The sequence below is a fragment of the Actinocorallia longicatena genome, from assembly GCF_039534125.1.
GTDB classification, from domain to species: Bacteria; Actinomycetota; Actinomycetes; order Streptosporangiales; family Streptosporangiaceae; genus Actinocorallia; species Actinocorallia longicatena.
The window spans coordinates 111,422-168,655 of record NZ_BAAAUV010000003.1; the positions used below are offsets into that span (position 1 = coordinate 111,422).

50 protein-coding genes (2 of these 50 only partly in view) are annotated in these 57,234 nt (G+C 71.3%); 25 read left to right on the forward strand and 25 right to left on the reverse strand.

All coding sequences use genetic code 11. The features are described 5' to 3' along the window. The 3 genes from ABD785_RS06205 to ABD785_RS06215 all read right to left on the reverse strand — a co-directional run. A protein-coding gene (locus tag ABD785_RS06205; protein WP_344823119.1) for an aminotransferase-like domain-containing protein crosses the window boundary here: on the reverse strand, positions 1-975 show its 5' portion. The gene continues 387 nt to the left of window position 1, outside the view; only the first 975 of its 1,362 coding nucleotides appear in the window; it begins with the start codon at positions 973-975; its stop codon lies off the left edge, out of view. Positions 976-1,004: 29 nt separating this feature from the next. After that, positions 1,005-2,084: a redox-regulated ATPase YchF gene (gene ychF / locus ABD785_RS06210; protein WP_344823121.1), complete on the reverse strand. Its 1,080-nt coding sequence runs from the start codon at positions 2,082-2,084 to the stop codon at positions 1,005-1,007. Positions 2,085-2,159: 75 nt separating this feature from the next. Then, positions 2,160-3,092, reverse strand: a complete 933-nt coding sequence (locus ABD785_RS06215; RefSeq protein ID WP_344823123.1) for an alpha/beta hydrolase fold domain-containing protein — start codon at positions 3,090-3,092, stop codon at positions 2,160-2,162. A 100-nt stretch (positions 3,093-3,192) separates the two neighbouring features. On the opposite strand from ABD785_RS06215, the gene ABD785_RS06220 reads away from it, so the two are divergent. Then, positions 3,193-4,434 (forward strand): DNA recombination protein RmuC, encoded by a 1,242-nt coding sequence (locus ABD785_RS06220; protein ID WP_344823125.1) that lies wholly within the window; start codon positions 3,193-3,195, stop codon positions 4,432-4,434. After that, positions 4,431-4,958: a DUF6542 domain-containing protein gene (locus ABD785_RS06225; protein WP_344823127.1), complete on the forward strand. Its 528-nt coding sequence runs from the start codon at positions 4,431-4,433 to the stop codon at positions 4,956-4,958. The genes ABD785_RS06220 and ABD785_RS06225 overlap by 4 nt, the downstream gene beginning before the upstream one ends. A gap of 268 nt (positions 4,959-5,226) precedes the next feature. On the opposite strand, the gene ABD785_RS06230 is transcribed toward ABD785_RS06225, so the two are convergent. Continuing rightward, entirely contained in the window at positions 5,227-6,198 is a 972-nt protein-coding gene (locus tag ABD785_RS06230; RefSeq protein ID WP_344823129.1) for a 4-hydroxy-3-methylbut-2-enyl diphosphate reductase, read from the reverse strand. Between the two features lie 203 nt (positions 6,199-6,401). Between ABD785_RS06230 and ABD785_RS06235 the strand changes: the two genes are divergently transcribed. Further along, positions 6,402-7,367, forward strand: a complete 966-nt coding sequence (locus ABD785_RS06235) for a hypothetical protein (protein ID WP_344823131.1) — start codon at positions 6,402-6,404, stop codon at positions 7,365-7,367. A 145-nt stretch (positions 7,368-7,512) separates the two neighbouring features. Beyond that, positions 7,513-8,103 carry a DUF1707 SHOCT-like domain-containing protein gene (locus tag ABD785_RS06240; RefSeq protein WP_344823133.1) on the forward strand — a complete coding sequence of 197 codons (591 nt, stop codon included), beginning with the start codon at positions 7,513-7,515 and terminating at the stop codon, positions 8,101-8,103. Positions 8,104-8,139: 36 nt separating this feature from the next. On the opposite strand, the gene glpX is transcribed toward ABD785_RS06240, so the two are convergent. Further along, positions 8,140-9,162 (reverse strand): class II fructose-bisphosphatase, encoded by a 1,023-nt coding sequence (gene glpX / locus ABD785_RS06245; protein WP_344823135.1) that lies wholly within the window; start codon positions 9,160-9,162, stop codon positions 8,140-8,142. Positions 9,163-9,279: 117 nt separating this feature from the next. Between glpX and ABD785_RS06250 the strand changes: the two genes are divergently transcribed. Together ABD785_RS06250 and ABD785_RS06255 are read left to right on the forward strand one after the other, a co-directional pair. Beyond that, positions 9,280-9,882, forward strand: coding sequence for a TetR/AcrR family transcriptional regulator (locus ABD785_RS06250; RefSeq protein ID WP_344823137.1), 603 nt, complete (start codon positions 9,280-9,282; stop codon positions 9,880-9,882). Continuing rightward, positions 9,879-10,511: a DUF4245 domain-containing protein gene (locus tag ABD785_RS06255; protein WP_344823139.1), complete on the forward strand. Its 633-nt coding sequence runs from the start codon at positions 9,879-9,881 to the stop codon at positions 10,509-10,511. Before ABD785_RS06250 ends, ABD785_RS06255 begins: the two co-directional genes overlap by 4 nt. Positions 10,512-10,525: 14 nt before the next feature. On the opposite strand, the gene ABD785_RS06260 is transcribed toward ABD785_RS06255, so the two are convergent. Then, positions 10,526-10,741: an exodeoxyribonuclease VII small subunit gene (locus tag ABD785_RS06260; RefSeq protein WP_344823141.1), complete on the reverse strand. Its 216-nt coding sequence runs from the start codon at positions 10,739-10,741 to the stop codon at positions 10,526-10,528. A gap of 11 nt (positions 10,742-10,752) precedes the next feature. Between ABD785_RS06260 and xseA the strand changes: the two genes are divergently transcribed. Then, the gene (gene xseA / locus ABD785_RS06265; RefSeq protein ID WP_344823143.1) at positions 10,753-11,964 is read left to right on the forward strand and encodes an exodeoxyribonuclease VII large subunit; all 1,212 of its coding nucleotides are present in this window, start codon (positions 10,753-10,755) and stop codon (positions 11,962-11,964) included. Positions 11,965-12,014: 50 nt separating this feature from the next. Then, complete coding sequence (locus ABD785_RS06270; protein WP_344823145.1) at positions 12,015-13,205, forward strand: MFS transporter; 1,191 nt, start codon at positions 12,015-12,017, stop codon at positions 13,203-13,205. A gap of 2 nt (positions 13,206-13,207) precedes the next feature. Here the strand turns inward: ABD785_RS06270 and pdxR are convergent, their stop codons facing one another. Further along, the gene (gene pdxR, locus ABD785_RS06275) at positions 13,208-14,551 is read right to left on the reverse strand and encodes a MocR-like pyridoxine biosynthesis transcription factor PdxR (protein WP_344823147.1); all 1,344 of its coding nucleotides are present in this window, start codon (positions 14,549-14,551) and stop codon (positions 13,208-13,210) included. 87 nt (positions 14,552-14,638) lie between these two features. Here pdxR and ABD785_RS06280 point away from each other — a divergent pair, with 87 nt between their 5' ends. Both ABD785_RS06280 and ABD785_RS06285 read left to right on the forward strand, forming a co-directional pair. Further along, entirely contained in the window at positions 14,639-15,559 is a 921-nt protein-coding gene (locus ABD785_RS06280; protein WP_344823149.1) for a DMT family transporter, read from the forward strand. Then, positions 15,552-17,198, forward strand: a complete 1,647-nt coding sequence (locus ABD785_RS06285; protein ID WP_344823151.1) for a fumarate hydratase — start codon at positions 15,552-15,554, stop codon at positions 17,196-17,198. The genes ABD785_RS06280 and ABD785_RS06285 overlap by 8 nt, the downstream gene beginning before the upstream one ends. On the opposite strand, the gene ABD785_RS06290 is transcribed toward ABD785_RS06285, so the two are convergent. The 4 genes from ABD785_RS06290 to ABD785_RS06305 form a co-directional block, all read right to left on the reverse strand. Continuing rightward, positions 17,176-17,775, reverse strand: a complete 600-nt coding sequence (locus ABD785_RS06290; RefSeq protein WP_344823153.1) for a hypothetical protein — start codon at positions 17,773-17,775, stop codon at positions 17,176-17,178. The two genes, ABD785_RS06285 and ABD785_RS06290, sit on opposite strands and share 23 nt — an antisense overlap. Before the next feature lie 133 nt (positions 17,776-17,908). Next, the gene (locus tag ABD785_RS06295; RefSeq protein ID WP_344823155.1) at positions 17,909-18,439 is read right to left on the reverse strand and encodes a hypothetical protein; all 531 of its coding nucleotides are present in this window, start codon (positions 18,437-18,439) and stop codon (positions 17,909-17,911) included. 128 nt (positions 18,440-18,567) lie between these two features. Continuing rightward, positions 18,568-27,645 carry a DUF7927 domain-containing protein gene (locus tag ABD785_RS06300; RefSeq protein WP_344823157.1) on the reverse strand — a complete coding sequence of 3,026 codons (9,078 nt, stop codon included), beginning with the start codon at positions 27,643-27,645 and terminating at the stop codon, positions 18,568-18,570. Further along, positions 27,645-28,541 (reverse strand): COG1361 family protein, encoded by an 897-nt coding sequence (locus tag ABD785_RS06305; RefSeq protein ID WP_344823159.1) that lies wholly within the window; start codon positions 28,539-28,541, stop codon positions 27,645-27,647. Before ABD785_RS06305 ends, ABD785_RS06300 begins: the two co-directional genes overlap by 1 nt. A gap of 242 nt (positions 28,542-28,783) precedes the next feature. Here ABD785_RS06305 and ABD785_RS06310 point away from each other — a divergent pair, with 242 nt between their 5' ends. Beyond that, a complete protein-coding gene (locus ABD785_RS06310) occupies positions 28,784-29,095 on the forward strand; it encodes a hypothetical protein (RefSeq protein ID WP_344823161.1) in 312 nt (103 codons plus the stop codon). On the opposite strand, the gene ABD785_RS06315 is transcribed toward ABD785_RS06310, so the two are convergent. After that, positions 29,092-30,495, reverse strand: a complete 1,404-nt coding sequence (locus ABD785_RS06315; protein ID WP_344823163.1) for an MFS transporter — start codon at positions 30,493-30,495, stop codon at positions 29,092-29,094. The genes ABD785_RS06310 and ABD785_RS06315 overlap by 4 nt on opposite strands. A gap of 101 nt (positions 30,496-30,596) precedes the next feature. Here ABD785_RS06315 and ABD785_RS06320 point away from each other — a divergent pair, with 101 nt between their 5' ends. The 5 genes from ABD785_RS06320 to ABD785_RS06340 all read left to right on the forward strand — a co-directional run bounded on the left by ABD785_RS06320 (position 30,597) and on the right by ABD785_RS06340 (position 35,631). Beyond that, a complete protein-coding gene (locus ABD785_RS06320) occupies positions 30,597-31,469 on the forward strand; it encodes a helix-turn-helix transcriptional regulator (protein ID WP_344823165.1) in 873 nt (290 codons plus the stop codon). Positions 31,470-31,522: 53 nt separating this feature from the next. Continuing rightward, positions 31,523-32,122, forward strand: a complete 600-nt coding sequence (locus tag ABD785_RS06325; protein WP_344823166.1) for a maleylpyruvate isomerase family mycothiol-dependent enzyme — start codon at positions 31,523-31,525, stop codon at positions 32,120-32,122. Between the two features lie 177 nt (positions 32,123-32,299). Continuing rightward, positions 32,300-33,622, forward strand: a complete 1,323-nt coding sequence (locus tag ABD785_RS06330; protein ID WP_344823167.1) for a serine/threonine-protein kinase — start codon at positions 32,300-32,302, stop codon at positions 33,620-33,622. Between the two features lie 75 nt (positions 33,623-33,697). After that, positions 33,698-34,204, forward strand: coding sequence for a hypothetical protein (locus tag ABD785_RS06335; RefSeq protein ID WP_344823168.1), 507 nt, complete (start codon positions 33,698-33,700; stop codon positions 34,202-34,204). A 47-nt stretch (positions 34,205-34,251) separates the two neighbouring features. Beyond that, positions 34,252-35,631: a class II fumarate hydratase gene (locus ABD785_RS06340; protein ID WP_344823169.1), complete on the forward strand. Its 1,380-nt coding sequence runs from the start codon at positions 34,252-34,254 to the stop codon at positions 35,629-35,631. A gap of 10 nt (positions 35,632-35,641) precedes the next feature. Here the strand turns inward: ABD785_RS06340 and ABD785_RS06345 are convergent, their stop codons facing one another. The 7 genes from ABD785_RS06345 to ABD785_RS06375 all read right to left on the reverse strand — a co-directional run bounded on the left by ABD785_RS06345 (position 35,642) and on the right by ABD785_RS06375 (position 41,642). Next, a complete protein-coding gene (locus tag ABD785_RS06345; protein ID WP_344823170.1) occupies positions 35,642-36,136 on the reverse strand; it encodes an aggregation-promoting factor C-terminal-like domain-containing protein in 495 nt (164 codons plus the stop codon). 327 nt (positions 36,137-36,463) lie between these two features. Beyond that, positions 36,464-36,868 (reverse strand): aggregation-promoting factor C-terminal-like domain-containing protein, encoded by a 405-nt coding sequence (locus tag ABD785_RS06350; protein WP_344823172.1) that lies wholly within the window; start codon positions 36,866-36,868, stop codon positions 36,464-36,466. Positions 36,869-37,259: 391 nt separating this feature from the next. Then, a complete protein-coding gene (locus ABD785_RS06355) occupies positions 37,260-38,033 on the reverse strand; it encodes an aggregation-promoting factor C-terminal-like domain-containing protein (RefSeq protein WP_344823174.1) in 774 nt (257 codons plus the stop codon). Between the two features lie 296 nt (positions 38,034-38,329). Further along, entirely contained in the window at positions 38,330-39,640 is a 1,311-nt protein-coding gene (gene phoH2, locus ABD785_RS06360; protein WP_344823176.1) for an RNA 5'-3' helicase PhoH2, read from the reverse strand. Positions 39,641-39,772: 132 nt separating this feature from the next. Next, positions 39,773-40,585, reverse strand: a complete 813-nt coding sequence (locus ABD785_RS06365; RefSeq protein WP_344823178.1) for an isoprenyl transferase — start codon at positions 40,583-40,585, stop codon at positions 39,773-39,775. Between the two features lie 36 nt (positions 40,586-40,621). Next, entirely contained in the window at positions 40,622-41,059 is a 438-nt protein-coding gene (locus ABD785_RS06370) for a hypothetical protein (RefSeq protein ID WP_344823180.1), read from the reverse strand. 61 nt (positions 41,060-41,120) lie between these two features. Beyond that, positions 41,121-41,642, reverse strand: coding sequence for a hypothetical protein (locus ABD785_RS06375; RefSeq protein ID WP_344823182.1), 522 nt, complete (start codon positions 41,640-41,642; stop codon positions 41,121-41,123). 100 nt (positions 41,643-41,742) lie between these two features. On the opposite strand from ABD785_RS06375, the gene ABD785_RS06380 reads away from it, so the two are divergent. Both ABD785_RS06380 and ABD785_RS06385 read left to right on the forward strand, forming a co-directional pair. Beyond that, positions 41,743-43,164, forward strand: a complete 1,422-nt coding sequence (locus ABD785_RS06380) for an MFS transporter (RefSeq protein WP_344823184.1) — start codon at positions 41,743-41,745, stop codon at positions 43,162-43,164. Beyond that, entirely contained in the window at positions 43,145-43,768 is a 624-nt protein-coding gene (locus ABD785_RS06385; protein WP_344823186.1) for a TetR family transcriptional regulator, read from the forward strand. Before ABD785_RS06380 ends, ABD785_RS06385 begins: the two co-directional genes overlap by 20 nt. Positions 43,769-43,777: 9 nt before the next feature. Here ABD785_RS06385 and ABD785_RS06390 read toward each other — a convergent pair whose 3' ends face one another. From ABD785_RS06390 to mca, 6 genes are all read right to left on the reverse strand, one after another. Next, on the reverse strand, positions 43,778-44,905 hold the full coding sequence (locus ABD785_RS06390) for a C40 family peptidase (RefSeq protein WP_344823188.1): 1,128 nt from the start codon (positions 44,903-44,905) through the stop codon (positions 43,778-43,780). A gap of 138 nt (positions 44,906-45,043) precedes the next feature. Further along, a complete protein-coding gene (locus ABD785_RS06395; RefSeq protein ID WP_344823190.1) occupies positions 45,044-46,987 on the reverse strand; it encodes a thioredoxin domain-containing protein in 1,944 nt (647 codons plus the stop codon). Between the two features lie 660 nt (positions 46,988-47,647). After that, positions 47,648-48,436 carry a glycoside hydrolase family 16 protein gene (locus tag ABD785_RS06400; RefSeq protein ID WP_344823192.1) on the reverse strand — a complete coding sequence of 263 codons (789 nt, stop codon included), beginning with the start codon at positions 48,434-48,436 and terminating at the stop codon, positions 47,648-47,650. Positions 48,437-48,492: 56 nt separating this feature from the next. Further along, positions 48,493-49,695 carry a low temperature requirement protein A gene (locus ABD785_RS06405; RefSeq protein WP_344823194.1) on the reverse strand — a complete coding sequence of 401 codons (1,203 nt, stop codon included), beginning with the start codon at positions 49,693-49,695 and terminating at the stop codon, positions 48,493-48,495. Between the two features lie 41 nt (positions 49,696-49,736). Further along, positions 49,737-49,955 (reverse strand): hypothetical protein, encoded by a 219-nt coding sequence (locus ABD785_RS06410; protein WP_344823196.1) that lies wholly within the window; start codon positions 49,953-49,955, stop codon positions 49,737-49,739. Further along, complete coding sequence (gene mca, locus ABD785_RS06415; protein ID WP_344824128.1) at positions 49,952-50,809, reverse strand: mycothiol conjugate amidase Mca; 858 nt, start codon at positions 50,807-50,809, stop codon at positions 49,952-49,954. The genes ABD785_RS06410 and mca overlap by 4 nt, the downstream gene beginning before the upstream one ends. A gap of 143 nt (positions 50,810-50,952) precedes the next feature. Here mca and ABD785_RS06420 point away from each other — a divergent pair, with 143 nt between their 5' ends. The 7 genes from ABD785_RS06420 to ABD785_RS06450 form a co-directional block, all read left to right on the forward strand. Continuing rightward, complete coding sequence (locus ABD785_RS06420; RefSeq protein ID WP_344823198.1) at positions 50,953-51,345, forward strand: DUF4307 domain-containing protein; 393 nt, start codon at positions 50,953-50,955, stop codon at positions 51,343-51,345. Positions 51,346-51,504: 159 nt separating this feature from the next. Next, positions 51,505-52,008, forward strand: coding sequence for a transcription elongation factor GreA (gene greA / locus ABD785_RS06425; protein WP_344823200.1), 504 nt, complete (start codon positions 51,505-51,507; stop codon positions 52,006-52,008). Positions 52,009-52,121: 113 nt separating this feature from the next. Next, entirely contained in the window at positions 52,122-52,634 is a 513-nt protein-coding gene (locus tag ABD785_RS06430; protein ID WP_344823202.1) for a DUF4190 domain-containing protein, read from the forward strand. 73 nt (positions 52,635-52,707) lie between these two features. Beyond that, entirely contained in the window at positions 52,708-53,604 is an 897-nt protein-coding gene (locus ABD785_RS06435; RefSeq protein WP_344823204.1) for an RDD family protein, read from the forward strand. A gap of 72 nt (positions 53,605-53,676) precedes the next feature. Continuing rightward, a complete protein-coding gene (locus ABD785_RS06440; RefSeq protein ID WP_344823206.1) occupies positions 53,677-55,152 on the forward strand; it encodes a M1 family metallopeptidase in 1,476 nt (491 codons plus the stop codon). A gap of 243 nt (positions 55,153-55,395) precedes the next feature. Next, positions 55,396-57,033: a M1 family metallopeptidase gene (locus tag ABD785_RS06445; protein WP_344823208.1), complete on the forward strand. Its 1,638-nt coding sequence runs from the start codon at positions 55,396-55,398 to the stop codon at positions 57,031-57,033. A 3-nt stretch (positions 57,034-57,036) separates the two neighbouring features. Further along, positions 57,037-57,234, forward strand: partial view of a M1 family metallopeptidase gene (locus tag ABD785_RS06450; protein WP_344823210.1) — the 5' portion only. 1,125 nt of this gene lie beyond the right edge of the window; the window shows 198 of its 1,323 coding nt (coding positions 1-198); it begins with the start codon at positions 57,037-57,039; its stop codon lies off the right edge, out of view.

Here is a 57,234-nt window from a genome sequence, read left to right on the forward strand (position 1 = left end):
GGCCGCGTCGATGTAGCGGATCAGGTGCCGGGGGCCGCGCACCCAGCCGATGCGCAGGCCGCCCCAGTGCACCTTGCTCATCGTCCCGATGGACAGGACGTTCGCGCCGCCCGCGAGGAGGAGCGGGCGCGGCCCGTCGAGGCGCAGGTCGAGCAGGGCGAGGTCCTCGATGACCAGGGTGGCGAGGCCGGGCAGGCGCGCCGCCCGTCCCGCGGACAGGAGCGCTCCGCTGGGATTGGCGTAGGCGGGCGTCACCACGACGCCGTCGAGCGGGGCGGCGGGGAGCGCGGCGCCGTGGCCGTCCACGGGAAGGGGCCTGAGGCGCAGCGCGTGGGCGCGGAGGGCGGTCAGGATCGACGGGGAGGTCGGATCCTCGACGCCCACCTCCGCCCCCGCGGGAAGGGCCGAGGCCGCGAGCCACAGCGCCTGGACCGCCCCCGCCGTGACGGTCACCTCGTCGGGCGCGGTCGGCACGCCGTGCCCGGCGAACCACGCGCAGATCCGCTCCCTGAGCCCGGGCAGCCCGCCCGGGTAGTAGCCGCTGCCCGACAGGGGCGGCGACGTCTCCGCCCTGGCCCGCGCCATGAGGGGATGCGCGGGCGGGGCGGCCAGCGTCAGATCGATCAGTGCGCCGCCCGCGGCCGCGTTCTGGGCCGCCATGTGCGCGACATGATGGGCGTCGACGGTCCGGTGCGGCCGGGGCGCCGCGGCCTCGGCCACCCACGACCCGGCCCCCACCTGGCTCTCCAGGCGCCCGTCGGCCCGCAGCCTGTCATAGGCCGCCTCGACGGTCCGCCGGCTCACCGCGAGCCCCGCGGCCAGCGCCCGCTCCGAGGGCAGCCGGGTCCCGACCCCGAGCGCCCCCTCTTCCATGAGGTTCCCGAGCTTGCGCGCCAGCCGCTGATAGAGCGCGCCTTCGCCGCCCGACCAGGCGCCGAGCAGCCGCCGGACCTCCTCGACCCCCGCCTCCGTCACCCCGCCGCCTTCGTGATGCGAGGCGGAGGTCAGACGTTGAAGCGGAACTCGACCACGTCGCCGTCGCGCATCACGTAGTCCTTGCCCTCCATGCGGGCCTTGCCCGCGGAGCGGGCGCTGGGGACGGAGCCCTCGGCGATGAGGTCGGCGTAGGAGACGATCTCGGCCTTGATGAAGCCGCGCTGGAAGTCGGAGTGGATGACGCCGGCGGCCTCGGGGGCGGTGGCGCCCTTCTTGATCGTCCAGGCGCGGGCCTCCTTCGGGCCCGCCGTCAGGTAGGTCTGGAGGCCGAGGGTGTCGAAGCCGACGCGGACGAGCTGGGCGAGACCGGACTCCTCCTGGCCCATCGACTGCAGGAGCTCCAGCGCCTCGTCGTCGGGGAGCTCGATCAGCTCGGACTCGATCTTGGCGCTGAGGAAGATGGCCTCGGCCGGGGCGACCAGGTCGCGCAGCTTGGCCCTGAGGGTCTCGTCGCCGAGTTCCTCGTCGTCGAGGTTGAAGACGTAGAGGAAGGGCTTGGCGGTCAGCAGGTGCAGCTCGCGCAGGAGAACGCGGTCGAGGCCGGCGCCGAAGGCCGTCCTGCCCTCGTTGAGGATCGCCTCGGCCTTGCGGACCTCGTCGAGGACGGCGATGGCGTCCTTGTCCTTCTTGAGCTTGACCTCCTTCTCGAGACGCGGGATGGCCTTCTCGATCGTCTGGAGGTCGGCGAGGATCAGCTCGGTGTTGATCGTCTCGATGTCGCGCAGCGGGTCGGTCTCGCCGTCGACGTGGGTGACGTCCGGGTCGTTGAAAGCACGGATGACCTGGCAGATCGCGTCGGTGTCGCGGATGTTGGCCAGGAACTTGTTGCCGAGGCCCTGGCCCTCGGACGCGCCCTTGACGATCCCGGCGATGTCGACGAACTCGATCGTCGCGGGGATGATCTTCGCCGAGCCGAAGACCTTGGCGAGGCCGTCCAGCCGGGGGTCGGGCACGCCGACGATGCCCACGTTCGGCTCGATGGTGGCGAACGGGTAGTTCGCGGCCAGCGCGTCGTTCTTGGTCAGGGCGTTGAAGAGCGTGGACTTGCCGACGTTCGGCAGACCGACGATCCCGATCGAAAGGCTCACGTCCAGCGAGTTTAGTCATGGCCGGGCGACGCCCCGTCCCGAACCCTCGTGATCACCCGTCCCGACGGAGATCGTTCAGCGTTTGCCGAGGAACTCCCGGATGTGGCGGAAGGCCGCTTTGCCCTCGGGGACGAAGTCGGCGAAGACGGGGAAGACGTGCACCTGGTCGTTCCACTCCTGGTGGACGACGTCGACCCCGGCCTCGGTGGCGAGCCTGGCGACGAGGCGGGCGTCGTCGCGGAGGACCTCGGTGCTGCTGGCGATCACCATGAGGGGCGGGAAGCCGGTGTAGTCGCCCCTGATCGGGTCGTGCAGTGCGTCCTGCTCGTCGGCGCCCTCGGTGAAGACCCCGCCGAGCCAGCGCACCTTGGAGGCGGGGATGAGGTGGTCGGTGCGCTCGTTGTCGGCGTGGGAGGCCGCGGTGCACAGCAGGTCGGCCCACGGGCAGATCACGACGGCGGCGGCCGGGAGGGTCTCGCCGCGGCGCTTCAGGGCGTGCAGCAGCGACAGTGCCAGATGGCCGCCGGCGGAGTCCCCGCCCACCACGATGTCGCCGGGGGCGTGCCCGCGGGCCAGCAGCGACTCGTAGGCGAGCATCGCGTCGGTGAGGGCGTCGGCCGGGGTGTGCTCGGGCGAGAGCCGGTAGTCGACCATGAGGACCGGGCGGCGGGTCGCCGCCGACAGCCGCCACGACAGCCCGCGGAACAGGCGCGGGTTGCCGAAGAAGTACCCGCCGCCGTGCAGGTAGAGGAAGACCTTGCCCTCGTCGACGACCCGGGAGCGCACCCACTCGCCGCCGAACCGCCCGAAGTCCTCCTGGACGATCTCGACGCCGTTCGGCACCCGGTTGGTGGCGCCGACGCGGTCCGCCCAGCGGCGCACCCGCAGCAGCCCCGCGGTGGTGTCCGGCGCGGTCTCCCACAGACGGCGGGCGGCCTGGCGGATCACCTTGTTAGCGATCTTCGACTGGCGGGTGGGAGGGCTGTCGGGCCCCAGCAGCAGATCCATGGAGCAAGTGTCACGCCGACGCCCGGAAGAGACAATATGTCCAACGACACGCTGTGGATAACTCCGGGAGAAGCCCGATACTCGTGCGACGATCGAACGCATGAGCGTAGCGCTGCTGGTGGGACTGGCGATCGGAGTGGTTCTGGGCTTCGCGCTGGCCACCGCGCGCCAGGCCGGGCTGATCGCCCGGGCGAAGGCGGCCGAGGAGAAGCTCGTCTACGCCGAGCAGAAGATGGCCGAACAGTTCGAGGCGGTCTCGGCACGGGCTCTCGACGCCTCCAACCAGCGGTTCCTCGAACTGGCCGACACCCGGCTGAAGGCCGCCGGCGTCGAGGCCGCGGGCGAGCTCGAACGCCGCAAGCAGGCGGTGGAGCATCTCGTGGCGCCGCTGAACGAGACCCTCGGGAAGGTCTCGGAACAGCTCAGGGAGCTGGAGTCGAGCCGCAGGGAATCGCACGCGATGCTCGCCAAGCAGGTCGACTTCGTCCGGCAGAGCTCCGAGGGGCTGCGCTCGGAGACCCAGACCCTCGTGCGGGCGCTGCAACGTCCCGAGGCCCGGGGCCGGTGGGGAGAACTGCAGCTCAGGCGGGTCGTGGAGCTCGCCGGGATGACCCCGCACTGCGACTTCTCCGAGCAGGCCAGCGCGCATACGGCCGAGGGGACCGTACGGCCGGACCTGGTCGTGCGGTTGACGGGCGAGCGCACGATCGTCGTGGACTCGAAGGTGTCGCTGGCCGCCTATCTCGAGGCCGCGAGCGGCAGGGAGACGCGGATGGAGGCGCACGCCCGCCATCTGAAGGACCATGTGGACCGGCTGTCGGCGAAGGCCTACTGGCAGGCGTTCAGCCCGGCGCCGGAGTTCGTCGTGCTGTTCGTGCCGGGCGAGGCGTTCCTGGCCCCCGCGCTCGACGTCGATCCCGGGCTGCTGGAGTACGCGATGGCGAAGAAGGTGCACATCGCCACGCCCACCACGCTGATCAGCATGCTGCGGACCGCCGCCTACACCTGGCAGCAGGCGGCGCTGTCGCGCAACGCCCGTCAGGTGTTCGAGCTGGGGCGCGAGCTGTACGACCGGCTCGGCACCCTCGGCGGGCACCTCGACGAGATGGGCCGTGCGCTGTCCGGCGCGGTCCGCTCCTACAACCGCACGGTCGGCTCGCTGGAGAACCGGGTCCTGGTCAGCGCGCGCAAGCTCAACGAGCTGGGCGTCACGGACGCGGCCCTGGACTCGGCGCGGCCGGTCGAGGACACACCACGCTCTTTGTCGGCCGCGGAACTGCTCGAAGGACAGATCCAGACGGTAGGTTTCGCTGCACGGACGAGTCCGGAGGACGTCAGATGATCGTTGAATCGCGCGAGAAGGCGGCGCGCTCGGAGGGCCAGGGCCCGCGGCGCCGGCGCGCAGGCAAGTCCACCTCGGCCGCCTCCCCCGTCACCCTGACCGGCCGCGGCGGCATCGCCGTGATCTTCGTGCTGTCGCTGGTGGGCGCGCTGATCGGCTGGTCGTTCCTGCCCGGCCTGATCTTCGTGCTGGCCTGCGTGCTGGCCGCCCTGGCGACCAAGCCCGCCGCCCTGCCCGGCCTCGCCGTCGCCCCGCCCGTGGCCTACTTCCTGGCCATGTCCACCGGCTCCGTCGTCCACACCCTGGGCGACCGCAACTTCCTGCAGAGCCTGGCCGTCGACCTCCCGCTCAAGCTCGGCGGCTCGGCCGCCTGGCTCTTCGGCGGCACCGCCCTGGCCCTGGCCATCGCCTTCAAGCGCGGCCTCCTCCAGGCCTGGCGCGCCCTGAACACCGAGGCCGCCGCCTTCCGCCTCACCCAGGACCGCACCACCGAGGAGGACCCGGTCCGCTGGGACGAGTCCTGACCCGCCCATCCCGGCACGCCGTCACGGCACGCCATCCCGGCACGACGGCGGCCACGGGGCTCCTGTCCGCACCGGCCGTCCGGTTCGACGCTCTTCGGCTTCGCCGCCGCGCAGAATCTTCCCCGATCTTCGGCTCCGCCGGGGAAGGGCGGTCCGGGCCCGGCGGCCACGCTGACGGTCTCTTTCCCCGGTCCGCCACGGGAAAGGCCGCCCGCCTGCGGCGAGCGGCCTTTCCGGAACATGGTCGGCACCCGACGGCGCGGCGGGATCAGGCCCTGAGGTCGCGGCGGAGCTCGTGCGGGAGGGCGAAGATCATCTTCTCGCGGACCGACTCGATCTCCTGCACGTCGGTGAAGCCGTGCTGGGCGAGGAAGTCGACGACGCCCTCGACGAGGATCTCGGGGGCCGAGGCTCCGGAGCTGACGCCCACCGTGAGGGCGCCCTCCAGCCAGGCGGGGTCGATCTCGGCGGCGTAGTCGACCAGGTGGGCGGTCTTGGCGCCGTAGTCCTTGGCCACCTCGACCAGGCGCTTGGAGTTCGAGGAGTTCCGGGAGCCGACGACGATGACCACGTCGGACTCGGCGGCGATCTCCTTGATGGCGGTCTGACGGTTCTGGGTGGCGTAGCAGATGTCGTCCGAGGGCGGCGACTGGAGCAGGGGGAAGCGCTCGCGGAGGGCGTCGACCGTCTCGTTGGTCTCGTCGACCGACAGGGTGGTCTGGGAGAGCCAGACGATCTTCTCGGGGTCGCGGACCTCGACGTTCGCCACGTCGGAGGGGCCGTCCACGAGCTGGATGTGGGCCGGGGCCTCGCCCGTCGTGCCGATCACCTCGGGGTGGCCCTGGTGGCCGATCAGGAGGATGTCGTAGTCGTCCTTGGCGAAGCGGACGGCCTCCTTGTGGACCTTGGTCACGAGAGGGCAGGTCGCGTCGATCGTGCGCAGCTTGAGGGCCGCGGCCTCGTCGTGGACGACCGGGGCGACCCCGTGCGCGGAGAAGACGACGATCGCGTCCTCGGGTACCTCGTCGGTCTCGTCGACGAAGATCGCGCCGCGCTCCTCGAGGGTCTTCACCACGTGGACGTTGTGGACGATCTGCTTACGGACGTAGATCGGCGCCCCGTACTGCTCGAGGGCCTTCTCGACGGCCTGCACCGCGCGGTCGACTCCGGCGCAGTAGCCCCGCGGCTTGGCGAGGAGGACACGCCGGCGTACAACTGGCTCGGTGCTCGCAACTGTCATGGGCTCATTTTACGTTTCACCCGGCCAACGCTCACCCGACGTCCGGAATGTGACCCAATGCACCCTGCGGGTGGCGATATTTCCGTTCACTGGGGGTGACCACCACCCCACAATTGCGGCACAGTGGAAGGCACATACTTCCCCCAGCACCACCCGTTTTTGGACAGCAGGGAGCAGAGACGATGCCGCGTACCCCGCGAGAGGTGGGTAAGCAGGTCCACGAGGCCGTGAACGAGCAGGTCAGGGATCTGCCGATTCACGCGGCCCGGCTGGCGATGTTCGGTGTCGGCCGGACCCTCCTGCTCACCGACCGGGTCAGCAAGGACTACCGCGACCTCAAGGAGGGCGACCTGCGGCGCGTCCTCGGCCGGATCAAGGACGACGCCGAGAAGGTCGCCGGCAAGGTCACCGGCAGGCTCTCCGACACCCCGGTCGGCCGCGTGCTCGATCTGGTCGTCCCGAAGCCCGCCGCACCGCAGGCCGCGACCCCGGTCGCCTCCCCGCCGGCCGAGATCGCCCTCGGCAAGCCCAAGCCCTCCCCCGCCCCGGCACCCGAGCCCGTCAAGGCCGCCCCGCCCGTGGCCGAGCCCGCCCCCGTCACGGTCCCCGAGCCCGTCGCGAAGACCGAGCCGATCGCCAAGCCCGAGCCCGTCGCCAAGTCTGAGCCCGTCGCCAAGTCTGAGCCCGTCGCCAAGCCCGAGCCCGTCAAGGCGCGGCCCGCCAAGCCCGAGCCGGTCAAGGCGGCCGCCGCGGTCGCGGAACCCGTCGCCACGGTGGAGCCGATCACGAAGGCCAGGTCCGCCGCCAAGGCCAAGGCGGCCGCCAAGGTCGAGCCCGCCGCCAAGTCCGACGCCGCCGCCAAGGTGAAGGCCGCCAAGGCCAAGCCCGCCGTGAAGACGAAGGCCGAGCCGGTCGCCGCCGCGGTCGACACAGTGGTCGAGCCCGCCGCCGAGCCCCTGCTCGCCCCGGTCGCCGAGAGCGTCGGCACCGCGGAGCTGCCCGTCCCGAACTACGACGAGCTCACCCACGCCTCGCTCCGCGCCCGCCTGCGCAAGCTCACCTCCGCCGAGGTCATCGTCCTGCGCGCCTACGAGACCGCCAACCTCAACCGCGAAGAGATCATCAAGATGTACGACAACCGCATCGAGAAGCTCTCCCAGCAGCCCTAGAAGCAGCCCTAGAAGCAGCCCGGAAGGCGGCCCTCCCCCGGGGACGGCCGCCTTCCGCGTTCCCGAAGCCCCGCATATGCCGCGATAAGGACAAAGTTCGATGTCGTAGGGGGCCCTGCGGCTCCCGGGCGGATATCTTCGAGCGGTGGAACCGAATCGGCCGGTGGCGGCGCGGGACATGCGGGCCTCCGACGCCGACCGGGAGCGGATCGCGGAGCTGCTGCACGAGGCCGTCTCGGACGGCCGCCTCACGCTCGAGGAGCACTCGGAGCGGATCGAGCGGGTCTACCAGGCCAAGACCCTCGGCGAGCTCACGGCCTTCACCCGCGACCTGCTCCCCGAGGAGCAGCAGCCGTTCCGGATCGACGGCAGGGCCCTGCTGGCGCTGTTCGGCTCCTCCAAGCGCGAGGGCCGCTGGGTCGTCCCCGCGAAGCTGCCGGTGGCGGCGCTGTTCGGCACCATCGAGCTCGACCTGACCGACGCGATCCTCCAGCGCAAGCACATCACCCTGGACGTCTCCGCCCTCGGGGGCAGGCTCCGCCTGATCGTCCCCGACGGCGTCGAGGTCCGCATCACCGGCAGGACCGTCCTGGCCACGAAGGACCTCCGCAATCCCAAGCCGGGCCCGAACGCGGCGGAGGGCCCCGTGGTCGAGGTGACCGGGACCCTCCTGCTCGGCTCCGTGAAGGTCGTCAGGCCGAAGCGGAAGCGCTTCCGCCTGCGCCGCGAGGCCTGACCGCGCCCGAAGCCGGGCGGCCGTGGCGTGAGGCGCTCAGATCGCGGTGTCGAAGTTGATCGCCGAGTAGGCGCGGAGCTTGTTGAGGCGGTGCTCGCCGTCGACGCGGCGGATGGTGCCGCTGCGGCCGCGCATGACCAGGGAGCTGGTCGTCGCGATGCCCTTGCTGTAGCGGACACCGCGGGTGAGCTCGCCGTCGGTGATGCCGGTGGCGGCGAAGAAGACGTCGTCGGAGCTGACGAGGTCGTGGGTGGTGAGGACGCGCGCCGGGTCGTGGCCTGCGTCGATGGCGCGGCGGCGCTCCGCCTCGTCCTTGGGCCACATGCGGCCCTGGATGACGCCGCCGAGGCACTTCATCGCGCAGGCGGCGATGATCCCCTCGGGGGTGCCGCCGATGCCGAGCAGCAGGTCGATGCCCGTGCCCTCCTTGGCGGCCATGATCGCGCCCGCGACGTCGCCGTCCCGGATGAACTTGATCCGGGCACCGGCCTCGCGGATCTCCTTGACGATCCCCTCGTGCCGCGGACGGTCGAGGATCATGATCGTGACGTCCTCGGGCGCGGAGCCCTTGGCCCTGGCCACGGCGCGGATGTTGTCGCCGATGGGCCGCTCGATGTCGACGACGTCGGCGGCCTCGGCGCCGGTGACCAGCTTCTCCATGTAGAAGACGGCCGACGGGTCGTACATCGAGTGCCGGGGCGCGACCGCGATGACCGCGATGGCGTTGGGCATGCCCAGGGCGTTGAGCGTGGTGCCGTCGACCGGGTCGACCGCGACGTCGCACTCGGCGCCGGTACCGTCCCCGACCTCCTCGCCGTTGAAGAGCATGGGCGCGTTGTCCTTCTCGCCCTCACCGATCACGACGACGCCCTGCATGGACACGGTGTTGATCAGCTGGCGCATGGCGTTGACCGCGGCGCCGTCCGCACCGAGCTTGTCGCCCCGGCCCACCCAGCGGGCCGCGGCCAGGGCGGCGGCCTCGGTGACCCGGACGAGTTCGAGCGCGAGGTTGCGGTCCGGGGCCTCCGGCGCGGTGGCGAGCGGCGAGAAGTCAGACATGACAGGCCCTTCGGTCGACAGGGATGCGAGGCAATTCTCTGATCCTGGAACCCGATCTCACAAATTGGACCAGACCAAGGGCCTGCACCATTCGGCAGTGGCGTAATCTCTGGACCCATGAGCAGCGAGATCGAAGAGACCGGAACGAGGGTCTCAGAGCGGGGGGCCGCCACGCGTGGCGCCCTGCTCCAGGCCGCGCGCGAGGTGTTCTGCGAGGAGGGGTTCGCGCAGGCGGCCGTCACGGACATCGTGGCCAAGGCCGGAGCCAGCGTGGGCAGCCTCTACCACCACTTCAACGGCAAAGCCGACCTTTACCTCACGCTGTTCGAGGAGTTCCAGGTACGGCAGCAGGACCGCACCCGCGAGGCCCTGGCCACGGTCCGCGAGGCCGGCGAGACCGACCCGATGCGCCTGTTCCTGGCGGGCGCGAGCGCCTACCTGGACGGCTCGGTCTCCGAACGCGAGATCTCCAAGCTGTTCATCTCCGGCGACGGCCCGCCCGGGTTCGACCGGATCATGCGCGAGCGCCTGCGCAAGTGGGCCCGCCGCAACGCCGCCCTGTTCCACACCGAGGACGGCGGGGTCAACGAGCCCCTGGTCCTGGTGCTGACGGGCGCCATGATCGGTGCGGTCTCCGAGGTCTCACTGATCGAGGACGAGAGCACCGCCCGCGAGCTCGCCGCCTCGATCGTCAAGGTGCTGGGGACGATCCACGGATGACCGGCACCCAGACCCCCAGGCGCGAGACCCGCGTCGTCTCCGAGGGCTTCGTCAAGCGCCTGACCGCGGGTCCCGGCCAGTTCTTCCTCGCCATCGGCGCCTGCCTGCTGCTGGTCCTCGCGGTGTTCCTCATCACACCGCGCAACGAGAGCGGCGACCTCCGCCCGGCGATCAACTACTCCTGGGACGCCAAGGCGATCGCCAGGAACGCTCCCTACCAGGCGTGGGCGCCGGAGAACCTGCCCGAGGCCTGGCGTGCGACGTCCAGCCGGCTGACGGGGCTCAACTCCGAGCCGAACGAGGCCGGGAAGAAGATCGTCAGCTGGCATCTGACCTTCCTGACGCCGACGGAGAAGCTGGCCTCGTTCGAGCAGAGCAACGAGCGGGCCGACACCCCGAGCGGCTTCGTCCGGCGGATGACCAACGTCTACCAGTCGAGCCCGCAGCAGGCCATCGGCACCCAGACGATCAACGGAGCGTCCTGGGACAAGTTCCGCAACGAGGACAAGAAGCAGAACTCTCTCGTCCGCCGGATGCCCGACCTCACGCTGATCGTCACGGGGGTCACCGACTGGGACGAGCTGACCGTCCTGGCCTCGTCGCTGGTGGCCCAGCCGCAGGCCAAGTAGGGACCCGGCGGGACTCAGAAGGGCGCGTCGCCGTCCGGTTTGGGCGCCATCGCGGCGGCCAGCCGGGCGCGCGCCCCCTCCAGCCACTCCTCGCAGATGGCGGCGAGCCTCTCTCCGCGCTCCCACAGCGACAGGGACTCCTCGAGGGTGAGGCCCCCGGTCTCCAGTCGCTTGACGACCTCCGCGAGCTCGTCGCGGGCCTTCTCGTATGAGAGCGTCTCCTCGGCCATAGGCTCAGCGTATGGGAGTGGAGACGTCGCCGGAGGCACCCGTACCGGTGCGGCAGGTGCTGAACATGGTCGGCGGCTGGATCGGGCGGCTCGGCCGGATCTGGGTCGAGGGCCAGATCACCGAGGTCAACCGGCGCGGGAACACCGTCTACCTGACCCTGCGGGACCCGGCGGCGAACATGTCGGTCCGGGTGGTGGGCTCCTGGGCGGTGTTCGACAACCCGGCCGTCGTCGACGGGGCCAGGGTCGTGATCCACGCCAAACCGGACTTCTACATCAACCGGGGCTCCTTCTCTCTGACGGCCATCGAGGTGCGGGCGGTCGGGGTCGGGGAACTGCTGGCACGGCTGGAGCAGCTCAAGCGGACGCTCCAGGCCGAGGGACTCTTCCGGCCCGAGCGCAAGCGCGGCCTGCCGTTCCTGCCCGGCGCGATCGGCCTGATCTGCGGCCGGGACAGCGCCGCCGAGCGGGACGTGCTGGAGAACGCCCGGCGCCGCTGGCCCGCGGTGGAGTTCACGATCGAGACCGTGGCCGTGCAGGGCGTGAACGCGGTCGGCGAGGTCGTCGAGGCCCTGCGCAAGCTCGACGCCGACCCCGCGATCGACGTCATCATCATCACGCGCGGCGGCGGTTCGCTGGAGGACCTGCTGCCCTTCTCCGACGAGACCATGGTCAGGGCGGTCGCCGGGGCCAGGACCCCGGTCGTGTCCGCGATCGGGCACGAGCAGGACTCGCCGCTGCTGGACTTCGTGGCCGACCTGCGGGCCTCGACGCCCACGGACGCGGCCAAGAAGGTCGTCCCGGACGTCCGGGAGCAGGTCCAGCTCGTCCGGCAGATGCGCGACCGGGGGCGCCGGGCGGTGATGGGCAGGATCGACCGCGAGTCGACCTGGCTGTCCTCGGTCAGGTCGCGGCCCGCGCTGGCCGACCCGGTCCGGGAGATCGAGCGGCAGCACGAGCGGGTGCTGGCGGCCAGGGACCGGACCCGGCGGGCGCTGACCGTCGCGCTGGACCGGGCGGAGGACCGGCTGGAGCACACGAGGGCACGGTTGACGGCCCTGTCCCCCGCCGCCACTCTTGAGCGCGGCTACGCGATCGTCCAGCGGCCCGGCGGCGAGGTCGTCCGGTCGGCGGAGGATCTGCGCGGCGGCGACGACCTGCTGGTCAGGCTCCCTGACGGAAAGGTCTCCGTAACGGTACGCGAAGGCCTTGACCAGGAGTGACGGACGTCATATAGCCTTCCGTGAACAATCCTCACATTCAGGAGTTCCGGATGCGTGATCGGCAAGCCAGACTCGCCACCTACGGCGCGTTCGCCATCCAAGGCCTCTGCTTCGCCTCGCTGGTCACCCGGGTGCCGCAGATCCAGCGCGTCCACGATCTGAGCGACGGGGACCTCGCGCTGGTGCTGCTGCTCGTCCCGGTGATCGCCGGCGTCGGCAGCGCCCTGTCGGGGATGCTCTTCACCCGCTTCGGCAGCGGGCCCGTCCTGCGGGTCTCGCAGCCCGCGGTCTGCCTCGCGATCATGGGCGTGGGCCTGACCGGCGGGAACCTCGGCGCCCTGTACGCCGCGACCGCGCTGTTCGGCCTGTTCGTCGGCGCCGTGGACGCCTCGATGAACGCCCAGGCCGTGGCCGTCGAGCGGCACGAGGGCAAGAGCGTCCTGTCCGGTTTCTACGCCGTGTGGAGCGCGGCGGGCGGCGCCGGCGCGCTGTGGGTCGCGCTGGCCAACAAGCTCGATCTCTCCCTGTTCGCCGGGTTCGCTCCCCCGGCCCTGCTCGGCATCGCCGCCTCGCTGTACATCGGCCGCCACCTCTACAAGAAGGACGAGGAGGGCTCCGGCCCCTCGGCCGCCGAGCTCAAGGCCGCCGCCAAGAACGTCCCGTGGAAGCCGATCCTGCTGGTCGGCACCGCGATGGGCTGCTTCTACCTCGCCGACGCCGCGATCTCGACCTACGGCACCAAGTACCTCGAGGACGAGCTGGACGCCTCCTCCGTCGTCGCCCCGCTCGCCTACGTCGCCTACCAGATCGCGATGATCCTCAGCCGGGGCGTCGCCGACTTCGGCGTCCGCCGCCGCGGCCCGGTCGCGGTCGTCCGGATCGGCGCGCTGGTCGGGTTCGTCGGCATGGTGGGCGTCGTCGCCGCGCCGAACGCGGCCGTCGCGATCGCCGCCGTGACGGTCATGGGCCTCGGCCTGTGCGTGGTCGCGCCGATCTCCTTCTCCGCCGCGGGCCAGGTCGACCCGACGGGCCTCGGCATCGCGGTCTCCCGCGTCAACCTGTTCAACTACGCCGGGTTCGTCCTGGGCGCCGCCGTCATCGGGGCGTTCGCGCCGGAGGAGGGCGAGAGCAACCTGCGCGTCGCCTTCATGATCCCGACCGCCCTGATCCTGGTGATCTTCTTCCTGGCCCCGTCGTTCGCGCCGAAGCCCGCGGCCGTCGAGGAGAACGTCGCGGCCTGACGCTAGAGGGCCCTGGCCAGCAGGCGGACCGCTTCGGCCAGCCGGTGGGGCGGCTGGGAGGCGTAGCCCAGCAGGAGGGCGCCGGGCGTGGTCGGCTGGAGGGTCACGCCCAGCGCCGACGCCCGTTCGAAGAAGCCCTCCTCCGCGCCCTCGAGATGGACGTACAGGTGCAGGCCCGCCGAGACGCCCTCCACCCTGGCCTGCGGAAGATGGGCGGCCAGCGCCTCCACCAGCGCGTCCCGGCGGGACCTGTACAGGCGCCGCATGTGCCGCAGATGCCGGTCGTAGCGGCCGGAGGCCAGCAGATGGGCCAGGGCGTGCTGGTCGACGGCCGGTGAGCCCAGGTCGGTGTCGACGCGGTGCCGGGCCGCGGCGGCGGCGAGGGCGGGCGGGGCGACCAGCCAGCCGAGCCGCAGCGCGGGGGCGAGCGCCTTGCTGACCGAGCCCAGCAGCACCACCCGGTCGGGCGCGACGCCCTGGAGGCAGCCGACGGGCTCGCGGTCGTAGCGGAACTCGGCGTCGTAGTCGTCCTCGAGCACATGGCCGCCGGTCTCCCGCGCCCAGGCCAGCAGCGCCGCCCGCCGGGCCGGGGAGAGCACGACCCCGGTCGGGAACTGGTGGGCGGGGGTCAGCAGCGCGGTCCTCGCGCCGGAGCGGGCGAGGGCGGCGACGTCCATCCCCTCGGCGTCGACGGGGATCGGCAGCAGCGGCACCCCGGTCGCCCGCAGCAGCGGGATCTGCCGCTCGGAGGTCGGATCCTCCAGCGCCAGCGGGCCGCCGAGCAGCCGGACGACCGTCGACAGGCCGTGCGCGACCCCACCGGTGATCACGATCTGGCCGGGGGCGGCGACGGCGGCCCGTACCCGGCCCAGATAACCCGCGAGCTCCTCCCGCAGCTCCGCGACGCCCGCCGGATCGGGATAGGCGAACTCGCTGTGGGGCATCGCGGCGAGGGCGTGGCGCAGCGCCGACAGCCACGCCGCGCGCGGGAAGGCCGACAGGTCGGGCACGCCCGGGCGCAGGTCGTAGGGGCCCGCGGTCTCGGCCGCCCGGCACTCCGCGCCGGCCCGCTCCTGCGGCTCCGCGACGTCCGCCGGCGCGCAGGACCCGGCGACCCTGGTGCCGTCGCCGGTGCGCGACAGCAGGAACCCCTCGGCGACGAGCTGCTCGTAGGCGGAGACGATCACTCCCCTGGCCACTCCCAGATCATGGGCGAGGGCCCGGCTGGAGGGCAGGCGCGTCCCTCCGGTCAGGCGGCCGTCGCGGACGGCCCGGCGCAGCTCGGCGGCGACCTGGGCGCCCAGCCGTCCCCTGGACCGGTCGACGGTCAGATGCAGATCGCTCATGGCTCCCACCCTCGCATCGAATGGTCCTGTTATCCAGCTCGGAAATGGACCTGGGGCGAGGACCATTGGGCCCCTAGCGTCAAGGACATGGATCTTGTGATGACCCGGGCCGCGGCGCCGGGCGGACTGCGCGGCGTCCTCGGCGCGACCGGCGGCATGACCCTCGTCGGCACCCTCGCGGCGATCTCGGCGACCATCGGCCGGTACCCCGTCTTCTCCGGGCAGGCCCTGCGGTACGCGCTGGCGGCGGCGATCCTGCTGCCGCTGGCCGCCCGGCAGAGGTCCCGTGCCGCCGGGCCGCTGGGCGTCCGGGACCTGTTCCTGCTGCTGGCCCTGACGGCGACAGGCCTGGCCGGGTTCAACTACTGCCTGGTCGAGGCCGCCCGCCACGCGGACCCCGCGACGGTCGCCACCGTCGTCGGCGGGGCCCCGGTGGTCATGGCGTTCGCGGGGCCGCTGGTCGCGGGGCACCGGCCGTCCCTGCGGGTCCTGCTCGGCGCGCTCCTGGTCGCGGGCGGCGCGGGCCTGGCCAACGGGGTCGGCGGCGGCAGCGCGGAGGGCTTCGCCTACGCGGCCGGGGCCCTCGCCGGCGAGCTGCTGTTCTCCCTGCTGGCGCTGCCGCTGCTGCCCAAGCTGGGTCCGGTGCGGCTGTCGGCGTACTGCACGGCGCTGGCCGTCCCGATGCTGGCGGCGCTGGCGGTGATCGCCGGGGAGAGCCCGCGCGTCCCCACCGCGGGCGAGGGCGCCGCGATCGTCTACGCCGGGGTCGTCATCACGGTGGTGGCGTTCCTGCTCTGGTACGACGCCCTGGGGCGGCTGGGGCCCGACCGGGCGTCGCTGTTCGCCGGGGTCATCCCGATCTCGGCGGCCGTCACCACGATGGTCCTCGGGCTGGGCGTCCCGTCGGGGGCGACGCTCGCCGGGTGCCTCCTGGTGGCGGCGGGCGTGACCTACGGGACTACCCTGGGGGGCGGTCAGGACTACCGGAAGAAGGACGACGATGCCTGAGTTCGCCTACACCGAGCTGCTGCCCCTCGGAAAGGACTCCGAGACCGAGTACCGGCTCCTCACGACCGAGGGCGTGTCGACGGTCGAGGCGGCGGGCCGGACCTTCCTCCAGGTGGAGCCCGAGGCGATCCGGCTGCTGACCGAGACGGCGATCCACGACATCCAGCACCTCCTGCGCCCCGCCCACCTGGCCCAGCTCCGCAAGATCCTGGACGACCCCGAGGCCTCCCCCAACGACCGTTTCGTGGCGCTGGACCTGCTGAAGAACGCGGGCATCGCCTCCGGCGGGATCCTGCCGATGTGCCAGGACACCGGCACCGCGATCGTCATGGGCAAGCGCGGCCAGAACGTCCTGACCGACGGCCGCGACGAGGAGCACCTCAGCCGCGGCGTCTACGACGCCTACACCCGGCTCAACCTGCGCTACTCCCAGATGGCCCCGATCACCATGTGGGAGGAGAAGAACACCGGCTCCAACCTGCCCGCGCAGATCGAGCTGTACGCCACCGAGGGCGACGCCTACAAGTTCCTGTTCATGGCCAAGGGCGGCGGCTCGGCCAACAAGTCCTACCTGTACCAGGAGACCAAGGCCGTCCTGAACGAGAAGCGGATGCTCTCCTTCCTGGAGGAGAAGATCCGCAGCCTCGGCACCGCGGCCTGCCCGCCCTACCACCTGGCGATCGTCGTGGGCGGCACCAGCGCCGAGTTCGCGTTGAAGACGGCCAAGTACGCCTCGGCCCACTACCTCGACCACATGCCCACCGAGGGCTCCGCGGGCGGCCAGGGCTTCCGCGACCTAGAGCTGGAGCAGCAGGTCTTCGAGCTCACCCAGAAGCTCGGCATCGGCGCCCAGTTCGGCGGCAAGTACTTCTGCCACGACGTCCGGGTGATCCGGCTGCCCCGGCACGGCGCGTCCTGCCCGGTCGCCATCGCGGTCTCCTGCTCGGCCGACCGCCAGGTCCTGGCGAAGATCACGGCCGAGGGCGTCTTCATCGAGAACCTGGAGACCGACCCGGCCCGCTTCCTGCCCGACACCACCGACGAGCATCTCGACGACGACGTCGTCAAGATCGATCTCAACCGTCCCATGGCCGACATCCGCGCCGAGCTGTCCCGCTTCCCGGTCAAGACCCGCCTCTCCCTGACCGGCACCCTGGTCGTGGCCCGCGACATCGCCCACGCCAAGATCAAGGAACGCCTCGACGCGGGCGGCGAGATGCCCCAGTACCTGAAGGACCACCCGGTCTACTACGCGGGCCCGGCCAAGACCCCCGAGGGCTACGCCTCCGGCTCCTTCGGCCCGACCACCGCGGGCCGCATGGACTCCTACGTCGAGGAGTTCCAGGCGGCCGGCGGCTCCCTGGTCATGCTGGCCAAGGGCAACCGCTCCCAGCAGGTCACCGACGCCTGCGCCAAGCACGGCGGCTTCTACCTGGGCTCCATCGGCGGCCCCGCCGCCCGTCTGGCCCAGGACTGCATCAAGAAGGTCGACGTCCTCGAGATGCCCGAACTGGGCATGGAGGCCGTCTGGAAGATCGAGGTCGAGGACTTCCCCGCCTTCATCGTCGTCGACGACAAGGGCAACGACTTCTTCGAGGACACCACCGGCCCCCTCCTCAAGATCGGCCGACGCCCCTGACGAGGGCCGCGAGGCCGCCCGCGACCGCCACGGCCAGGACGACGGTGCCGGCGATCAGGTACCAGGACGGGCCGGACCGCCCGCCGGAGGCGGCTCGCAGGACGCGGTCGGCTCGGGTGGAGCAGACGATGGGGCGGCCGGCGGGCTCGGCGGCGCAGGCCACGGCGGCCAGGCGGGTGTACCTCGCGGGGACGTCGCCGATCTCGACCGTGGTCTCGAAGACGGCGGCCGCGCCGCCCGGGAGCGGCCTGGTCCAGCGGATCCGGCCGTTCGCCGCGGAGCCCTTCGGCGAGGTGGACAGCAGCTTCATGCCGGGTGCCAGCGTCTGGGTGATCTGGAGGGGCGCGGTGCCGCGGGCCCCGAGGTTCTTCAGCTCGGTGCGGTAGGTGACGCGGTCGCCCCGTCCGAGCGTCTTCCTGCCGCTGTCGACGCTGATGCTCAGGCTGGGCGGGGCCGGCTTCCCGGCACGGGCCGCGTCCGCGGGCGCCGGCCAGGTGGCGGAGCAGGCCAGTGCGGCCGCGACGATCGACAGGGACGCCGCCCGGCGGGAACGCGGGGCGGCGGCTGGTGCGGTCATGTGAAGGCGTCCCGTGATCGGATCGGCGGCTGGTCAGGCCCGAATCTACGGCGCCCGCGCGCCCCCGCCTCGCCTCCGCTCCGCGCCGACCACCTGCCCAGGGCCATTGCGGCCCTGGGCTTTACCCGGCGGGCTAAAGCGTCGTGGCGATGTAGTTCAGCGTGCCGGTGTAGGAGTCGGGCTCGACGAACGGGATGGTGATCCGGTAGTTGTTGTCGATCTCGTCGCCCCCGACGGCCGAGGCGGCCGGCTTGGTGGCGACGACCAGGGGCGTCGTGTTCGAGATCGATGCGTACGTGCCCCCCTGGACGGGGCCGTCCACCTGGAGGCTGGACACCGGGATCACGTCGGTGTTGGTCGGGGCCAGGGCTCCCACCAGGTTCGCCGCCGCCGCCTGGACCGTGACGTTGTAGCCCGCGAGGTTGTTCGTGGTGACCGTCATCGTGACCGGGGTCGCCCCGGTGGTGGGCGTCTCGCCCGGAATGCCGGTCAGGGCGAACGAGGACGTGAGAGCGGTCAGCGTGATCGCCGTGTCGACCTGGACGGTGACGATCGTGTTGCCCGCGTCGGTGTCGGCGGACACCGGAGAGAGCGGCGCGGCGGCCAGGGCCGCCGCCAGCGCCAACGCCGCGCCGCCACCGCACAGCCGCTGGAACAGGTGCATCTTTGATCTCCCTTGTGATCGACGAGCGCTCCATGATCATCACCGGCTCCAGCGGCCGCGAAACCCCACGCGGTGACGCTTCGAGGACAGCGACCGTCGATACCGGTTGATACCGGACCGATCGGCCGTCATCGCGTGGTCGCGATGTAGTCGATCGTTCCGGAATACCTGCCGGAGGGGACGAAGGGGATGTCGACCTCGTAGTCGTCGGTGAGCGCGTCTCCGCTCTCGGCGGACGGCGCCGCCTTGCTGAAGGTGGAGACCGGGTCGGTGGTCGACAGCGGCTGGAAGACTCCCGTCCCCACCTCGCGGACCCGGACCCTCGAGACCGGAATGGTCTGGTCGGTGCCGGGAGCGGTCAGCGCGGGCGAGACGGCGCGGACGGAGACCGTGTAGCCGCCGGGACTGTTCGTCACGACGGTCAGGGAGACGGCCCCGTCGCCGCGCACCGTGGTCTCCGGCAGCCCGGAGAGGGTGAAGCCCGCGGCCAGCCCGGTGAGCTGGATCTGCTGCGGGACGACCTGGGTCGTGACCGTGCAGCGCGCGTCCGAGCCGCCCGCCGGGCAGTTGTTCCCGGACGTGGCCGAGACGACGGTGCCGGTGAGCGAGGCGTCGCCCGGGCTCGGTTCGAACGCGGTGACGCTGTAGGTGACGGTCGCGCTCGCGCCCACGCCCAGCGCGCCCGACCAGCTCAGCACGGACCCCGCGTAGCCGACCGTCCCGGACGTCGCTGCGGCGTCGCCGTTGTAGGCGGCCTCGTCCACGATGCCGGCCAGGGACTCGCTGAAGGCCGCGGCGGGATAGGCCGTCTCCCCCGTGTTGGAGACCGTGATCCGGTAGGTGATCACGCCGCCCGCGACCACCGTCGGCGCGGAGGCCGACTTGACGAGGGTGAGGGCCGGGACCAGGACCTTCGTCTCGGTGGAGCAGCGCGCGTCGGAGTTCCCCGGCGCGCAGTTGGCGCCGACGGTCGCCGAGGTGACGGTGTTGGTCATCCGCTTGTCGCCCGGGTCGGGATCCTTGACGGTGACGGCGTAGGTGATGGTCGCCGACCCGCCGACGGCCAGGTCGCCGGTCCAGGTCAGTGCCGGGGCCGTGTAGCTGATCGCGCCCGTGTCCGCGGTCGCCGCCGTCGTGTAGTCGGCGTCGTCCAGGACTCCGGCCAGGGAGTCGGTGTACGTCGCCCCCGTGTAGGCGGCCGGGCCGGTGTTGACGACCGTCACCGTGTAGGCGACGGTCTCCCCCGGCGCCGCGGTGGAGCGGTCGGCGGACTTGGTGATGGCCAGGCTGGGGATCAGCACGGCGACGCTCGTCGTGCACTCCGGGGGCGCCGGCCCGGCCGGGCAGGTGCTGCCCGGTGTGCTGGAGGAGGCGAACGCCGTCATCGTCCGGTCGCCGCTCGCCGGGTTGTTGACGGTCAGCGTCGCGGTGATGACGACGCTCTGGCCGACGGCCAGGTCTCCCGCCCAGGTGACCGTCCCGTTGAGATTGAAGGTCAGGCTTCCCGACGTCGCCGTGCCGTCGCTGTTGTAGGTCGCGTCGTCGAGCGCGCCGACGAACGAGAACGTCGTGTTCGCCCCGACGTAGGGGAGCTTGCCGTCGTTGGTCAGGGTGGCGGTGTAGCGGACCACCTGGGTCGGGATGGCCGTCGCGGTGTCCGTCGCGACGCTGATGGTCAGGACCGTGACGGGAACGGCCCCCGAGCACTGCGGACCGGTGCCGGCCGCGCAGTTGCCACCGGGATCCGTGGAGACGATGGCGTCGGCCAGGTTCCTGTTCCCCGGGTCCGGTCTCCTGACGGTCACCGAGAAGGTGACGGTGGCCGAGTCTCCGGGGCTGAGCGCTCCCGACCAGGTCAGGTCGGTGCCGTTCAGGGCGGCTGAGCCGGCGGTCGCGCTGATGTCACCGTTGATCACGGCGTCGTCCAGGACGTCGGCCAGGGCGTGGGTGAACGACGCGGGAGCGTAGGTCGTCTGCCCCGTGTTGGTCACCACGACCTCGTAGCCGACGACGGCGCCCGGCACGGTCGAGGCGGGTGTCGGGGACCTGACGATGGTGAGGCCCGGTGTGAGGACCCTGACCAGCGCGGTGCAGGCGTCGGCGCTGGAGACGGTCCCGCAGGTGCTGCCCGGGGCGTCCACGGTGATCCGGTTGACCATGACCTTGTCGCCGGGGTCGGGATCGCGGATCGTCAGGCTGTAGGTGATGGTGACGGTCCCGCCGACGGGCACGTCGCCGGTCCATCGCAGATCCTGCCCGTTCAGCGTCACCGCGCCCGAGGTCGCGGCGGCGTCGGTGTTGTAGACGGCGTCGTCCAGGACGCCGGACAGCGAGTCCGCCAGGGTGATGCCGGTGTAGGGGGTCTGGCCGTCGTTGTCGAGGACGATCGTGTAGTTCACGGTGTCGCCGGGTTCGGACACGGTGGAGTCGGCCGTCTTGGTGCCGGTGAGATGCGGCACGAGGACCGTGATCGTCGAACTGCACCGCGAGTCGGTGGCGCCCGCGGGGCAGGTGGCGCCCGGCGTGTCGGAGACCGCGGTGACGCGGATCAGCTTGTTGCCGGTCGGCACGGCGTTGACGGAGAACGGCGTGAACAGGGTGACCGTGCCGCCGACCGGGATGTCGCCCGTCCAGGTGAGCCCGTCGGCGCCGATCGACACCGTTCCCGACGAGGCCGTCACGTCGCCCGAGGGCGTCGCGTCGTCGATGAGGTCGCTGCCCCCGTAGAAGACCTTCGCGCCGAGCAGCGGCGTCTGGCCGGTGTTGGTGTAGCGGCTGGTGAAGGAGACGACCGAACCCGGGGTCGTGGTCGGGCTGCTGGCGGACTCCTCGATCGTGAGCTCCGTGACCGTGACACGGGCGGTGCAGCGCGGGTCGCCCGAGGCGGCGGCGCAGTTGCCGCCCGCCGACGGCGAGACCAGCGTGCCCTCGAGGATGTCGTCGCCGGTCTTCGCCGGGTTCACCTTCACCGAGTAGGTGATGGTGACGGAGCCCTCGCCGGGCACGTCCCCCTCCCAACTGAGGTCGGGCGCGGTGTAGGTGAGGATCCCGGCGTCCGCGGCGGCGTCGGCGTTGTAGGCGGCGTCGTCCAGGACCGCGGTCAGGGGATCGGTGAAGGAGGCGCCGACATAGGGCGCCGGCGCCGCATTGCTGATCTTGATGGTGTAGGTGATGGTGCCGCCCCGCAGCGCCGACCCGCTCGGAGCCGACGTCTTGAGGAAGGTGAGGTCGGTGGTCGCGGTCACCGGGACGGACGCCGAGCAGCGGGGGTCGGTGCCGCCGGCGGCGCAGTTGCTGCCCCGGGTCGGCGACGTGAGGACGGATTTCAGCAGTTCGTCGCCCAGCACCGGGTTGTCGACGACGACCGTGTAGGTGATGGTCGCCGAGGCTTCGAGGGCCAGGTCGCCGGTCCAGCCGACGACCGGTTCGGCGTACGAGACCGTGCCCGAGGTCGCTGCGGCGTCCCCACCGTAGGCGGCGTCGTCGAGCAGGCCGGTGAGGTCGTCGGAGAACCGCGCGCCGGTGTAGGCCGTCTGGCCGGTGTTGGTGACGGTGACGGTGAACTTCACGGTCTCCCCGGCGCGCGTGGTCTCCCGGTCTGCGGTCTTGACGATCGTGAGCGCCGGCGTCCGGACGATCACGGTGGCCGAGCAGGAGAGAGCGCCGCTGCCGGGCGGGCAGGTGCTGCCGGCGGCGGTGGAGCTGACCACGTTCCGCATCCGCTTGTCACCGGGATCGGGGTCCAGGGCCGTCACGGTGTAGGTGATGGTCGCCGTCTCGCCCACCGCGAGGTCGCCGGTCCAGGTGAGGATCGGCGAGGCGTAGGACAGCGACCCCGAGGTCGTGACGGCGTCGGCGTTGTAGACCGCGTCGTCGAGCAGGCCGGAGAGGTCGTCCCGGACGCTCGCGCCGGTGTAGGGCGTCTGGCCGGTGTTGTGGATCGTGATCGTGTAGGCGGCCGTTCCGCCCGCCTCGATGGAGGCGCTGTCGGCGCTCTTGTCGATCGACAGTTCCGGGAGGAGGACCGGCAGGGTGGCCGTGCAGCGGGGGTCGCCGCTGCCGGCCCCGCAGTTGCTGCCGGGCGCGGTCGTCACCTGGGTGCCGCTGAGCAGCCGGTCGCCGGTGGCCGGGTTCTTGATCGTCAGGGTGCCGGTCACGGTGACGGTGCCGCCGACGGGGATGTCGCCCGTCCAGGTGATGCCCGCCGCGGCCAGGACGAGGGTGCCGGAGCTGGCGGTCTGGTCGCCGTTGGGCACCGCGTCGTCGACGACGTCGGCGCTGCCCGCGGTGATGCGGATGCCGGTGTAGGGCGTCCGCCCGGTGTTGGTGAAGGTGGCGTTCAGCCGGACGACCGCGCCGGGCGTGGTCGAGGTCTGCTCGTAGGCCTGGGTGAGGAGCAGGCGGGCCAGCGTCACCGTGGCCGTGCAGCGGGCGTCGGTGCCGCCGGATACGCAGTTGCTCCCCGCCGCCGCCGACGAGGCCGTGCTGGTGAGCAGCCCGTCACCCGTTCCGTTGGCGAGGGCGGTGACGCTGTAGGTGATCCTGGCGGCGGCGCCGGGGGCCAGGTCTCCCTGCCAGGTGAGCGCGGGGGCGCCGTAGCCGACGGTGCCGGTGGTGGCCGAGGCGTCGCCGTTGTAGGTGGCGTCGTCGAGCAGCCCGGCCAGGGAGTCGGTGACCGTCGCCCCCGTGTAGGCCGTCTCGCCCGTGTTCGTGATCACCATCGTGTACGACGCGGTGCCGCCCGGCACGATGGTGCCCGAGCCCGCGGACTTGGTGATCGTGAGGGCCGGAACGAGCACCTTGACGATCACCGAGCAGCCGGGGCCCGTGGCGCCGGGCGCGCAGTCGGCGCCGAGCGTGCTGGACACGATCTGGTTCGCCGGCAGCTTGTCTCCGGGGTCGGGGTCCTTGACCGTGACGCTGTAGGTGATCGTCGCGGACGCGCCGGGGGCCAGATCGCCGGTCCAGGTCACGGTGGGCGCGTTGTAGCCGACGGTGCCGGACGTCGCGGACGCGTCGTCGTTGTAGTTCGCGTCGTTGAGCACGGTGGCGAGGGAGTCGGTGAACGACGCGCCGGTGTAGGTCGTCGGGCCGGTGTTGACGGCCGTCACCGTGTAGCTGATCGTGCCGCCGGGCGTGACGGTCGTCCGGTCGGCGATCTTGGACAGCGTGAGCCGGGGATCGAGGATGGGCACCGAGGTGCTGCATGCGGGGGCTCCGCCGCCCGCCGGGCAGGTGCTGCCCGGGGCGTTGGAGACGACGGCCGTGGTGAGGGCGGGACCGCCGGTGCGCGGATTGTTGACCCGCACCGACGCGGTGATGGTCGCCGTCGCGCCCGTGGCCAGGTCGCCGGTCCAGGTGATCGTGCCGTCCTGGGCGTAGCTCACGCTGCCGGAGCTCGCGGCGGCGTCGTTGCCGTAGGTGGCGGCCGCCAGCGTGCCGGCCAGCGACGGGGTGACGACGACGCCGGTGTAGGCGGTCTGGCCGGTGTTCGCGACGGTGAAGGTGTAGTGGACGACGCCCGTCGGGATCGTGCTGGTCACGTCGGCGGCGCTGGTGATCGTCAGACCGGGGATCAGGACGGTGACCGCGGCCGTGCAGCGGGCGTCGCCGGAGCCCGAGGCGCAGTTGGCGCCGCCCGTCGCGGACACGACGGTGCCGGTGAGCGTCTTGTCTCCCGGGTCCGGCGAGCGGACGGTCACCGAGTAGGTCACCGTCGCGCTCGCGCCGGCCGCGAGGGCGCCCGACCACGACAGGTCCGGGCTGGTGAAGTCCGCCGTCCCCGAGGTCGCGGCGGCGTCGCCGTTGTAGGTCGCGTCGTCGAGCACGGCGCTGAGCGACTCGGTGAAGGCCGCCGCGGACTGGACGGACTTTCCGCTGTTGGTGACCTTGACGGTGTACCGGACGACGTCGCCCGGGCTCGCGGTGGACCTGTCGGCGGTGTGCACGAGCGTCAGCGCCTGGAGGTTCACCGTGGCGCGGCAGCGCGTGTCGACGCCTCCGGCCGGGCAGTTCGTGCCGAGGGTGCCGGACACGACCCTGTCGGCCAGCACCCCGTTGCCCGAGCCGGCCTCCTTGACCGTCACCGAGTAGGTGATCGTCGCGGTCGCGCCGCCCGCCAGCCCGCCCGACCAGGTCAGGAGCCCGCCGGACACCCCGGCCGTCCCCTGGGAGGCGACGACGTCGTTGTTGTAGGAGGCGTCGTCCAGGACGTCGGCGAGGGCGTTCTCGACGGAGATCCCGGAGATCGCCGAAGCACCGGTGTTCATGACGGTCAGGGTGTACTGGACCGTCGAGCCCGGTGCCGCGGTCGTGGTGTTCGGCGTCGTGGTGATGACGATCGGCCCGACGCCCACGACGAGGTTCACCGGCCGGGTGTCGGACTGGCCGAAGGAGTCGGTGAGCCTGACGGTGAACGCGGACGTGCCCGCCGTGGTCGGGGTCCCCGACAGCACGCCGGTGGCCGGGTCGAGGGAGAGTCCCGCCGGAAGGGCGCCGGCGCTGACCTCCCAGACGAACGGTCCGGTGCCGCCGCTCTTGGTGAGCGCGAGGTCGTAGGGCACCCCGACCTGCCCCGCCGGCGGCGGGTCGAACGTCAGCCTCGGGGAGGCGGAGACGGTGAGGGTCGCGGCCCGGGAGTCGGACTTTCCCGAGGAGTCGGTGAGCCTCACGGTGAACGCGGAGGTGCCGGGGGTCGTCGGCGTCCCGGACAGCAGGCCGGTGGAGGGGTCGAGGGTGATCCCCGCGGGCAGGCTCCCGCTGCCGACCGACCAGGTGTAGGGCGCCGTGCCGCCGGTGAACGTCAGCGGGCGGCTGTAGGCGACGCCGACCTGGCCGTCCGGGGGCGGCGGGAAGGTGAGCGCCGGGCTGTCGTTGGGAACGACCGCCGCCGACGGGGCGGAGGGCGGTCCGGTCCCCGCCGCGTTCTGCGCCGCGACCGTGAAGGTGTAGGAGGTGCCGGCGGTGAGGCCGGTGACGGTCCGGGTGGTCGCGGTGCCGCTGAAGGTCTGCGGGGCCTGCGCGACGCCCGCGACGTACGGCGTGATCACGTAGCCGGTGATCGGGCTGAACCCGTTCGCGGCGGGCGGGGTGAAGGTCAGGGTCGCCTCCTGGCTGCCCGCGGTCACCGAGGTGATCGCGGGGGCGCCGGGCACGGTGTAGGGCACCACGCTGTTGGACGGCGGGCTGGCCACGCTCGTGCCCACCGCGTTGACCGCCCGGACCGTGAACGTGTAGGAGCCGCCCGCGGTCAGTCCCGTGAGGGTCCTGGTGGTCGTGGAGGCGTCGAAACCGACGGGGGTCTGGGCGAGGCCGTTCAGGAAGGGGGTCACGACGTACCCGGTGATCGGGCTGCCGTTCGTCACGGGCTCCGTCCAGGAGACGGTGGCCGAGGTCGCGCCCGCGGTCGCGGCCGGTGCGGCGGGAGTCCCGGGAACGCTCGTGTAGGTGTAGGGAACGGTGCCCGCGATGCCGTCGGTGACGACCGTGATCGTCACCGCCCCCGGGGTGCTCCTGGGCGGCATGGACGGGATGGTCAGCGTGGTGCCGTTCTGGACGAAGCAGCCCGTGGTCACCCCGGCCGGGCACGGCAGCAGCGTCACCGGGGTCCCGGCGGCCTGCTCCGCGGCCGTCCCGATCTCGATCGCGTTGGTCCCCGCGGTGTTGGACCCGGTGATCGTCACCGTCCCGCCGCCGGAGATCGCGCCGCTGGACGGCGCCGCCGCGAGCCCGGACGGCGCGGTCGGGACCAGCCCCGCCGCAGCGGTCGACGCGACCGCCGGATTGCCGTCGTTCGAGGAGACCACGGCCGTCGAGGACGCCCGGATCTGCGCGGGCGTCACGCCGGTGCCGGTGACGATCCCCACCACGGTGATCTCCGGCAGGGACGACCCCGAGGCGAACGGGGTGTTGCCGTTGATACAGGTGATCTTCTGTCCGACCGGGGCGGAGCAGGTCCAGCCGGTGCCGAAGGCGCCCACCGGGACCGTTCCAGCGGGAAGCGTCTCGGTGACGGAGACCGGCTGGGTCTCCTCGGCGCCCGGGGCGACGATCGACGGCCTGACCGTGTACGTCACGGGGTCGCCCGGCACCGGCGAGGGCTTGACATAGGCGGTCTGCGTCACGTTGAGCTGCGGCACCGGATTGAACGTGGTGACCGTGACGTCGGAGATCTCGTGGAAGTCGGTCTGGCCTCCGGTCGATCCGACGAACCCGAACGCGATCTGCTTGGGGATGCCGTTGGCGTTCAGCCAGTTCGCCGCCGGGTACAGCGACGGCGGCACGGTCGGAAGGGTGCCGGACAGGGTCCGCTTCGCGGCTCCGATCGGGGTGAACACGATCTTGTAGGTGCCCGGCGGGACGCTGATCCCGGAATCGGTGACGATCGTGGCCGCGGTGGGATTGATCGCCGCCTCGGCGGGGATGGCCGCCGCCGCGCGGGTCGAGGACTTGAGGGTGAGCGCCGAGGAGCTGGTGGTGGTCGCGGTGCTGTTCAGCGCGCAGTACCCGGTGGTGCCCGCCCCTGGCCCGCGGATGACGACCTGCCCCTTGACCGTGCCGCTGCCGGTCTGGATGTAGGGCGGGTTGGCGCACCCCGGGCCCTGGTAGCCGCTGTTGCTGAAGTTGCCGTACACGTCGAAGCCCACGCCCATGTAGGCGTTGGCCAGGCCCGGCTGGCTGGATCCGACCGTGGCTGCCGAGTATCCGAGCGCGCCGCCCGGCTGGCCGATCGTCGGGGGCGGCACCGGGTTGGTCGGGTCGACCGCGGCCAGCACGAACGCGATCCCGTCGGCGTTCGAGCCGCCGTGCTGGTAGACGGTGAACGTCACGTCCACGCCCTGCGAGGTGGGCACGGCCGCCGCCCCGAACAGGCCGCCTTCCTGGTTGGTCGTCTGGTTCGTCAGCCGCAGAACACCCGAGCCGTTCGAGTTCAGGCTCGTCAGGCAGCTCTTGGGATCCGCGCCGAAGAGGTTGCCGAGCGCGCTCAGGCAGACGGAGTTCGGCTGGCGCAGGTTGTCGGGCAGGTCCGGCACGCTCACCGGGTAGGCGGGGTCCACGGTGTTGTTGTTGAACCGCTGGCTGAACAGCAGGGTGCCCGCGGCGAGCGCCCGCGTGGAGTGCGGGAGGGCGAGCAGCGGCCCGAGCACGGCGACGACGGTCACGCGTGCGGCGATCCTGCGGAGGCGCCGGGAGCGTTTCCGCTTCATCACCGGCCCCCCGCGATCTCTTCCGCCGCGATCCGGACGCTGTTCCGGTACCGGCGGCGGGCGAACCAGGCGATCACGAGGACGACGGCCAGCCCGCCGAGCACGGCCCCGAACAGGTGCAGCGGCAGGACGATGACGCGGACCGTGGCGGTCGCGGGCTCCGCCACCCGGCCAGGAAGGGAGAGCCTGGCATGGCAGACGCACAGCAGCGGCGGATTCCAGGTGGCCTGGACCTCGCGGGTCGAGCCGCGGGGGACGGTGAAGTCGGGGAAGGCGACCCTGGCGCCGCCGGCACGGATCCCGAGGCGGCCGGGGCCCCGGAAGTCGCGGTGCACCGTCCCGGTGTCCTGGATGCGGGCCGTCAGCCGTACGGGGCCGCCCAGCACGAAGTCCGGCGCGTGCAGCCCGGCGACCCGCACGGAGGAGTCCACGGGTCCCGGCACCGTGACATAGACCGGCGCCGCGATCCCGCGGTTGATCCGGATGTTGGCCGCGCCCCTGCCCGCCGGGACCTTGAAGATGAGGGCGAACTGGTGGTCCCCCGGCTCGGGGTCCTCGGGTATCGAGAGCTCGAGCTTCACGTTCCTGGTCGCGCCCGGCGGGACGGCGAACCGGGACGGGCTCACCGACGCCCAGGACGAGGCCGCGAAGGGGGCGTCCGCGAGGAACTTCAGGGCGCCGTCGGTGTTCGAGGTGAAGTCCGACGCCTCCACCGTGACGACGAACGGGGACCGTCCCTTGTTGGCGATCTTGAATGTCCTGGCGGTGGAGATCGTCCCCTGCGGCACCACCAGACGGGTCGGGCTCACCTGGAGCCCGAAGCCCGGCGTGTCCGAGGCCGCGACCGGGCCCGGCACGAGTACGGCCACCAGGCAGGGCACCGCCAGTGCCGCCACCCCGAACCTCCCGCCTTCGGCCCCTGGGTTTCCGCCGGATGCACGCTTCACAGTTCTCCCCAACTCATGATCAGTTCGCGACTGTAAAGGCCGACCCGCAGGTCAGTCCGCATTCACAAGCCGGAGTCGGGCAATACCGTGGTCTCCTCAAGGTCAAATTCAGCAGGTTCACCACCGAATCGGATACAAGCCCCCAACAGGCGGGCAGCACCCCCTTTGATGGCATATCCGAAGGGGGAAGAATGCGGCGTCGTACGGGGTTCGCCTGGCTGGTCGGTATCGCCCTCCTCGTCCTCGGCGGGACCGCCGCGCATGCCGGGTCCGGCCGTTCCGACGACCACGGCGGCACCCAGGTGACCGTCCGGGTCCTGCCGGTCGAATCCGGCGCTCCGGGCGCACCCGGCGTGCCCGGCGCACCCGGCGTGCCCGCGCCACCGGCCGGGAACGCGGGCCTGCCGGTGACCGGCGGCCAGATCACCGCCCTCGCCGCCGCGGGCACCGCGGCCGTGCTCCTCGGCTATCTCCTCGTCGTCGCCGCCCGCCGCACGCCCTAGCGGGATACCGGGGTGCGGAGGAGGAACGAGCAGGCGGCGCCCGCCAGGAGCAGGGCGGCGGCCGCGAGGAGCGTGACGGTGACGGCGTGCGCGGAGCCGCCGGTGCGCGCCAGCGAGAGGTACAGGGTCCCGAGGGTGGCGACGCCCACGACCTGGGAGAGCTGGATGACCATGCCGAGGATGCCGCTGGCCTCGGCGGCGTCGGCGGGCGGGACGCGGGTCAGCAGGAGGGCCATGAGCGGGCCGAAGGCGGCGCCCATCCCGAGCCCGCCGACGGCCAGCGCCGGGTAGAGCCACCACCCGTGGGTGCCGCCGCCGGAGAACGCGGCGGCCTGCGCGGCGGTCCCGGCGCTCGCGACGGCGAAACCGGCCGTGCTGAGGCTCCGGTGGTGCCGGGCGGGCAGACGCCCCCAGCTCAGGCTGATGAAGGCGAACGCGATCGCCGTCGGCAGGAAGGCCAGTCCCGTCTCCAGGGCCGAGTAGCCGAGGCCGCCCTGGAAGTGCAGGGTCATGGCGATGGACGTCCCGGCGAAGACCGCCATCGCGACGAACATCGCCAGGATCGTCGCCCGCATGCCGGGCAGGCGCAGCAGACGTCCGGGGACGAGCGGGGCGGCGGACCGGCGCTGGGTCAGCGCGAAGAGCCCGAACAGGACGGCCGAACCGGCGAGCGTGATCCAGCCCCACAGCGGCCAGCCGCGCTCGTGCCCGAGCACCAGCGGCACCACGAACGCCAGGACCGCCGGGGACAGCACGAGCAGCCCCGGCACGTCGTGGCCGCGGGCGGGACCGGGCAGCGACGGCAGGATCCGGCCCGCGGCGACCAGCAGGACCAGCCCGATCGGCACGTTCACCAGGAACACCGGCCGCCACGCGGCATCGGTCAGATCGGCGCTGACCAGCGCGCCGCCGAGCACCTGGCCGACGACGCCGCCCCCGGCGAGCACCGCGGCATAGCGCCGCATCGCGACGGCGCGGGCGGGCCCGTCGAAGGTCCGCTGGATCAGGCTGAGGACCTGCGGCAGCATCACCGCGGCCCCCGCCCCCTGCATCCCCCGGAAGGCGATCAGCGCGCCGGTGCCCCAGGCGAGCCCGCACAGCAGCGAGGCCAGCGTGAAGACCGCGAGCCCGAGCCGGAACGCCCGGCCGTGGCCCATCCTGGCCCCGAGCCGGGCGCCGGTGACGAGCAGGACGGCGTAGACGATGGTGTAACCGGTGGCGACGAGCTGGAGGTCCGCACCGGAAGCGTGCAGGCTGGAGGCGATCGAGGGCAGCGCGACGTTGACGATCGAAATGTCGATCATGGCCATGAGCAGGCCGGTCAGCAGAACGGCCAGCACGGCTCCCGAACGGGCCGGCCGTTCCGCCCCGGCGGGGGGCTGGGCGAGGGTCTGGGTCATGCCCCGATCGTGCGCCGCGGTTCATCCGGGTACCAGGAGCCTGTGCATCCTGGTATCAGCGCCACCTGGATAACGTCGGTGCCGTCGGAGACGATGGCCGGGTGACGACCACGGCGACCGAACGGAACCGGCCCACGGCCTCGGCCCGCCGCGCCGATCTCGGCTCGTTCCTGCGGACCCGCCGCGAGCGGCTGTCGCCTGAGGAGTTCGGCCTTCCCGCCGGTTCCCGCAGGCGGACCCCGGGGCTGCGCCGCGAGGAGGTCGCCCAGCTCGCCGGGGTCGGGGTCACCTGGTATACGTGGCTGGAGCAGGGGCGGCCCATCCGGGCGAGCGTCCAGGTCCTCGACGCGGTCTCCCGGACCCTCCGGCTGGACCCGGCCGAGCACGAGCACCTGTACCGGCTGGCCGGGGTGCCCCGCCCGCCGGCCGGACCGGTGGAACGCCATCCGCCGGCCGAGCTGCTCACCATCCTGGACGCCCTGAACCCGCTGCCGGCCTGCGTCCTGACCGAGCGGTTCGACGTCCTGGCCGCCAACGCGGCCTACATCGCGATGTTCCCGACCCTGGGGACCGCGCCCAAGAACATCCTGTGGTGCCTGTTCTCCTGCCCCTACTGCGACCCGTTCGCCGAGGCCGATCTGGAGATCCCCCGGATGGTCGCCCGCTTCCGGGCCGCCTACGCCCGTCACTCCGGCGAGCCCGAATGGGACTCCCTGGTCACCGACCTCCAGGCGGCCAGCCCCCGGTTCACCGAGCTCTGGCACACCCACGACGTCGCCGCGCACGAGACCGGCCGCAAGGTCTTCAACCACCCCCGGACCGGCACGATGACCTTCAACGCGACCTCCCTGGCCGTCCATCCGGCCGCCGACATGCGGCTGAGCGTCTACACCCCGGTCGACTCCCACACGGCGTCGGTCATCACCCGCCTGCTGGCGGGCGACCTCGCCATCCCGCCCTGCCCCCACGGCTGAGGCCTCCTTCCGGCCGGTAGGGTGGCGGACCCGGCTGTTGGAAGGAACGTCAATTGATCGCGGAACTGCGTGCCGAGCGGCACCGGCTGATCGTCACCCTCGACGCCCTGACGGACGAGGACTTCGACCACGGCACGACGCTGTGCGCCGGGTGGTCCCCCCGTGACGTCCTCGGGCACGTGATCGGGCTCGACTACTTCCTGGCCTCCTACCGGACCGTCCTCATCGGAAGCCCGCTGTCGGCCGGGGCCCGGATCAACGCCGCCAACGGGGCACAGGCCGAGCGGGTGCGCGCGATGAGCAGGACCCGGCTGATGCAGTGGGCCCGGCACTGGGCCGACCATCCCACCGCCACCTCGAAGATCGCCGTCCCGGTGATCCTGGGCGATCTGGCCATGCACCACCAGGACGTACTGCGCGGCCTCGGCCTGAAGCGCGAGGTGCCCGACCGCGCGGCGTCCGCGATCCTGCTGGAGGGCCTCCAGCTGAGCGTCTGGATGAACCGCCGGTCCCTCCGGCACCGGATCGTCCCGGCCGACGGCGGCCGTCCCGTGGGCCGCCGCGGCGCTCCCGAGGTCCGCGGCACCCGCGAGGCCCTGGGCCTCTGGCTCGCCGGCCGCGACAGCGTGGCGCCCGAACTCCACTTCGGCTGAGGGCGCCGACGTCCCGGAACGCACCGCCGCGGACGTCCGCGGCGGACCGAATTCGACGGCCGCGGCAGCCGATATACCGGTGGCGTCAGGAGCCGTGCCCCCGGCCTGTTCTGAACACCTGCACAGGACATCTCAACCGATGTCTTACAAGCCAGACCTTCCTGTATCTTTCTCGGCATGACTCAGACGGAGCACTTCGTACTCGCGAAGCGTTACCGCCTGCTCCATGCACTCGGACACGGGGCGATGGGCACGGTGTGGCGCGCCCACGACGAGCTCCTCGAGCGCGACGTCGCGATCAAGGAGATCCGCTTCCCCGCGGAGCTCGACGAGAACGAGCGCGTCGTGTTCTACCGGCGCACGCTGCGCGAGGCTCGCGCGCCCGCCAGGGTCAAGCACAAGTCGATCATCGAGGTGTACGACGTCGTCCAGGAGCACGCCAGGCCCTGGATCGTCATGGAGCTCATCGAGGCCCCGACCCTCGAACAGCACATCAAGAACCAGGGACCGCTGCGTCCGGAGGAGGCCGCGGCCCTCGGCCGGCAGCTCGTCGACGCCCTCGACGAGGCGCACGAGGCCGGGGTCCTGCACCGCGACATCAAGCCGTCCAACGTGCTGCTCGCCCCCGGACGGGTCGTGCTGACCGACTTCGGGCTCGCCGTCACCAACGGCTCCTCCACGCTGACCAAGGCCGGGACCTTCGTGGGCTCCCCCGCCTATGTCGCGCCCGAGGTGGCCAGGGGCGAGAAGGCCACGCCCGAGTCGGACCTGTGGTCCCTCGGCGCGACCCTCTACACCGCCGTCGAGGGGCGTCCGCCGTTCGACCACGAGAACGTCATGGCCACGTTGTCGGCCGTCCTGACCGACAACCCCGCCCCCACCCAGCGGGCGGGCGAGCTCGGCCCGGTGATCAGCGGGCTGCTCCAGCGCAACCCCAAGAAGCGCCTGAACCACGCCAAGCTGATCGAGCGGCTCGAACGGGCGGCCACCCCCCGGCGCTCGTCCGCGGGCATGACCATCCCGCCGGAGCAGAGCCTGACCTCGCCGTCGCTGAGCGGCAGCGCGCTGCCCAGCCGCCGCAGCGGGGCGCACCGGGCCCGGCAGAGCTCGGCCGCCCGGTTCCGGCCCTTCATCGTGGCCGGGCTGCCCGTGGTCGGCGTCGTCGCGGTGATCGTCGCGGTGTTCGCGTTCTCCGGCGGCGACGAGCAGGAACCGGGCGGCGCTCTCACCCAGACCGAGTCCCCGACCCAGGTCAGCGCCAGCCCGGACGCCCTGACGATCGCGGCCAGGGGCGGCGACTGCGCCATAACGATCACCGGCGGCGGCCCGAACCGCGACGAGGTCCTCACCCAGACCGTCACCTCGGGCGGCACCTTCATCTACAACAAGCGCCCGGCGAACGTCACGGTCAGCGACGCGAACACCTGCAAGGTGACGATCGGCGGCGAGCTCCAGTCCACGGACGACGGCCTGAGCTTCAAGATTCCCGCAAAACCCTGAAGCCGCACCGGGCATGACGCCCCGCTCACGGTACAAGCGTGATCATCAGATCCACGCTCGTATCGGAGGCGCCCCATGCCCGGCAGACCGCTCGCCGCACTCATCCTGATCCCGCTGGCCCTCTCGGGCTGCGCCCAGGCCACCAACGCCGAGCCGCGCGTCCCGGCCGGGACCGGGGCCGCCGGGCCCGCCTGCCCGGACAAGCCGGCCGGCGGGCACGCCAGGGCCCGTTTCAAGGCGGCCGTGTTCCCGGCCATCGACGCGCTGCGCGAGGGCGTCGTGGCCCCGATCGGCTCCGGTCGCGGCGCCGACATCGTGGTCCGCACCATGGCCGCCCGGTCGAACACGGGCGTGCTGGCCTCGCTGCGCCGGGCCAGGGCGGCCGCCGTCACCGACCCGGTGCTCTGCCGCTCGCTCACGCCCCCGATCGACGCCCTGCTCAAGACCGTCGGCGAGCTCGGCGCCTCGCTGAGGACGACCAGGCCCGACGCCGCCGCCGCCCGTACCGCCGGAGCCGAGGCCGACGCTCTCAGGGCCGCCGCGGCCAAGCTGGGGCTGCGGAACCGGCCCCGGCAGATGTGACCGATCAGCCGCGCGGAATCCGGCCGGGACGATCGTAGGCTGAGGCCATGAGCGATTTCCGGATCGAGCACGATTCCATGGGCGAGGTCAGGGTCCCCGCGGCGGCGAAATGGCGGGCGCAGACCCAGCGGGCGGTCGAGAACTTCCCGATCTCCGGGCAGCGGATCTCCCGGGCGCACATCGCGGCGCTCGGGCAGATCAAGGCGGCGGCGGCCCTGGCCAACGCCGAACTGGGCGTGCTGGACAAGGAGAAGGCCGACGGCATCGTCGAGGCGGCCCTGGAGGTCGCCGCCGGCGGCTGGGACGCCGAGTTCCCCATCGACGTCTTCCAGACCGGCTCCGGCACCTCCTCGAACATGAACGCCAACGAGGTGATCGCGACCCTGGCGGCCGAGCGGGGCGTCGAGGTCCACCCCAACGACCACGTCAACGCCTCGCAGTCGTCGAACGACGTGTTCCCCTCCTCCATCCACCTCGCGGCGGCCGCGTCGATCACCTACGAGCTGATCCCGTCGCTGCGGGTGCTGGAGGCCTCTCTCGCGCGTAAGGGCGCCGAGTTCGCCGAGGTCGTCAAGAGCGGCCGCACCCATCTCATGGACGCCACCCCGGTGACGCTCGGCCAGGAGTTCGGCGGCTACGCCGCGCAGGTCGGCTTCGGGATCGAGCGGCTGGAGGGGGTGCTCCCCCGGCTCGGTGAGCTGGCGCTGGGCGGAACGGCCGTGGGCACCGGCATCAACGCACCGGCCGGTTTCGCGGCCCGGGTGGTGGAGCTGCTGGTCGAGCGGACGGGCCTGCCGCTGCGGGAGGCCCGGGACCACTTCGAGGCGCAGGGCTCCCAGGACGGCCTGGTCGAGGCCAGCGGCGTGCTGCGCACCATCGCGGTCGGCCTCAACAAGATCGCCAACGATCTGCGCTGGATGGGCTCAGGCCCGCGGGCCGGGCTCGCCGAGATCCGTCTTCCCGACCTCCAGCCGGGCTCCTCGATCATGCCGGGCAAGGTCAATCCGGTGCTGCCGGAGGCGGTCTGCATGGTCGCCGCCCAGGTGATCGGCAATGACGCCGCGATCGCGTTCGGCGGGGCCTCGGGGGCGTTCGAGCTGAACGTCCAGCTTCCGATGCTGGCCAGGAACCTGCTGGAGTCGATCGCCCTGCTGGCGAACGTCACGCGGCTGCTGGCGGAGCGCTGTGTCGACGGGATCGAGGCCGACGCCGACCGCTGCCGCGAGTACGCCGAGGGCTCACCGTCGATCGTCACCCCGCTGAACAGGTACCTGGGCTACGAGGAGGCGGCGGTCGTCGCCAAGCAGGCCCTGAAGGAGCGCAGGACGATCCGTGAGGTCGTGATCGAGCGCGGGCACGTGGAGAGCGGCGCCCTGTCCCTGGAGGACCTGGACGCCGCCCTCGACGTTCTCGGCATGACTCGGTAGCTTCCGCGCATCAGTACCAGTGCGTCGCCCCCCAGTGCGCCCACGCGGCGCACGGGGAGCCGTAGCGGTAGCGGATGTAGCGAAGGCCCCATCTGATCTGGGTCCTCGGATTCGTCGCCCAGTCGGGCCCCGCGCTGGCCATCTTCGAGCCGGGCATCGCCTGCGGGATGCCGTGGGCGCCCGAGCCGCCGTTGTGCGAGTGCTGGTTCCAGCCGCTCTCCTTGGCCCACAGCCGGTTCAGGCAGCGCCAGTGCGGGCGCGACCAGCCGAACCTCTCCACCAGCTCGCGGCCGATGGCCTTGTTCCGCCGGACCGGTGAGTGCCTGCGGTGGGACATCAGCTTGAGGACGCGGTCCTCATGGACCCTGCCGTGAACCCGCGACGCCATTCCCGGCAGCTGCGCCTCGGCCGACGGGGCCGAGACGGTCAGGAGCCCGGCGGCCGTGAGAACGACGGCGGCCGCGCTGACCAGCTTGCCGAGTTCGGTGCTGCGTAGATGGATCAAAGTGGTTCCTTCGTTTGTCACGGCACCGGCCATGCCGCGGACAGCTACCGCCCCGGTCGACGCGGCCGTAAGGCGACCGGGCGTCTGGCATGCGGACATGCCGTGACGAGGTCCTGGCCGTTTCCGGCGCGGACCGTCGGGGCGCTTGCGGAGCGCCGGGCACGGAACCCGGCACTCCGCTCACCGTGCGTGGTGACACGGCACGTAGCGTGACCGCCGAAGGCACACTTGGATCCTGTTTCACCATGATCGAAACCGGTTTTTTGCCGTCGGCCTGTGCGGTCCTGACCATGGCTACTCGATCTTGACCTGGTGCGGCCCCGAGGCTTAGTACCAGCCGCTGGAGCGCCAGTGGTTCCAGCCGCCACAGGGAGTGCCGTAACGTCCCTTGATGTACCGAAGGCCCCACTTGATCTGGGTCTTGGGGTTGGTGCGCCAGTCCTTGCCCGCCGTGCGCATCTTGGAGGCCGGGAGGGCCTGCGGGATGCCGCCCGCACCGCTGGAGCGGTTGTAGGACTTGTGGTTCCAGTTCGATTCCTTGGTCCACAGCAGCACGAGGCACTTCTGCTGCCGCTTCGACCAGCCGCGCTTCGCCACCATCTTCTTGGCGATCGCGATGTTCCGCTGCTTGCGGGTCTTCTTCTTGACCTTCTTCTTCGCCGCCTTCTGGACGGTCGCCACCTTGGCGACGGTCTGGGGCGTTGCAGCCTCTGCGGGGAGAACGGTGCCCATCGTCAGGGTCATCCCGGCTGCGGCCGTAACGACCGCGGTGCGCAATCCGATGGAACGGTTACGGGGGGCCTGGGGGGAAATCCGTCCAACGCGGGGGTTGCGGAGCAAGAGAGGGATCCTTCCGTCAGCCCGACGCCGGTCGCGTCTCGCGGGCAGGGTCCACCCCGGGCAGAGCTGTCGCAGGACATCACGACGAACCGGGCTCCGGAGGGGCGCGCCGAAGGGGCGCAGCGCGGGTCGGTGACCCGCTCATCCGGGGTGGATGCGGCGAGGGAGGCAGGAGGCCTCTGTGCGGCTCGCCGCTATGTGGTTGTGAGTCCCGCCACGGTGCGGGGTTCGTTCGGGAGGAAGGCGTGCTTCGTCCCCACCCGGGCTCACAGGCCCGGGAAGCTCAGTACCAGTGGTTGGCCTGGAAGTGGCCCCACGCGCCGCAGGGCGTCTTGTAGCGGCCCTTGATGTAGCCGAAGCCCCACTTGATCTGGGTGGCCGCGTCGGTCTTCCACTTCGGCCCGGCGCTCGCCATCTTGGTGCCCGGGTTGGCCTGCGGGATGCCGTAGGGGCCGTTGACGCGCCCGGCGGTGGTGCGCCAGCCGCTCTCCCGCATCCACAGGTTGTACAGGCAGCCGAACTGGGTCTTGGGGTCCCAGCCCTGGCCCGGCATGAGGCCCTTGGCGATCGCCTGGGCGGTGCCGGGGGCGACGGGCGGACCCGCGCCCTCGCTGGGGTCGTCGGCGTCGGCCGGCTCGGTCGGAGCGGCCTTCACGACGAGCTTCGGCGACTTGTCCTTGGCCGCCGCGTTCGCCGCGCGTTCCCTGCGCAGCTTCGCGTCCTGCTTCGGGTCGACCTTGACGGGCGTGGGCTTGGCGTCGGCCGGCGGCGCCAGCGTCTCCACGGCCTGCACGTCGGGCGCCTTGCCGTCGTCACCGGACGTGGCGATGGCGTAGACGGACGCCCCGAGCACCAGCACCACCGCGGCGACGGCGCCGGTCACGAAGACCCGGCCGGGGCCCGAGGGGCGCGGGGCGTAGTCGGGGACCAGCCGCACCGGACGTTCCGCCAGCTCCTCGCGCTCCAGCTCCGCCAGCGCGATCCCGGCCACCTTGACGTCCGGATACGGAGTCTCGGGACCGGCGGGATCCCAAGCCGACTGCGGCGCTTCGGACACGGTCGTGCTCCTTCCCGGCGATCAAGAGTCTCGGATCCTTCCGGGGACACACTGCCTCAGCGCCGGGGGTGCTCCGCAACCGGATCGACCGGGTTGGACATGACTCATCGTTTGTCAACTTGGTGAAATGTTGACCCAAAGCCCTGCTCGGCATGGGATTCAAGGGGTTGGTTCCGGGTTCTGTGACGTTCCTCACACTTGAACGTAACGAAACAATAAAGTCACGCTATGTAGGCAAACGACCCGCCATCCGGGGCGAACCAGATGACGGGCCGTGCACTTCTCCTTACCCGGGGTTACTCGTTGAGCATCTCCGTGACCAGTGCGGCGATCGGGGAACGCTCGGAACGCGTCAGGGTGACGTGCGCGAACAGGGGGTGCCCCTTCAGCCGCTCGACCACCGCGGCGACGCCGTCATGCCGTCCGACCCGCAGGTTGTCGCGCTGGGCGACGTCGTGGGTGAGGACGACCCGGCTGTTCTGCCCGATCCGGGACAGCACGGTCAGGAGCACTCCGCGCTCCAGCGACTGCGCCTCGTCGACGATCACGAACGAGTCGTGCAGCGAGCGGCCGCGGATGTGGGTCAGGGGCAGGACCTCCAACATGCCACGGTCCAAAACCTCCTCGATGACCTCCGGGGTCGTCACGGCCGAGAGGGTGTCGAAGACGGCCTGCGCCCAGGGCGACATCTTGTCGTTCTCGGAGCCGGGCAGGTATCCCAGCTCCTGCCCGCCGACCGCGTACAGCGGGCGGAAGACGACGACCTTGCGGTGCTGGCGGCGCTCCATGACGGCCTCCAAGCCCGCGCACAGGGCCAGCGCCGACTTGCCGGTGCCCGCCCGGCCGCCGAGGGAGATGATGCCCACCTCGTCGTCCAGGAGGAGATCGAGGGCGACCCGCTGCTCGGCCGAGCGGCCCCGCAGCCCGAACGCCTCACGGTCGCCCTTGACGAGTTTGACGCTCTTGTCGGGCATGACCCGGCCGAGGGCCGAGCCGCGCTCCGACAGCAGCCTCAGGCCCGTGTGGGTGGGCAGCCCGCTCGCCTGGTCGTGATCGACCCGCCCGCCGTCGTACAGCTCCTCCACGACGGCGGCGCCGACCTCCAGCTCCCGCATCCCGGTCCAGCCGGTCTCGACGGTCATCTCCGCCCGGTACTCCTCGGCGGTGAGACCGACCGCGGAGGCCTTGACGCGCAGCGGCAGGTCCTTGGAGACCAGGACGACGTCCTTGCCCTCCTTGGCCAGCCACGCCGCTACGGACAGGATCCGGGTGTCGTTGTCGCCGAGCCGGAAGCCGTCCGGGAGGACGGACGGATCGGAGTGGTTGAGCTCGACCTGGAGCGTGCCGCCATGCTCGCCGATCGGCAGGGCATCGTCCAGGCGGCCGTGTTCCAGCCTCAGGTCGTCCAGGGCGCGGAGCGCCTGCCGGGCGAAGTAGCCCAGCTCGGGGTGATCCCGCTTGGATTCGAGCTCGGTGATGACGACGATCGGGAGTACGACCTCGTGTTCGGCGAACCTGGTGATCGCGGCCGGGTCCGCGATGAGGACGCTGGTGTCGAGGACGTAGGTGCGAACTGCGGTGGCAGGACGCGTGGAGGGTGTGCCCACTCGCTCTCCTTCGGACGCCTGAAAGGCGCCCTTACCTGGGGGATTGCTGCTATGACAACGAACTGCCTCCCGCGAATGACACAACCCCGACATGACAGAAGCATGACGGGGCTGTGAACTCTGCTGAAGGGCTTACGTGCCGTAGCGACGGTGCCGCGCGGCGTAGGAACGGAGCGCGCGAAGGAAATCGACTCTGCGGAAGTCGGGCCAGTGGACGTCGCAGAAGTGGAATTCCGAATGGGCGCTCTGCCAGAGCAGGAAGCCGGAGAGGCGCTGCTCTCCCGAGGTCCGGATGACCAGATCCGGGTCGGGCTGACCGCGCGTGTAGAGATGCTCAGCGATGTGCTCAACATCGAGGACTTCGGCGAGCTCCTCGATGCTGGTGCCTTTGCTCGCCTGCTCGTGGAGCAGGGAGCGAACCGCATCAGCGATCTCACGTCTACCTCCATACCCAACCGCGACGTTCACAATCAGGCCGTCGGCGGTGGATGTGGATTCCCCGGCATCTTTCAGGACACCAGCGGTTTTGTCGGGCAGCAGATCGAGGGCTCCGACGGGCCTGACGTGGTACCCGGCGGCGGCCAGCCCCTGCACGGTGGTCTCGATGATGCGCAGGAGCGGGTCGAGCTCCACGGCCGGGCGCAGCAGGTTGTCGGTCGAGAGCAACCAAAGTGTGACGACCTCGACACCCGCCTCGGAGCTCCAGGCGAGGAGTTCGGAGATCTTGTGGGCGCCGACCTGGTGGCCGTCGTTGACGTTGGCCATGCCCATCTCGCGGGCCCAGCGGCGGTTGCCGTCGAGGATCACGCCGACATGCCGGGGCACCTGATCCTTGGGAAGATCGCCCTCGACCCGGCTCTCGTACAGTTTGTAAGCGGCGTCCCTGATGGCCGAGTACGGTCGGCTGCGCTTGATCCGGGACTTGACGCTCCGCTTGACCTCCATGGGCGATCATCCCTCCTCAGCCGTCCTCGCGGCTCATTATCGCCCGTAACCCTCGATCGCCCTAACGATCGCAGTGAGGACATCGTCGAGGAAGGCGGACAGTTCCCGCTCGGTGAGGATGACACGGACACCCGATCCGTTCTCTCCCCACGCCTCGATGATCGCTTTTCTCTCGATCGCCCAGCGGCTGCTGCCCCCGTCCCAGCGGGGCGCGGAGCGCACCACGCACCGCATCTCCGAGGCTCCGGGACCGCGCCCCGAGGGCTCGAAGGCGAACAGCTCCCCCTCCGCGGCCTCACCGAGCCTGGCGGCGGCCCGCTCCAGGAAGTAGCCGCATCCGTGGCCCACGGTGCCGAACGGGCGGCCGTCGCGGCTCAGTTCGAGCCTGGCCTCGTAGGGCCGCCCCGTACTGTCCGTCGCCGGTACCGGCCTGACCATGAGCGACGATCCGTCCACACAGCGCAATGCCCCCATGCAGGGGGCATACCCACCTTCCCGGCACGCACCCGCGTGTCCCGTCCGGAGGCGCGCCCGCTCAGAGGCGGGGGCCGGCCGCCCGGGCGCGCTCGACGTGGCTGAGGGCCTCGCGGAGTTCGGCGAGCCACTCGTCGGCGTTCTTGCCGACGAGCCGGACGCACCAGGCGAGGGCGTCGGAGCGGGACCGGGCGACGCCGGAGTCCACGAGGGTGTCGAGGACGATCCGCTCGGGCTGGCGGAGCCGGGTCATGACCGGCACGGACAGGTTGGTGAACATCTCGGTGTGGCCCTCGCAGGCCGCCCCCCAGGAGACCTTCCGCTGGAAGCGGTGCTCGGCCTCGCGGGCGATGACGATGCGCTGGTCGCGGGTGTCCTCGCGGAACCGCGCGACGGTGCCGGCGGCGAGACCGGCCCGCTCGGCCTCCTCGGCGCCTTCGGGGAAGTCCGGTGCGGGCAGGACGCCGACGACGGCGATCTCCTCGCGATCGACGATGACCTCCGGGGCGCCGGTGAACCAGCCGTCCGGGAGGCGGCCGGCGAACCAGCCGCGAAGCTGCGCCTGCACTTCACTTGTATCCATGTAATCAGAATTACATGGGATCCCCGCTTTGCCCAGCACGGGGGCGCGCTTGACATGGACTCGAATTTGGAAGTTACTATCAAAATATAGAAACAACCATATGGGAGCCTCCCTCATGAAGAGCCGCTGGTGGGTGCTCGTCGCCCTCGTCCTCACCGTGACGGTCGTCAGCCTCGACCTGACCGCCCTCAACGTCGCCCTGCCGACCCTCGCCGACGACCTCGGCGCGAGCACCGGCGACCTGCAATGGATCATCGACTCCTACACGCTCGTCTCGGCCACCCTCCTCATCCCCGCCGGGCTCCTCGGCGACCGCTACGGCCGCAAGCGCGTGCTGCTCATCGGGCTCGCCCTGTTCTTCGCGGGATCGGCGATGGCCACCCTCACCGGCGGCTCCGGCGGGCTGATCTCCGCCCGGACCTTCATGGGCCTCGGCTCGGCGATCATCACCCCGATGGCGCTGTCGGTCCTGCTGGCGACCTTCCCCCGTGACGAGCAGCCCCGGGCCCAGGCGATCTGGGCGGGGGCGAGCTTCCTCGGGCTGCCGCTCGGGCCGATCCTCGGCGGCTGGCTGCTGGACCACTTCTGGTGGGGCTCGATCTTCCTGATCAACCTGCCCGCCACCGCCGCCGCCTTCGCGGCCGTCCTGTTCCTGGTGCGCGAGTCGAAGTCCGAGCGGCGGCCGCGGCTCGACCTCCCGGCGATCGTCCTGTCCACCGGCGGCCTGCTCGCCCTGGTCTTCGCCGCGATCGAGCAGCCGGAGCACGGCTGGGGCGCCCTCCTCGTCTGGGGCCCGCTGGCCGGCGGGGCCGCCGCGCTGGTCCTGTTCGTGCTGTGGACCCGGCGCAGCGACGATCCGCTCGTCGACCTCGGGCTCTTCCGCGACCGCGCCTTCATGGGCGGGACGGTCCCGGCGATCACCCTCACCCTCGTGATGTTCGGCGTGATGTTCGTGACGCCGCAGTACTTCCAGGGTCTGCTCGGCACCGGCGCGCTGGGCACCGGCCTCAGCGGGCTGCCGATGATCGGCGGGCTGGTCGTCGGCGCGAAACTCGCGCCCCGCCTGGCCGGGCGGTTCGGGACGCGGCCGATCCTGGTCGGAGGGATGCTGACGATGGCCGCCGGCTGCCTCGCCGGGACCTTCACCGGTCACTCCTACGGATTCGTCGCCGGCTGGCTGACCGCGTTCGGGCTCGGCATCGGGCTGGTGCTGCCCGTCGCGATGGCCCAGGCCCTCGGCGCCCTCACGGTGGAACGCGCCGGGATCGGCTCCGGGCTGCTCATGACCCTGCGGATGGTCGGCGGCGCGTTCGGCGCGGCGATCCTCGGCAGCCTGCTGGCCTCCGCCCTCGGCGGCCGTCCCGTGGCGGCGGCGCAGGAGTCCTTCCTCACCGGCATGGACCACGTGCTGTGGACGTGCACGGGGCTGCTGCTCGTGACCGTCGTCATCACCCTGGCGATCAGCCCGTCCCCGGAGGGCGCGAGTGTTGGACAATCGAGGGATGAGCACCTCGTCGCTTGACCGCCTTCCGCTGCGGGAGCGCAAGAAGCTGAAGACCCGCAGGGCGATCCAGGAGCACGCCCTGCGGCTCTTCGCCGCCCACGGGTACGACGCCACCACGGTCGAGCAGATCGCCGAGGCCGCCGAGATCTCGCCGAGCACCTTCTTCCGCTACTTCCCCACCAAGGAGGACGTGGTCGTCACCGACGAGTACGACCCGCTCATGGAGGCGATGTACCGCGAGCGGGCCGCCGACGAGGATCCGGTCGAAGGCCTGCGGGAGATGTTCCAGACGGCGCTCGGCGAAATGATCGTCGGCCCCGACCGGGACCGGCTGCTGGCGCGGGTCAAGCTGATCCAGTCGGTGCCCGCCCTGCGCGCCCGGGCCTGGGACATCCAGCAGCAGGGCAGCCACGGCATCCTCATCGAGCTGCTGAGCGAACGCCTCGGACGCGACCGGAACGACTTCCAGGTCCAGCTGTTCGTCGGCGCCCTGATCGGAATGATCAGCACGATCAGCTACTACTGGGCCGACGGAGACGGGGCCGAGGACCTGGGCGAGCTGTTCCGCCGCGGCTTCGACCTGCTTCAGGCCGGCTTCCCGCTGGCGGCGCAGGAGGGCTGACGCCCGTCGCTAGCCCAGCGTCCTGGCGAGCTGGGCGGCGGCGCCGCGGTTGACCCGCACCGCGCCCTTGAAGTTGGTGAGATAGACCTTCTGGATCTTGACGAAGTCGCCGGTGTGCGGCGCGACCAGCATCTGGTTCCCGCCGATGTAGATCGCGATGTGCGAGATCCGTCCCGGCGCCGACGGGTCGTTCGCCCAGATCAGCAGGTCGCCCGGCTGGGCCTGCGCGAACGGCAGCCACGGGCCCGTCCTGGCCTGGTCCTCCGCGACGCGCGGCATCTTGATCCCGGCCTGGGCGAACGCCCACTGGACGAGCCCCGAGCAGTCGTAACCGCCCTCGGCGTCGGACTCCCCGCCCCACACGTAGGGCCAGCCGATCTTCGTGTAGCCCGCGTTGATGGACCTGCTGATCTCCGCGGCCGACAGGTAGGCGCCGCCGGAGGAACCGCCCGCGAAGTCGAAGCTCGGATTGAGCACCTGGACGGTCGCCGCCTTCTTCGGCAGCACCTTCTCCAGCGCCTTCTTCAGCTTCGTGAGGTCCTTGCGCTTCCCGCCGACCAGCATGACGTTGTCCTTCGTCATGCCGATCCGCTGCGCCGTGGTCTTCGACACGACCGCGTCGACCCCGCTGACGCCCATCGTCGCGTAGGCGCCGACCCGGGCCTGCGAGGCGTGCGTGGTCCCCGCGATCGACACCTGGTCGCGCAGCTTCACCCCGCCGTCGCTGTGCAGAACGAAGGAGACCGCGACGTCGCCCGCGGCGATGTTCTGCCACAGGTCGTTGCTCTTGGCGGTCCGGTCGGGGGTGAAGTTGCGGAAGGTCGACGGATCGACCCCGAACACCCCCACCCACTTGTCGCCGAGCTTGGCCTTGTTGCCGTAGACGAGGTCGGCGCCGGTCACGCCCTTGACCCGCTTGACCCGCTCCAGGGCGTCCGCGGGGAACGCTCCGCCCTTGGCCGTGATCATGAACTGGGGCTCGATCTTCCGGCTGAACTTCGCCACCCCGAGCGACGACCCGTTGGCCGTCGCGACGAGCCGCTCACTGGAGCCCTTCGGCTGCTCGGCCACCTGCGGCCTGCTCGCCTGCGCCGCCAGCATCGCGACGCCGGTCGAGAGGGTGATGGCGATGGTCACGCCGATGGTCGTCGGAACAGCTCGACGGTTCGACGGCCTGCGCACACTCACCCGCATTCTCAAGACGCCTTCTCGGGACGGACCGGAACCACTGACCCTAGAACGTGATCCGCCCCACTGCAAATATTGACAACGAATCTAATTCTGCAGTTCCCTCGCCAGTTCGGCGGGGGTCGTCACCGGCATCCGGCAGGCGAAATCGCGGCACACGTACGCCGCGGGTGCCCCCGCCACCAGTCCGCGACCGGCCAGGAGCGGGATCTCCTCCCCCTGTCCGACCGTCACGACCGTACCGGGCGAAACCGACATCAGGGCCGTCCGATGCAGAGCTTTCGTCCGCTCGTCATCCAGCGGCCCCACCACGGCCACCTCCAGCGGACCCCGCAACGCCGCGGCGGCCACGGCCAGCCCCCACCCCGCGAACCTGGCGTGCTTGCCCGCCAGCACGCTCACCGGCCCGAGCGCACCGAGCGCGGCGTCCCGGTGCTCCTGCGACCCGGTCAGCGCCGCATACGACAGCAGCGCCCCCGCCGCCGCGAACCGCCCCGACGGCGTCGCGTTGTCGGTCGGATCCTTCGGCCGCTGGAACAGCGCCTCGGCGTCGTCCGCGGTGTCGTAGAACCCGCCCTGCCCGTCACCGAAGTGCGCCAGCACCGCGTCGAGCAGCACCCCCGCACGCGTCACGTACTCGGCCCTCCCGGTGACACCGTGCAGCGCGATCAGCCCCTCGGCCACGTTCGCGTAGTCCTCGAGGACGCCCGCGTTCCGCCCCGCGGCCCCGTCCCGCGACGTCCGCAGGATCCTGCCGCCGACCACGTGCAGCCGTTCCAGCAGCCCGGCCGCCCGCTCCGCGGCCTCGACCAGATCCGGCCGCCCGAAAAGCGCGCCGCACTCGGCGAGCGCCGCGATCGCCAGCCCGTTCCACGCCGCGACGACCTTGTCGTCGCGCGCGGGCCACACCCGCTCGGCCCGGGCGGCGAACAGCGCTGCCCGCAACTCCTCCGGCAGCTCACCCGACAGGAGCTGAAGGGTGGACGCCCCGTGCTCGAAGGTCCCCTCCTCGGTGACGTTCAGCAGCCCGGCCGCCCTGCGCCCGTCCTCCTCGCCCAGGACCTCGGCGAGCTGGGCGGGCGTCCAGGCGTAGAACCGCCCCTCGACGCCCTCGCTGTCGGCGTCCATCGCCGAGGCGAAGCCGCCCTCGGGGGTGCCGAGTTCGCGCACCATCCAGTCGCAGGTCTCCAGCGCGATCCGGCGGGCGAGCGGCGAACCGTCCTTGCGCCACCAGTGGGCGTACACGCGCGCCAGCAGCGCGTTGTCGTAGAGCATCTTCTCGAAGTGCGGAACGACCCATCCGGCGTCGACGCTGTAGCGCGCGAACCCGCCCCCGAGCTGGTCGTACATGCCTCCGCGCGCCATCGCCTCGAGCGTCGCGGCGGCCATCCCACCGGGGTCGCCGCGGCGCAGCAGGAACTCCAGCACCATGGACGGCGGGAACTTCGGCGCCCCGCCGAACCCCGCGTTCACCGCGTCGAACCCCTGCTCCAGCGACACGACGGCCTCGTCGAGCGCGGCCTCGTCGGGCGCGGGCCCCACCAGCGCGCTCTCCTGCCCGCCAAGCGCCGCGACGACCTGCTGCCCCTGCTCGACCAGCTCGCCCCGCTGCTCCTCCCAGGCCTTCGCCACAGCGTTGAGCAGCGCCTGGAACCGCGGCCTGGGAAAGTAGGTCCCGCAGTAGAACGGATGCCCCTCCGCCGTCATGAACACGGTCATGGGCCACCCGCCCTGCCCCGTCAGCGCCTGCGTCGCCTCCATGTAGACGGCGTCGACATCCGGCCGCTCCTCCCGATCGACCTTCACGTTGACGAACAACGCGTTCATCATCCGCGCCGTCTCCACGTCCTCGAAGCTCTCATGCGAAAAAACGTGACACCAGTGGCACGCGGCGTACCCCACACTGAGCAGGATCGGCACATCGCGGCGGCGAGCCTCCTCGAACGCCTCCTCTCCCCAGGGGAACCAGTCGACGGGATTGTCCGCGTGCTGGAGCAGATACGGGCTCGTCGAGTCCTTGAGGCGGTTCATAGGGCCACCTTAATCACGGCGCTTCGCGGACCCGGCGCCACGATGGCCGTCCGGGAAATGTCAGCGTCACCGTCTAACGGTGTGCTTCGATGCGGCCGGCGGCAGGACGGCGACGTGTGCGGCACCGTCATGGCGGCCTGTGCGACGCGGACGGGAAGGTCCAGGTACCGGTACACGTGCCGGCCGAAGTCCGATGGTGGATGCGCGGGGTCCGGAGTGTCCGGCGAATGGATCGACGAGCAGGTCTTCGACCTCATCGTCGCCCGTCATCGCGGGTCCGAGGCCGCTCGCACCGAGGTCCCGTATGACGCCGGGCTCCTGGAACTCCAGGCCCTCCGAACACGCCTTGCCGAGGTGGAGACCGCCTGGCGCGAGGGACTCGTCTCGACAGAACTGTTCCTCCGGAACGCCGGCGCGCTCGAGCGGCTCATCGAGAGATCCGCCCACGCGAGCGATGACGGACAGGCGCTCCTGGCGATGCGTCTCGCGACAGCCGAGGATCTCAGGTCACGCTGGAATGCCCCGGTCGACCGGGGGCGGCCACCCGCTCTCCCTGCGAAGGCGCCTTGTCGAGGCCTATCTCGAGACCGTCCATGTGTTCCCTGTGGGCAAGGGGACCCAACGGCGCGGCCCGGAGGGCTATCAGCCTGTGTGGAGGTCTCAGCCCCGCTGGAACGACGGGGGGAGGCGATAGATGCGGACCCAGTCGACGTGCATGGTCACCCGGGTGGGGGTGGCGGGGTTGCGGCACTGGGTGCGGGAGTAGCAGCTGACGTCGTTCTGCAGGGCCAGGTGCATGTCGGCTCTCTGGGGGATGTTCTTGCCCTTGTAGGTCCAGACCTTGCGGCCGTCGAGGGAGAAGGTGATGGATCGGGGGAGCCATTCGAGGGTGTAGGTGTGCCAGCGGGTGAAGGTGCCGCGGAGCATCCTGGAGCGGGTGGTGTCGTTCCTGCCCTTGTGGATGAAGAGACCGGCGACGCGGCGGCGGGGGTCGGGGATCTCGGCGAAGTTGATCTCGGCCCATTCGGGGGCGCCTTGGCGGGTGGGCCACAGGAGCATGACGGCCGAGTAGCCGGCGCCGGGGTCGGCCTTCATCCGGGCCTCCCAGCGGCCGAACGTCTGGGCCAGGTGGGTGGCCAGGCCGCCGGACAGGTCCCTGCCGCCGTAGAGGGCGCCGGTCAGGTGGAGGGCGCCGTCGCTGACGGTCGTGGCCCTGGCCGTGCGGGGGTTGGATCCCGTCGGGTCGTCGTAGACGGCCCACTTGCCGGGGTTGACGTGGTCGGAGTCGAAGTCGTCCGACAGCACCGGACGGCCCCAGTCGATGACCCGCTCCGCCCCGGCCGGCGGCGCCCACTTGGGGTAGAGCTCCGGGACGGGCCAGGTCGGCTGGAGAGCCAGGACGGCCGAGACCGCGAGGGGGACGGCCGTGAGCGGACCGAGAAGGGGCATACCGTCCATGGAAACCCCAGGGATCGGGGCTTCGAGTCCTGCTTTACCGAATTCGTCTAGGCGGTTTGGGCGCTCGTGACCGTCGCCGCCTCGGCGTTGGCGCGCGAGCGCACCAGGACGGCGTCCCAGGACGCGACCATGACGAGCACCAGGAGCACCGCCACCCCCAGCAGCACCGGGGAGAGCAGCGGATACGCGACGGCGAGCAGAGCCAGCGACCCGAGCGCCACCAGGCGGGGGCTCGACCACTGGCCGAAAACGGTCCGCTTGAACAGCAGGTGGCCGGACAGGAAGAGCGCCGCGCCGCCGATCACGACGGCCGCCGTGCCCGCGGTCGTGTGACCGGTCGGATGGGCGATGATCAGTTCGTCCCCGACGGCTCCGACGATGATCCCGGCGACCATCGGGATGTGCTCGTAGGTGTAGGCCGAGCGGCCGATGCGGCCGGGGTCGTCGCTGCTCGCGATCGCCTCGGCGGAGGCCTCGGCGGTCTGGTCGAAGTAGATCCACCACAGGGCCACGGAGCCGAGGAAGGCCAGCCCGAAGGCGACCGTCGCGGCGGGACCCGTCTCCGCGGCGGAGGCGTAGGTGACGCCGGTGACCAGGACGGACTCGCCCAGCGCGATGATCGTGAAGAGCTGGCAGCGTTCGGCCATGTGGCCGCCGTCGATCGACGACCAGTCCTCGGTCGAGGAGCGTCCGAGGCCGGGGACGGCGTATCCGGTGGGCGGCCCGGCGAGATCGACCACCGACGCGAGGATCCACAGCACGATCAGGGCGGTGCCGCCGGCGAGACCGCCCGCGAGCCAGAGCGCGCAGGCGGCGGCGATCCAGACGAGGATCCGCCGGAAGTTCGGGCCGAGCTGGGTGCCGCGCGTCGACCAGACGACGTAGAGGGTGCGCCCGACCTGGACGGCCGTGTAGCCGGCCGCGAACCACAGCCCCCTGCCCTCGAAGGCCTCGGGCACGGACGACGCCATCAGCAGCCCGGCCAGCATCACTCCGACCAGCACCATCCGGAAGACGGGGTGGTCGGGGTCGAACCAGTTCGTGGTCCAGGTGGTGTACATCCAGCACCACCAGACGGCCAGCAGGAGCAGCCCCGTCTGGAGCGCTCCGGCGACGGTCAGATGGGACAGCAGGCGGTGCGAGAGCTGAGTGACCGCGAAGACGAAGACGAGATCGAAGAACAGCTCGAAGAACGAGACCTTGGTCGGGTCGTCGTCGCCGCGGGCGCGCAGGGGGGAGGGCAGGGACACGCCCCCACCGTACTTACATGATTACGTCCGAGTCGATCCGCTTAAGGCTGATCAGTCTGCTTCGTCGCCTTTTCGGCCTCGGCGGCCTCCCATGCGGCCTGGTCGAGGTCGGCCTGGCGCGGGGCGTCGATGCGGGCGATGCGCTTGTTCATCGACCTGATGAGGAACACGAGCGCCACGCCCATGCACACGACGACGAACGTGCCGAGCAGCCCCGGCGACACCGTGTCGTTGTTCAGCTCCTGAGCGATGACCATCATGAGGAGTGCACCTTCTCCCTGACTCCGGCGAACAGATCGTCCTCCGGAAGTTCAGTGTCGACCAGGGACCTCGCCAGATGGTAGTCCTCCGTCGGCCATGCCTTGCGCTGGAGGTCGGGCGGGCAGGCGAACCAGAAGCCGTTCGGGTCGATCTGGGTGGCGTGCGCGATCAGCGCGGCGTCGCGGACCTCGAAGAAGTCGCCGCACGGGACCTTCGTGGTGAGCGGCCACAGGACCGGGCGGTCCTCCCAGTTGGCGATCCAGTCCAGGTAGGGGGACTCCTTCCCGGCCTCGATCAGCTGCTCGTGCATCGCGAGCAGCCGCTCCTTGTGGAAGGTGAGGAAGTAGTACATCTTCAGCGGCTGCCACGGGTCGCCGAGGCCCGGGTAGCGCTCGGGGTCCCCGGCGGCGTCGAACGCCGCGACGGAGATCTCGTGGGTCTTGATGTGGTCGGGGTGGGGGTAGCCGCCGTTCTCGTCGTAGGTGAGGACGACGTGCGGCCGGAACTCGCGCATGATCTTCACCAGCGGGGCGGTGGCCTCCTCCAGCGGGACGAGCGCGAAGCACCCCTCGGGCAGCGGCGGCAGCGGGTCGCCCTCGGGCAGGCCGGAGTCGACGAAGCCCAGCCACTCCTGCTTCACCCCGAGGATCTCGCGGGCGGCGTCCATCTCGGCCTGGCGGACGGCCGACATGTTGGCCTTGATCTCCGGACGGTCCATCGCCGGGTTCAGGATGTCGCCCCGCTCGCCGCCCGTGGCAGTGACGACCAGGACCTCGACGCCCTCCGACACGTAGCGGGCCATGGTCGCGGCGCCTTTGCTCGACTCGTCGTCGGGGTGGGCGTGGACCGCCATCAGCCGCAACGGCTCAGCCTGTGTGTCGACCACTTGAGGGCACTCCTATGCTTGCTTCGGCCGGCACTCTCTGGTGAACCAGCTTTTCGAGATTGTTGCAGTCGCCTCCGACAGAAACCCGTAACACCCCGCGAGGATTCCCGATGACGCCCGAAACTCCGGAACGGACTTCGCCTTGGAAGGACCGGATCTTCTTCGGCGCGCTCGGGCTCGTGGTCGTCGCCTTCGTCGGCGGCTGGGCCGTGATCATGGGGAACGCGGGGGGCGACGGTCCCGCCGGGCTGACCGGTGTGTCCGGGGAGACGATCGGTTTCAGGGTACAGAGCGACACCGCCGTGCAGGTCACTTTCCAGATCAAGAAGCCCGAGGACGCGCTGGTAAAGTGTGTGGTGAAGGCCCGCGCGCACGACGGCCTGACCGTCGGCCAGACGGAGGTGTCGGCCCAGCCCGGCAGGACCGGGTCGACCCAGGTGATCGTGCTGCCCACGACCGCGCGTGCGACCACCGCCGAAGTGTTGGATTGCGACCGCACCTGACCGTCAGATGGCGGGTTGATGAACGGCGGCAGTGGGAACCTTTACCTCCAACGACCGGATAGGCTTGAGGTTTCCGCTCGTTCCGGCTCCCCCAGACGGGGAAGGCCAGGTGCGAGCGTGGATGACACCCGGCCACATCACGTGGAAATAGGAGTACCCGTGACCGAGACCCGCACTGACAACGTCACCTGGCTGACCCAGGAGGCGTACGACCGGCTCAAGAACGAGCTGGACCACCTCTCGGGTCCGGGCCGCAAGGAGATCGCCGCGAAGATCGAGGCCGCCCGCGAGGAGGGCGACCTGAAGGAGAACGGCGGTTACCACGCGGCCAAGGAGGAGCAGGGCAAGATGGAGGGCCGTATCCTCCAGCTCCGGCAGATCGTCGACAACGCCCGCGTCGGCGAGGCCCCGGCCCGTGCCGACGGCGAGGTCGGCCCCGGCATGACGGTGACCGTCGCCTTCGCCGGCGACGACGAGGAGGTCACCTTCCTGCTCGCCTCCCGCGAGGAGCAGGGGTCCCCGATCGACGTCTACTCGCCCAAGTCCCCGCTCGGCGCGGCGATCAACGGCAAGAAGATCGGCGAGAAGGCCTCCTACACCCTTCCGAACGGCCGCGCCATGACCGTCGAGATCATCGACGCCGTCCCGTACGCGGGCGCGTAGCACCCCACGCACTTCCCCGATCGGCCCGCGGCGCCCGCACAGCGTCCGCGGGCCGATCGAGTTTTGCCCTTTTCACGGGATTGGCCGGGCCCTGACCTGCCGATTCTCTGGATATGACGCCCGAACCGCCGCAGGATCCCCAGCAGCCGGACCTGCGCAAGGATCCGCAGCCCGGATACCAGCGGCCCGAGTACCCCGAATACCGGGCTCCGGGGTATCCGCCGCCGCCCGGGTACGGGCAGCCGCAGCCGCCGCCCGCCTACCAGGGCGTGCCGCAGGGCATCCCGCCCGAGCCGTACGAGAACGGTGTCAGCCCCTACCAGGCCTTTCCCGGCGCCTACGGGCCCTACGGGCATGTCCCGGCGTACGGGCCGCGCACGAACGTCCTGGCGATCGTGTCGCTGATCGCCTCGATCGTGAGCTGCGGCATCGGCAGCGTCGTGGGCGTGGTCTGCGGCCACATCGCGCTGAACCAGATGCGCCGCTCCGGTGAGGCGGGCCGCGGGCTGGCCGTCGCCGGACTCGTTCTGGGCTACCTCGGGCTGCTCGCGGCCGTCGGCGTCATCGTGATGCTGGTCGTCGGCGCGTCCCTCGGTGACGACTACTCGTCTTACGACACCCCCTAAAAACCTCTCCAAAGGAAGATCAACACGTCACCCGGTCGCGTTTGCCGACGCCCATCCGGGCCATCTTGCGACTATGACTCAACCGCCGCAGGACCCGCAGAACCCGTGGGAGAACCCGGGCGGCGGGACTCCGCCTCCCAGTGACGACCCGCCGAACCAGCCGTACGGCCGGCCCGCTCAGCCCGCTCAGCCCGGCCAGCCCGGCCAGCAGGGCCCGTCGTTCTCCAAGGATCAGCCGGGCCCCTACAGCGGCCAGGGCGGGCAGCACGACCCGTTCGCCGCCCCGCAGAACCCCTACGGCCAGCAGCACGGGCAGCAGCCGCCCGGCGCGGTCCCCCCGGGTCCCGGCGGAGGCCAGGGCTACGGCCCCGGCGGAGTGCCGCCCTACACCGGCGGCCAGGACCCCTACGGCCAGGCCTACGGCTCCGGCTCACCGATGATCGCCGCCAAGTGGAAGCGCCTGGTCGGGATCATCATCGACGGCATCATCTTCGGCTGCATCACCTTCTGCATCAGCATGCCGTTCGGCGCGAACACGAACGACATCGTGGTCACCAACGCCGACGGCACCGAGACCTACCACTGGGACAAGATCTACACCGGCGGCCAGCTGTTCGCGAACCTGATCGGCGCCGTCCTGGTCTTCCTGTACTTCTGGCTGCTGACCACCCGCTGGAACGGCCAGACGCTCGGCAAGAAGGTCATGAAGACCCGGGTCGTCCGGGAGGACACCGGCGGCCCCATCGACTCCAGGGCCGGTGCCATCCGGTCGGGCGTCTACGTGGCCCTCGGCTGGATCTGCGGCTGCGGCGGCCTGGTCGACGCGATCTGGATCTTCACCAACCCGAAGAACCAGACCCTGCACGACAAGGCCGCCGGGACGGTCGTCGTCGACGAGGTCGGCCCCAACCCCTACCAGGGCTACGGCCAGCAGGGCGGCGGCTACGGCCAGCCCGGCCAGGGGTACTGACCGGCGGAGACCGTCTTACTGATCGGTTACGTCAGTTGCCCAGTCTGCCCAGTTACGGGCAGGCTGGGCTTCGTGCATCCGCGACGTAGACCTGCCATCGCCCTGTCCCTGTCCCTGGTGGCCGCGTTGGGCGTCGCCTGCCAGGCCGGCGACCCGAAGCCGGCTCCCCCCGTCCAGCCGCAGGCCACGAGCGGCGCCCCGGCGACGCCCTCGCCCTCCCCCTCGATCAGCGACCAGCCCATCGCGGCGACGCAGAGCTCGGCGGGCGACCCCTACGTGCCCGGCGACGGCAACGGCGGATACGACGTCCTGCACTACGACCTCAAGCTGAAGATCATCCCGGCGGACGAGGCCAAGACCCTCGACGGCGTCGTCACGATCAGGGCCAAGGCCACCACCGACCTGCTGCGCTTCAACCTCGACCTGACCGGGCTCAGGGTCTCCGCGGTCCAGGTGGACGGCAAGAAGGCGAAGTTCACCCGCGACGGCAGCGAGCTGGTCATCACTCCGCCGGCGTCGCTTCCGGCCGGGGGCCAGTTCACGGTGGCCGTCGCCTACGCGGGCACCCCGAAGGCGATCGTCGACCCGATCCTCGGACGCTACGGCTGGATCAAGACGCCCGACGGTATCACCGCCGCCTGCCAGCCGAGCGGGGCGCACACCTGGTTCCCCAGCAACGACCACCCCTCGGACAAGGCCACCTTCGACATCACGCTGACCGTCCCGCAGGACCTCAGCGCCCTGTCGAACGGCGAGGCCGGTCCTTCCGTGACGGCCGGCGGCCTGACCACGACGCGCTGGCGCATGAAGCAGCCGATGGCGACCTACCTCGCGATGGTCACCGTCGGGAAGTTCAAGGTGAAGCAGGGCGTCACCCCGGGCGGCATCCCGATCACCACGGCCGTCGACACCACGATCGCCTCCCCGAGCATCGAGGAGTTCCACGAGGCCAAGGCGAAGATCACCGACGAGTGGGTGAAGCTGTTCGGCCCCTACCCCTTCGACTCGACCGGCGGCGTCATCGACAACGCCGACGTCGGCTTCGCCCTGGAGACCCAGTCCCGGACGATCTACGGCCAGTTCGACCCGGGCGAGGAGATCATCGCCCATGAGCTGGCCCACCAGTGGTTCGGCGACAGCGTCTCGGTCACCCAGTGGCGCGACATCTGGCTGAACGAGGGCTTCGCGACCTTCGCCGAGTGGACCTGGGCCGAGCGCAGGGGCCGCGGCACGGTCAAGCAGCAGTTCGACAGCCTCTACGCCCAGGCCGACTCCCCCAACTGGCGGACCCTGCCCGGCGACCCGGGCCGCAGCAAGCTGTTCGACACCTTCGCCGTCTACAACCGCGGCGCCATGGCCCTCTACGCCCTCGAGCAGAAGATCGGCCGCACCGAGTTCTACGACCTGCTCCGCACCTGGGCCAGGGAGCACCGCTACGCCAACGCCACCACCGCCGACTTCGTCGCGCTCGCGAGCAAGGTCGCGGGCACCGACCTCGACCCCTTCTTCCGGGCCTGGCTCTACGGCAACACCCGCCCCGAGCTCTAGGCCGGGTCTTACGGATCTTGTCCGTAGCGAGCGGCGTTCAGGTGCGTGCCTGGGCGTCGCGCAGTAGGACGAAGATTCGTGAGACCCGGCCTAGGGTCTGTTCGAACCCCGGGGGCGCGTCCGGTAGAGCCTCGGTCAGGGGTTGGGAAAGCCCGGGCCGGGGACGCGACAGGCCGTCGCGGGCCCGCCCAGGGTGGGGGCGTGCATGGGGTGAGAACGGCTGCGGCGGGTACGGCCACGGCGATGGCGGCGGCGGTACTCGTCGGCGCCGGAGCCGGGGCGCGGGACGGCGACGGGTGCGGGGAGCCCGGTGCCCGGACGGCCCGATGGGCCACGGAGTCACCGGGGGCGTCCGGGACTCCCCCGGCGGCGGCCACTCCGGCCGCAGACGCCCCGGCTGGAGACGTCCCGGCTGGAGACGCCCCGGCCGGGATCGTCCCGACCGGGATCGTCCCGACGGAGACGCCGGCCGCTCCGGCGGTCCAGGCGACCGGCACACGAGAGCCGGAAACGGCCTCCCCCGCGGCGGCACCGGCCGCGACCCCGTGCCCGCTGCGGATCCCGGGCAAGCCCGGCGCCGCCTCGATCGGTGACCGGTACTTCCCCGGCGCGGGCAACGGCGGCTACGACGCGACGCGCTACCGCGTCGCCCTCAGGTTCACCCCTGCGGGCCACGAGGTCGACGCCACGGTCACGATGACCGCGACCGCGACCCAGGCCCTGTCCTCCTTCCACCTCGACTTCCGTGGTCCGCGGATCCTCGACGTCAAGGTCGACGGCATGCCCGCGGCCTTCGTCCGCAAGGGCGGCGAGCTCGTCGTCACCCCGGCGGGCGGCCTGGCCGCGGGAAAGCCGTTCACCTCCGTCGTCCGCTACTCCGGGACGCCCGCCGCGACCAGGGACGGCGAGCTCGGCACCTACGGCTGGGTCAGGTCCGGGGACGGCGCGGTCGTGGTCGCCGAGCCCGACGGCGCCCCGAACTGGTTCCCGGTCAACGACCACCCCTCCGACAAGGCGCTCTACGACTTCTCGGTGACCGTCCCCAAGGCCCTCCAGGTGGTGGCCAACGGCGTCCCCGACACCCCGGTGACCAAGGCCGGCTGGACGACCTACGGCTGGCACGAGCGCACCCCCATGGCCTCCTACCTGGCGACGGTCGCGATCGGGAAGTTCGCCGTCAAGCGCGGCAAGATCGGCGATCTCCCCGTCATCACCGCGGTGGACCCCCGTTTCAAGAAGTCGCTGAACTCCCTGCACAAGACGACGATCAAGGCGCTGGTCTGGGAGCAGAAGCTCTTCGGCCGCTACCCGTTCCGCTCGGCCGGCGGCATCATCGACGACCCGAAGCTCGACTACGCGCTCGAGACCCAGAGCCGCCCGGTCTACGCCGGTTTCGCGCCCGACGCCGACTTCGTCGTCCACGAGCTCGCCCACCAGTGGTTCGGGGACAGCGTCAGCCTCCGCCGCTGGCAGGACATCTGGCTGAACGAGGGCTTCGCGACCTACGCCGAATGGCTGTGGCACGAGCGCGGCCCGAAGACGGCCGGGCGCGACAGCGCCAAGAAGATCTTCAAGCGCTACTACCGGCAGCCGCCGAACTCCCCGATCTTCAACCCGCCGCCGGGCGCGCCCGGCCGCAAGGCGCTGTTCAGCTTCTCGGTCTACATCCGGGGCGCGATGACGCTCCAGGCCCTCCGCCAGAGGGTCGGCGACAAGGCCTTCTTCAAGATCCTTCGGACCTGGGCGACCGGGAGGCGCGGCGGGAACGCCACGACCGCCGACTTCATCGCGTTGTCGGAACGGATCTCCGGCAGGCAGCTCGACAAGCTATTCACCGTGTGGCTGACCCGCAAGGGCAAGCCCAAGAAGGGGTCCTGGTAGCACGTGATCACCACAACCATCGTCGCCCTGACGCTCGGCCTCACCCCCGGCGCCGCCGGGGTCGGCGACCCGTACTTCCCCCAGGCGGGGAACGGCGGCTTCGACGTCGCCCACTACGACATCGACCTGACCTATGCCAGAGCGGGCATCACGGCGACCACGACCGTCACCGCCCGGGCGACCCAGGGCCTGTCGCGCTTC

Excerpts from the sequence above, each read along its gene's own strand:
- ABD785_RS06215 (WP_344823123.1), bottom strand. The coding sequence starts at position 3,092 with ATGGATCTGCTGCTGGGGCCCGACAGCCCTCCCACCCGCCAGTCGAAG.
- ABD785_RS06220 (WP_344823125.1), top strand. The coding sequence starts at position 3,193 with ATGAGCGTAGCGCTGCTGGTGGGACTGGCGATCGGAGTGGTTCTGGGC.
- ABD785_RS06225 (WP_344823127.1), top strand. The coding sequence starts at position 4,431 with ATGATCGTTGAATCGCGCGAGAAGGCGGCGCGCTCGGAGGGCCAGGGC.
- ABD785_RS06230 (WP_344823129.1), bottom strand. The coding sequence starts at position 6,198 with ATGACAGTTGCGAGCACCGAGCCAGTTGTACGCCGGCGTGTCCTCCTC.
- glpX (WP_344823135.1), bottom strand. The coding sequence starts at position 9,162 with ATGTCTGACTTCTCGCCGCTCGCCACCGCGCCGGAGGCCCCGGACCGC.
- ABD785_RS06250 (WP_344823137.1), top strand. The coding sequence starts at position 9,280 with ATGAGCAGCGAGATCGAAGAGACCGGAACGAGGGTCTCAGAGCGGGGG.
- ABD785_RS06255 (WP_344823139.1), top strand. The coding sequence starts at position 9,879 with ATGACCGGCACCCAGACCCCCAGGCGCGAGACCCGCGTCGTCTCCGAG.
- ABD785_RS06260 (WP_344823141.1), bottom strand. The coding sequence starts at position 10,741 with ATGGCCGAGGAGACGCTCTCATACGAGAAGGCCCGCGACGAGCTCGCG.
- xseA (WP_344823143.1), top strand. The coding sequence starts at position 10,753 with ATGGGAGTGGAGACGTCGCCGGAGGCACCCGTACCGGTGCGGCAGGTG.
- ABD785_RS06270 (WP_344823145.1), top strand. The coding sequence starts at position 12,015 with ATGCGTGATCGGCAAGCCAGACTCGCCACCTACGGCGCGTTCGCCATC.
- pdxR (WP_344823147.1), bottom strand. The coding sequence starts at position 14,551 with ATGAGCGATCTGCATCTGACCGTCGACCGGTCCAGGGGACGGCTGGGC.
- ABD785_RS06280 (WP_344823149.1), top strand. The coding sequence starts at position 14,639 with ATGGATCTTGTGATGACCCGGGCCGCGGCGCCGGGCGGACTGCGCGGC.
- ABD785_RS06285 (WP_344823151.1), top strand. The coding sequence starts at position 15,552 with ATGCCTGAGTTCGCCTACACCGAGCTGCTGCCCCTCGGAAAGGACTCC.
- ABD785_RS06290 (WP_344823153.1), bottom strand. The coding sequence starts at position 17,775 with ATGACCGCACCAGCCGCCGCCCCGCGTTCCCGCCGGGCGGCGTCCCTG.
- ABD785_RS06295 (WP_344823155.1), bottom strand. The coding sequence starts at position 18,439 with ATGCACCTGTTCCAGCGGCTGTGCGGTGGCGGCGCGGCGTTGGCGCTG.
- ABD785_RS06300 (WP_344823157.1), bottom strand. The coding sequence starts at position 27,645 with ATGAAGCGGAAACGCTCCCGGCGCCTCCGCAGGATCGCCGCACGCGTG.
- ABD785_RS06310 (WP_344823161.1), top strand. The coding sequence starts at position 28,784 with ATGCGGCGTCGTACGGGGTTCGCCTGGCTGGTCGGTATCGCCCTCCTC.
- ABD785_RS06315 (WP_344823163.1), bottom strand. The coding sequence starts at position 30,495 with ATGACCCAGACCCTCGCCCAGCCCCCCGCCGGGGCGGAACGGCCGGCC.
- ABD785_RS06330 (WP_344823167.1), top strand. The coding sequence starts at position 32,300 with ATGACTCAGACGGAGCACTTCGTACTCGCGAAGCGTTACCGCCTGCTC.
- ABD785_RS06335 (WP_344823168.1), top strand. The coding sequence starts at position 33,698 with ATGCCCGGCAGACCGCTCGCCGCACTCATCCTGATCCCGCTGGCCCTC.
- ABD785_RS06340 (WP_344823169.1), top strand. The coding sequence starts at position 34,252 with ATGAGCGATTTCCGGATCGAGCACGATTCCATGGGCGAGGTCAGGGTC.
- ABD785_RS06350 (WP_344823172.1), bottom strand. The coding sequence starts at position 36,868 with ATGGGCACCGTTCTCCCCGCAGAGGCTGCAACGCCCCAGACCGTCGCC.
- ABD785_RS06365 (WP_344823178.1), bottom strand. The coding sequence starts at position 40,585 with ATGGAGGTCAAGCGGAGCGTCAAGTCCCGGATCAAGCGCAGCCGACCG.
- ABD785_RS06370 (WP_344823180.1), bottom strand. The coding sequence starts at position 41,059 with ATGGGGGCATTGCGCTGTGTGGACGGATCGTCGCTCATGGTCAGGCCG.
- ABD785_RS06375 (WP_344823182.1), bottom strand. The coding sequence starts at position 41,642 with ATGGATACAAGTGAAGTGCAGGCGCAGCTTCGCGGCTGGTTCGCCGGC.
- ABD785_RS06380 (WP_344823184.1), top strand. The coding sequence starts at position 41,743 with ATGGGAGCCTCCCTCATGAAGAGCCGCTGGTGGGTGCTCGTCGCCCTC.
- ABD785_RS06385 (WP_344823186.1), top strand. The coding sequence starts at position 43,145 with ATGAGCACCTCGTCGCTTGACCGCCTTCCGCTGCGGGAGCGCAAGAAG.
- ABD785_RS06395 (WP_344823190.1), bottom strand. The coding sequence starts at position 46,987 with ATGAACCGCCTCAAGGACTCGACGAGCCCGTATCTGCTCCAGCACGCG.
- ABD785_RS06400 (WP_344823192.1), bottom strand. The coding sequence starts at position 48,436 with ATGCCCCTTCTCGGTCCGCTCACGGCCGTCCCCCTCGCGGTCTCGGCC.
- ABD785_RS06410 (WP_344823196.1), bottom strand. The coding sequence starts at position 49,955 with ATGATGGTCATCGCTCAGGAGCTGAACAACGACACGGTGTCGCCGGGG.
- mca (WP_344824128.1), bottom strand. The coding sequence starts at position 50,809 with ATGGCGGTCCACGCCCACCCCGACGACGAGTCGAGCAAAGGCGCCGCG.
- ABD785_RS06420 (WP_344823198.1), top strand. The coding sequence starts at position 50,953 with ATGACGCCCGAAACTCCGGAACGGACTTCGCCTTGGAAGGACCGGATC.
- ABD785_RS06430 (WP_344823202.1), top strand. The coding sequence starts at position 52,122 with ATGACGCCCGAACCGCCGCAGGATCCCCAGCAGCCGGACCTGCGCAAG.
- ABD785_RS06435 (WP_344823204.1), top strand. The coding sequence starts at position 52,708 with ATGACTCAACCGCCGCAGGACCCGCAGAACCCGTGGGAGAACCCGGGC.
- ABD785_RS06445 (WP_344823208.1), top strand. The coding sequence starts at position 55,396 with ATGGCGGCGGCGGTACTCGTCGGCGCCGGAGCCGGGGCGCGGGACGGC.